The 57,671-nt window shown below is 56.9% G+C and carries 49 protein-coding genes, 1 tRNA gene and 3 pseudogenes (2 of these 53 only partly in view); 22 read left to right on the top strand and 31 right to left on the bottom strand.

Annotation, left to right across the window (positions count from 1 at the left end; translation table 11 throughout):
- The 9 genes from RYB66_RS23570 to RYB66_RS23530 form a co-directional block, all read right to left on the bottom strand.
- On the bottom strand, nt 1–144 hold the start of the coding sequence (locus RYB66_RS23570) for a M10 family metallopeptidase C-terminal domain-containing protein (protein ID WP_316895618.1). It extends 1,404 nt beyond the left edge of the window; the window shows 144 of its 1,548 coding nt (coding positions 1–144); the start codon lies at nt 142–144; its stop codon lies beyond the left edge, outside the window.
- A 317-nt stretch (nt 145–461) separates the two neighbouring features.
- Nucleotides 462–932 carry a hypothetical protein gene (locus RYB66_RS23565; RefSeq protein ID WP_316895616.1) on the bottom strand — a complete coding sequence of 157 codons (471 nt, stop codon included), beginning with the start codon at nt 930–932 and terminating at the stop codon, nt 462–464.
- 138 nt (nt 933–1,070) lie between these two features.
- A complete protein-coding gene (locus RYB66_RS23560) occupies nt 1,071–1,790 on the bottom strand; it encodes a hypothetical protein (RefSeq protein WP_004663124.1) in 720 nt (239 codons plus the stop codon).
- Complete coding sequence (locus RYB66_RS23555) at nt 1,787–2,251, bottom strand: GNAT family N-acetyltransferase (protein ID WP_316895614.1); 465 nt, start codon at nt 2,249–2,251, stop codon at nt 1,787–1,789. Before RYB66_RS23555 ends, RYB66_RS23560 begins: the two co-directional genes overlap by 4 nt.
- 31 nt (nt 2,252–2,282) lie before the next feature.
- Complete coding sequence (locus RYB66_RS23550) at nt 2,283–3,053, bottom strand: SDR family NAD(P)-dependent oxidoreductase (RefSeq protein ID WP_057403963.1); 771 nt, start codon at nt 3,051–3,053, stop codon at nt 2,283–2,285.
- A 60-nt stretch (nt 3,054–3,113) separates the two neighbouring features.
- Nucleotides 3,114–3,878, bottom strand: a complete 765-nt coding sequence (locus tag RYB66_RS23545) for a hypothetical protein (protein WP_316895611.1) — start codon at nt 3,876–3,878, stop codon at nt 3,114–3,116.
- 157 nt (nt 3,879–4,035) lie between these two features.
- Entirely contained in the window at nt 4,036–4,371 is a 336-nt protein-coding gene (locus tag RYB66_RS23540) for a hypothetical protein (RefSeq protein ID WP_005745763.1), read from the bottom strand.
- Nucleotides 4,372–4,567: 196 nt separating this feature from the next.
- On the bottom strand, nt 4,568–5,722 hold the full coding sequence (locus RYB66_RS23535) for an epoxide hydrolase family protein (protein ID WP_316895609.1): 1,155 nt from the start codon (nt 5,720–5,722) through the stop codon (nt 4,568–4,570).
- A complete protein-coding gene (locus tag RYB66_RS23530) occupies nt 5,719–6,639 on the bottom strand; it encodes an NmrA family NAD(P)-binding protein (protein ID WP_316895607.1) in 921 nt (306 codons plus the stop codon). The genes RYB66_RS23535 and RYB66_RS23530 overlap by 4 nt, the downstream gene beginning before the upstream one ends.
- A 112-nt stretch (nt 6,640–6,751) precedes the next feature.
- On the opposite strand from RYB66_RS23530, the gene RYB66_RS23525 reads away from it, so the two are divergent.
- Nucleotides 6,752–7,378, top strand: a complete 627-nt coding sequence (locus tag RYB66_RS23525) for a TetR/AcrR family transcriptional regulator (protein ID WP_316895605.1) — start codon at nt 6,752–6,754, stop codon at nt 7,376–7,378.
- Between the two features lie 301 nt (nt 7,379–7,679).
- Here RYB66_RS23525 and RYB66_RS23520 read toward each other — a convergent pair whose 3' ends face one another.
- From RYB66_RS23520 to RYB66_RS23515, 3 genes are read right to left on the bottom strand one after another with little or no spacing between them, the layout of a single operon-like run.
- On the bottom strand, nt 7,680–8,105 hold the full coding sequence (locus RYB66_RS23520; RefSeq protein ID WP_316895603.1) for a DUF1493 family protein: 426 nt from the start codon (nt 8,103–8,105) through the stop codon (nt 7,680–7,682).
- Complete coding sequence (locus RYB66_RS26750) at nt 8,106–8,537, bottom strand: STM2901 family protein (RefSeq protein ID WP_057403409.1); 432 nt, start codon at nt 8,535–8,537, stop codon at nt 8,106–8,108.
- Nucleotides 8,538–8,547: 10 nt separating this feature from the next.
- Nucleotides 8,548–9,051 carry an Hcp family type VI secretion system effector gene (locus tag RYB66_RS23515; RefSeq protein ID WP_003318711.1) on the bottom strand — a complete coding sequence of 168 codons (504 nt, stop codon included), beginning with the start codon at nt 9,049–9,051 and terminating at the stop codon, nt 8,548–8,550.
- A 758-nt stretch (nt 9,052–9,809) separates the two neighbouring features.
- On the opposite strand from RYB66_RS23515, the gene RYB66_RS23510 reads away from it, so the two are divergent.
- From RYB66_RS23510 to RYB66_RS23495, 4 genes and pseudogenes are all read left to right on the top strand, one after another.
- The gene (locus RYB66_RS23510) at nt 9,810–10,358 is read left to right on the top strand and encodes a hypothetical protein (protein ID WP_054992720.1); all 549 of its coding nucleotides are present in this window, start codon (nt 9,810–9,812) and stop codon (nt 10,356–10,358) included.
- A gap of 567 nt (nt 10,359–10,925) precedes the next feature.
- Nucleotides 10,926–11,589, top strand: a pseudogene (locus RYB66_RS23505) (transposase); the annotation flags it as partial.
- A 400-nt stretch (nt 11,590–11,989) separates the two neighbouring features.
- The gene (locus RYB66_RS23500; RefSeq protein ID WP_316895599.1) at nt 11,990–14,107 is read left to right on the top strand and encodes an NACHT domain-containing protein; all 2,118 of its coding nucleotides are present in this window, start codon (nt 11,990–11,992) and stop codon (nt 14,105–14,107) included.
- Nucleotides 14,108–14,109: 2 nt separating this feature from the next.
- A complete protein-coding gene (locus RYB66_RS23495; RefSeq protein ID WP_316895598.1) occupies nt 14,110–14,973 on the top strand; it encodes a hypothetical protein in 864 nt (287 codons plus the stop codon).
- 190 nt (nt 14,974–15,163) lie between these two features.
- On the opposite strand, the gene RYB66_RS23490 is transcribed toward RYB66_RS23495, so the two are convergent.
- From RYB66_RS23490 to RYB66_RS23440, 11 genes are all read right to left on the bottom strand, one after another.
- Complete coding sequence (locus tag RYB66_RS23490) at nt 15,164–16,282, bottom strand: hypothetical protein (protein WP_316895596.1); 1,119 nt, start codon at nt 16,280–16,282, stop codon at nt 15,164–15,166.
- 1,000 nt (nt 16,283–17,282) lie between these two features.
- Nucleotides 17,283–18,230, bottom strand: a complete 948-nt coding sequence (locus RYB66_RS23485) for a chromosome segregation protein SMC (protein ID WP_316895594.1) — start codon at nt 18,228–18,230, stop codon at nt 17,283–17,285.
- Nucleotides 18,231–18,323: 93 nt separating this feature from the next.
- Nucleotides 18,324–21,224, bottom strand: a complete 2,901-nt coding sequence (locus tag RYB66_RS23480; RefSeq protein ID WP_316895592.1) for a DUF927 domain-containing protein — start codon at nt 21,222–21,224, stop codon at nt 18,324–18,326.
- Nucleotides 21,221–21,502: a DUF3077 domain-containing protein gene (locus tag RYB66_RS23475; protein WP_065088521.1), complete on the bottom strand. Its 282-nt coding sequence runs from the start codon at nt 21,500–21,502 to the stop codon at nt 21,221–21,223. Before RYB66_RS23475 ends, RYB66_RS23480 begins: the two co-directional genes overlap by 4 nt.
- Complete coding sequence (locus tag RYB66_RS23470; protein WP_316895589.1) at nt 21,499–21,780, bottom strand: hypothetical protein; 282 nt, start codon at nt 21,778–21,780, stop codon at nt 21,499–21,501. Before RYB66_RS23470 ends, RYB66_RS23475 begins: the two co-directional genes overlap by 4 nt.
- Nucleotides 21,777–21,935 (bottom strand): hypothetical protein, encoded by a 159-nt coding sequence (locus RYB66_RS23465; RefSeq protein ID WP_005747070.1) that lies wholly within the window; start codon nt 21,933–21,935, stop codon nt 21,777–21,779. The genes RYB66_RS23470 and RYB66_RS23465 overlap by 4 nt, the downstream gene beginning before the upstream one ends.
- A 455-nt stretch (nt 21,936–22,390) precedes the next feature.
- On the bottom strand, nt 22,391–22,999 hold the full coding sequence (locus tag RYB66_RS23460) for a hypothetical protein (protein WP_316895587.1): 609 nt from the start codon (nt 22,997–22,999) through the stop codon (nt 22,391–22,393).
- Nucleotides 22,996–23,277: a helix-turn-helix transcriptional regulator gene (locus tag RYB66_RS23455; protein WP_316895585.1), complete on the bottom strand. Its 282-nt coding sequence runs from the start codon at nt 23,275–23,277 to the stop codon at nt 22,996–22,998. Before RYB66_RS23455 ends, RYB66_RS23460 begins: the two co-directional genes overlap by 4 nt.
- A gap of 90 nt (nt 23,278–23,367) precedes the next feature.
- Nucleotides 23,368–24,213, bottom strand: coding sequence for a hypothetical protein (locus RYB66_RS23450; RefSeq protein WP_316895879.1), 846 nt, complete (start codon nt 24,211–24,213; stop codon nt 23,368–23,370).
- A 271-nt stretch (nt 24,214–24,484) separates the two neighbouring features.
- A complete protein-coding gene (locus tag RYB66_RS23445) occupies nt 24,485–25,720 on the bottom strand; it encodes a tyrosine-type recombinase/integrase (protein ID WP_017698698.1) in 1,236 nt (411 codons plus the stop codon).
- 167 nt (nt 25,721–25,887) lie between these two features.
- Nucleotides 25,888–25,964, bottom strand: a tRNA-Arg gene (locus RYB66_RS23440).
- A gap of 156 nt (nt 25,965–26,120) precedes the next feature.
- On the opposite strand from RYB66_RS23440, the gene RYB66_RS23435 reads away from it, so the two are divergent.
- From RYB66_RS23435 to RYB66_RS23415, 5 genes and pseudogenes are all read left to right on the top strand, one after another.
- A complete protein-coding gene (locus RYB66_RS23435) occupies nt 26,121–27,389 on the top strand; it encodes an FAD-dependent monooxygenase (protein WP_316895877.1) in 1,269 nt (422 codons plus the stop codon).
- A 45-nt stretch (nt 27,390–27,434) separates the two neighbouring features.
- A pseudogene (locus RYB66_RS26745) lies at nt 27,435–27,515 on the top strand (LysE family translocator); the annotation flags it as partial.
- Nucleotides 27,516–27,846: 331 nt separating this feature from the next.
- Entirely contained in the window at nt 27,847–29,289 is a 1,443-nt protein-coding gene (gene gabD, locus RYB66_RS23425) for an NADP-dependent succinate-semialdehyde dehydrogenase (RefSeq protein ID WP_004662926.1), read from the top strand.
- A gap of 193 nt (nt 29,290–29,482) precedes the next feature.
- Nucleotides 29,483–30,763 carry a 4-aminobutyrate--2-oxoglutarate transaminase gene (gene gabT, locus RYB66_RS23420; protein ID WP_005732800.1) on the top strand — a complete coding sequence of 427 codons (1,281 nt, stop codon included), beginning with the start codon at nt 29,483–29,485 and terminating at the stop codon, nt 30,761–30,763.
- Nucleotides 30,764–30,919: 156 nt separating this feature from the next.
- Nucleotides 30,920–32,314: a response regulator gene (locus RYB66_RS23415; RefSeq protein WP_316895580.1), complete on the top strand. Its 1,395-nt coding sequence runs from the start codon at nt 30,920–30,922 to the stop codon at nt 32,312–32,314.
- A 270-nt stretch (nt 32,315–32,584) separates the two neighbouring features.
- Here the strand turns inward: RYB66_RS23415 and RYB66_RS23410 are convergent, their stop codons facing one another.
- Nucleotides 32,585–33,583, bottom strand: coding sequence for a sensor domain-containing diguanylate cyclase (locus RYB66_RS23410; RefSeq protein ID WP_316895578.1), 999 nt, complete (start codon nt 33,581–33,583; stop codon nt 32,585–32,587).
- A gap of 129 nt (nt 33,584–33,712) precedes the next feature.
- The gene (gene desA / locus RYB66_RS23405) at nt 33,713–34,897 is read right to left on the bottom strand and encodes a delta-9 fatty acid desaturase DesA (RefSeq protein WP_004660010.1); all 1,185 of its coding nucleotides are present in this window, start codon (nt 34,895–34,897) and stop codon (nt 33,713–33,715) included.
- 155 nt (nt 34,898–35,052) lie between these two features.
- Between desA and dibA the strand changes: the two genes are divergently transcribed.
- From dibA to RYB66_RS23375, 6 genes are all read left to right on the top strand, one after another.
- Complete coding sequence (gene dibA, locus RYB66_RS23400; RefSeq protein ID WP_005745796.1) at nt 35,053–36,969, top strand: phosphodiesterase DibA; 1,917 nt, start codon at nt 35,053–35,055, stop codon at nt 36,967–36,969.
- 208 nt (nt 36,970–37,177) lie between these two features.
- The gene (oscA, locus tag RYB66_RS23395; protein ID WP_002551397.1) at nt 37,178–37,360 is read left to right on the top strand and encodes a sulfur starvation response protein OscA; all 183 of its coding nucleotides are present in this window, start codon (nt 37,178–37,180) and stop codon (nt 37,358–37,360) included.
- Nucleotides 37,361–37,510: 150 nt separating this feature from the next.
- Nucleotides 37,511–38,521: a sulfate ABC transporter substrate-binding protein gene (locus tag RYB66_RS23390; protein ID WP_002551396.1), complete on the top strand. Its 1,011-nt coding sequence runs from the start codon at nt 37,511–37,513 to the stop codon at nt 38,519–38,521.
- 95 nt (nt 38,522–38,616) lie between these two features.
- Nucleotides 38,617–39,438 (top strand): sulfate ABC transporter permease subunit CysT, encoded by an 822-nt coding sequence (gene cysT / locus RYB66_RS23385; RefSeq protein WP_002551395.1) that lies wholly within the window; start codon nt 38,617–38,619, stop codon nt 39,436–39,438.
- 13 nt (nt 39,439–39,451) lie between these two features.
- Nucleotides 39,452–40,324 (top strand): sulfate ABC transporter permease subunit CysW, encoded by an 873-nt coding sequence (gene cysW / locus RYB66_RS23380; protein ID WP_004662918.1) that lies wholly within the window; start codon nt 39,452–39,454, stop codon nt 40,322–40,324.
- A gap of 2 nt (nt 40,325–40,326) precedes the next feature.
- Entirely contained in the window at nt 40,327–41,307 is a 981-nt protein-coding gene (locus RYB66_RS23375; protein ID WP_005745797.1) for a sulfate/molybdate ABC transporter ATP-binding protein, read from the top strand.
- A gap of 120 nt (nt 41,308–41,427) precedes the next feature.
- Here the strand turns inward: RYB66_RS23375 and RYB66_RS23370 are convergent, their stop codons facing one another.
- The 3 genes from RYB66_RS23370 to RYB66_RS23360 are packed head-to-tail and all read right to left on the bottom strand — an operon-like array spanning nt 41,428 to nt 44,398.
- Nucleotides 41,428–42,240, bottom strand: coding sequence for a sulfite exporter TauE/SafE family protein (locus RYB66_RS23370; RefSeq protein WP_005745798.1), 813 nt, complete (start codon nt 42,238–42,240; stop codon nt 41,428–41,430).
- Nucleotides 42,233–43,486, bottom strand: coding sequence for an FAD/NAD(P)-binding oxidoreductase (locus RYB66_RS23365; RefSeq protein ID WP_016982712.1), 1,254 nt, complete (start codon nt 43,484–43,486; stop codon nt 42,233–42,235). Before RYB66_RS23365 ends, RYB66_RS23370 begins: the two co-directional genes overlap by 8 nt.
- Nucleotides 43,487–43,513: 27 nt before the next feature.
- On the bottom strand, nt 43,514–44,398 hold the full coding sequence (locus RYB66_RS23360) for an MBL fold metallo-hydrolase (protein WP_316895575.1): 885 nt from the start codon (nt 44,396–44,398) through the stop codon (nt 43,514–43,516).
- 266 nt (nt 44,399–44,664) lie between these two features.
- Here RYB66_RS23360 and RYB66_RS23355 point away from each other — a divergent pair, with 266 nt between their 5' ends.
- Nucleotides 44,665–45,984: a sigma-54 interaction domain-containing protein gene (locus RYB66_RS23355; protein ID WP_316895573.1), complete on the top strand. Its 1,320-nt coding sequence runs from the start codon at nt 44,665–44,667 to the stop codon at nt 45,982–45,984.
- A 372-nt stretch (nt 45,985–46,356) separates the two neighbouring features.
- Here the strand turns inward: RYB66_RS23355 and RYB66_RS23350 are convergent, their stop codons facing one another.
- Both RYB66_RS23350 and rep read right to left on the bottom strand, forming a co-directional pair.
- On the bottom strand, nt 46,357–46,926 hold the full coding sequence (locus RYB66_RS23350) for a xanthine phosphoribosyltransferase (RefSeq protein ID WP_002551388.1): 570 nt from the start codon (nt 46,924–46,926) through the stop codon (nt 46,357–46,359).
- A 53-nt stretch (nt 46,927–46,979) separates the two neighbouring features.
- Nucleotides 46,980–48,989, bottom strand: coding sequence for a DNA helicase Rep (gene rep, locus RYB66_RS23345; protein WP_004660029.1), 2,010 nt, complete (start codon nt 48,987–48,989; stop codon nt 46,980–46,982).
- A 205-nt stretch (nt 48,990–49,194) separates the two neighbouring features.
- Here rep and RYB66_RS23340 point away from each other — a divergent pair, with 205 nt between their 5' ends.
- Nucleotides 49,195–50,859 (top strand): putative bifunctional diguanylate cyclase/phosphodiesterase, encoded by a 1,665-nt coding sequence (locus RYB66_RS23340; protein ID WP_054078990.1) that lies wholly within the window; start codon nt 49,195–49,197, stop codon nt 50,857–50,859.
- Between the two features lie 12 nt (nt 50,860–50,871).
- Here RYB66_RS23340 and RYB66_RS23335 read toward each other — a convergent pair whose 3' ends face one another.
- Entirely contained in the window at nt 50,872–52,251 is a 1,380-nt protein-coding gene (locus RYB66_RS23335; RefSeq protein WP_005743900.1) for a NorM family multidrug efflux MATE transporter, read from the bottom strand.
- A 155-nt stretch (nt 52,252–52,406) separates the two neighbouring features.
- Between RYB66_RS23335 and RYB66_RS23330 the strand changes: the two genes are divergently transcribed.
- The 4 genes and pseudogenes from RYB66_RS23330 to RYB66_RS23320 all read left to right on the top strand — a co-directional run.
- Nucleotides 52,407–53,327: a LysR substrate-binding domain-containing protein gene (locus RYB66_RS23330; protein ID WP_002551384.1), complete on the top strand. Its 921-nt coding sequence runs from the start codon at nt 52,407–52,409 to the stop codon at nt 53,325–53,327.
- Between the two features lie 184 nt (nt 53,328–53,511).
- Nucleotides 53,512–54,633: pseudogene (locus RYB66_RS26740) on the top strand (Cache 3/Cache 2 fusion domain-containing protein); the annotation flags it as partial.
- A complete protein-coding gene (locus tag RYB66_RS26735) occupies nt 54,628–55,488 on the top strand; it encodes a methyl-accepting chemotaxis protein (protein WP_371321925.1) in 861 nt (286 codons plus the stop codon). The pseudogene RYB66_RS26740 and the gene RYB66_RS26735, both read left to right, overlap by 6 nt.
- Before the next feature lie 789 nt (nt 55,489–56,277).
- Nucleotides 56,278–57,671: the 5' portion of a Na/Pi cotransporter family protein gene (locus tag RYB66_RS23320; protein ID WP_005732788.1), read on the top strand. Its footprint extends 259 nt past the window's final position; 1,394 of the gene's 1,653 nt are visible here — the first part of the coding sequence; the start codon lies at nt 56,278–56,280; the stop codon falls past the right edge of the window.

Below are 57,671 nucleotides of genomic sequence, written 5' to 3'. Positions count from 1 at the left end.
ACCACGTATGTAGTCGTTGCCAGGAGTACCCTGCACGATGAGTTCGACCGGGTTATTGCTGGCTTGGCTAATGCCGCTTTTGACCTGCAAATTCCCAAGCGCCGTAGGGTTGGTGGCGTCCTTGATGTTGAATACCTGGGTCATGCCGTGCTCCTTACTTGCAGTTGGTCCACTGGGAATGGGGTATGACGCCAGTAATGCCGTCTCGTTGATAGCAATGGGCCTTATCCGACGAAGGGGTTATAAGCGGCGGGGTTGATGTACGTCGTTGCGCGGCAGCCGTTAGTTTTAGTTTGGGTGAGGGGCTGAGCAAGGATGGATTGTTGCTGACTGAGCCAAGTGTCAGGGCTTATCGCTGAAGTGCAGGCAATAACCGCTGAAAGCCCTTCAGGGCGCCGTGATTGAGAAAATGCATCTGTCGAAACCTACCGTTTGCTGCAGCTGCTTTCGACACATTCGGTTCATGCGTCCAGCTCATTTATTAATTCGCGCCAGCCATCCTTTGCCTCCTGCTCCGAGGTAAAGACGTGTACTTTTGGATGCCAGAACGGCCCCTCAATGACGATGCATTCCAAGGTAGAGTTCTGAAACGTGAAGACATAATGGACAGCATCTTTTATGAACAGCCGTTTATCGTGTCGTGGATGGATGGCGTTTCTCTGCTCAAGCTCTGCTAGCCAAGGCGAATTATCTATCCGATGAATTTGGTAATGCTTGAGGCCAAGCCCAATAAGCGGATGGCCGCCCAACACTTCATCGTTTGGTGAGCCAAACTGAAATTTTTTTACCAGAGGAAAATGGATTACAGCTATCTCTTCCCCATCGGTGCAATACCGTAAACATAGCTGAGTGTCCGTGGCGAACACGACGGGGTCGGGCGACGTGCTTGGCTGTGGCCAAGCGTCGATCAGTACTACGGTCGCGGATGACATACAGAAGCCTAGTAAATAAATAGGGGAAAAACAGCGTGCGCGAGTGACGCGTTGTCGTCAAAGGCTTCTGTTCGCGGAGGGTTGCTTCTGGTCGATAACGATCTGCCACGAATGACAGGCCGGGTATGCGCCCAGCTGTCAATTGGGCCGAAATTCGACTGTTGCACCTAACTCCTTCAATTGGTCGCACAATTGGCGCAGTTGACGTTTTGAGCCGCTTCCGGCCTTGAATTCAGACGCGTCGGCAAGTGCCAGAGCTTCCTTCAGTGACAATTCGCGCTCTTTGCTGACTAACTGAACGACCTTGAGCTTATGAAGACCCAAGGCAATAACAATCAAGTCGCCACTTTCAAAATCAGCCGGATCACAGGCACTGATTTCGGGTGTCGATTGCTCCAGGAGCTCTGCTTCCTGACGCGCCTCGATTACTTCACGCCAGTACTGATTCGCAGAGCCGATCTCGGCCATGATCAAGCGATTGAATTCGACGACGTCATCATTCACTTCTACCAATGCTTCCAGCAAACGGCGAAAAACCATAAGGCTCGGCGCTATCTGTATTGCGTCCCATCGACCTGCTCCGTGGGCGGCTATGTAGACGGGATAGCCGCTTGGAGCTTCGGTCGCTGCAATAAAAACCGGGTCATCCAGCCCGGTCATTGCAAGGACATGCCAATCGGGATTCCATTCGCCTTCAGTATCGGATACCAGGCTTTCGCCGGTATTCCCGTGGGTCCGGAAGCCCGCCTGAAAATCATCAAGACGATCCAGTTTGGCATAGTGCGTGGGTAAAAGAAGATCGCCCACAACGACGCCATTGATAAGAAAATCTCGAATTTCTTCGCGGGCCAAATTCATACTTCGGTAGGTCTCTCTATGGAGCTCAAGCACATGGAGTGAGTGGCATCGTCATGATCTATTCGCATAAAGCCACACTTCAGATAAAACGCTTCGCCTGCGGAAGTATCGGTGGCGAGGCGCACGCTTTGAAAGCGCAGAGCTGCATGCGCAACAAGCGCCTTTACCAGTGTCCGCCCTACGTGGCGCCCTCTTGACGAAGCGCTGACGTAAACGCGTCGTAGCCTTGCCGTGTTCGTTTTGACGTATGGATCAACTGAAAGGCCTCCGATGCCTATTAGTTGCTGGTTCAAATACGCTGCCATAAAACATTCGCCGGGGGCATCGAAGCGATTTGCCCCGGAGTGCCACTCGGCAATCAGGCGGGTGATAAACCTGAAACCCTCTCCAATCGCCTCTTTCTCTAACGCGAGAATTTGCGCGGGGAGATGGGTGATGTGTCGAATTTCCACTTGGCTCATGCATTGCCCTGGATCTGGTGAGTGAGATAAGTCACCAAACAATAGGCTTATCATCCCAAGCCCAGAAGGTCCCGCTGTCGGCCGGTCCATGTGCGCCTACCACCTCAATAATGCGATCCGCCGAGAACGCTGGTTCGAACAGCTGGCCTTCAGGTACGTTCGCCTGGAATGGCTGAGACAGCTCCGTGTCAGTCGTGCCTGGGTGTATTGCCAGGACAGTAGAGGCCGGGTTGAGGCGTTTCAATTCGATACTGGCCGTGTGCAGCAACTGGTTGAGCGCCGCTTTGCTGGCTCTGTAGCTGTACCAGCCACCCAATCGGTTATCGCCAATAGAACCAACCCTCGCGGAGAGCGCCACGAAGGTTGAAGGTTGTTTGCGCAATAACGGGAGCAGGTGTTTGAGCAGCAGGATCGGTGCAAAGGTGTTGGTCGTGAAACTCGCCTCCAGGCTCGCAAGTGTCAGTTGTGCCAGGCCCTTTTCTGCTTTTGCGCCGTCCTGATGAAGAATGCCTAGCGTACTGATGACGAGGTGCAGATGCTCACATCCATCAAGCGCCTCGCTCACGAGTGCTTCAAGGGATTGTTCATTGCGCGCGTCGCAGTCGACGCGTTTGATGCGTTGGCCATATTGCTCTGCAAGCGTTGCAAGCTCTGTGGAAGTGCTGGCTTGTCGCGCGACCGCCCATACCTGAGCCACATCATCGCGAGCAAGCAACGCTGCGCACAGTGCCAAGCCGATACCTCGGCTGGCTCCGCATATCAGCACGTTCGCCTCGCTGTTCAGTTCGGGTAGCAAATTCATAGGGCACCTTGAGGAGCATGGCTGAAGTGTTTTTTAACGTCTGTGAGAGAACTATAAGCCCTACCGCTTCGCCAACAACCGCTCCAACCCAGCCGTCACCACGACAGCCAGCAAAACGGCAGCCGCGATAGACACAAGCGCGCCCCATTGCACTATGGAGTACCTGAGGGTCAGGTAGAAACTCACCACCCCAACGGCGCCAATAGCATTGCCGCGGATTATCGCCGCCAGTTCATAACGCCCGCCTTGCACGTGGACGAACACTGCAAGCGGCCAGGCGATCACCGGGATCGGCGCCAGCAGCCCACTGACCACCGGCCCGAGCCAGGTAGCGCTTGCGGTGATCGCCAGCAGCAGAAGGGTGGCCGTCAGCATTCGCATTGGAATGACCCAGCGCGGCATTGCAACGTATGACGCTACATCCGGTGGTGCCTGTTTCGAGGTGGCAACAACGATCAACGCAACCATCAGCAGCGTGAAGATGATCGACAGCGCCAGTGAGCCCGACAGGTTCATCGCAAAGGCCGTTGCGCCATACACAGCCAAGGCCAAGGTGCATCCAGCCACCGCTGAAACGCGTCGAGTGACCAGGAAATAAAACAGATAAGTCGCCTGAATCGCCGCCAGCCCGGCCAATGCGCCGGGCACCGCCATCGAGGCGAATGCAGTGCCTTGCTCAAGACTGAGAAACAGCATGACCAGCGCCGAGGTCATCGGCAGACCAGAAAGAAGCCCCGCCACACCAGTGCCCCAGCGCCTCGCGGCCAATGAAATGGCCAGCATGAGCGCGGGGGTGATGAGCAACTTGAGGTAGAAGGCCGTCATGCAGAAAAACTTCACATCCGAAGGAGGGCTGAATGCTAAACCTTTTGGCGGTTGGTAACGATGCGTGTCTGCTCTTACTGCTCGCTCAACAGCGCATCCGCCAATAGCCAGAAACAGAAAAGCCCGGCGAACCGGGCTTTCTGAAACCGAGCGGTGCTTATTTAGCCGTTTTCAGCTTGATCACGTCACCAGAAACGGTGGTGGTGTAGCCGTTCAGAACCCAGGCCCAGAACCACTTCTCCTGCACTTGGGTATTGATCAGCGCATCGCCACCCTTGGCCTGAATGGCGCTGTTCTGCGCACGAACAAAACGGTCGTTCTGACGAATCGGGATCAGACCGAACAGCATCAGGCCGGTGGCGCTTGCTTCACTGTGACCTACGACGGTGTATTGGCTGCTGTCGTATTGCGGGGTTTTCATAGGGGTGCCGGTGCACCCCGCCAGAACCAGACCACATACTGCTGCGGCGACGACTTTGCTAAATGACTTCAAGGTGAAACTCCATGGGAAAACCCGGATCCACGTCTCGGGCGGCGGTACTTTACTCGCAGGGTTCGTGCTTGAGGTAATTTTTTGAAATTGCCTCACAGCGCGCTCACGACCGAGCATCCGCCAACTCCGAGAGTGGCTGTTTCCGGTTGTAGCGGGGCGCTCCACCTCCAAGATATTCAGCACGCCTGCAAAAGTATTAACGTAGCAAGCGGAAGGTTTCACGCACATGCTCGGTGAGCGTTTTCGGGTTTTCCATGGCCGCGAAGTGGCCGCCGTGCTCGGCTTCCGCGAAGAACCGCAGGTCGTCGAAACGCGCCTGCGCCCAGCGCCGTGACAGGCGCAGCAGCTCGCCCGGGAACATGCTTACGCCGGCAGGGATCGGCATCGCGGGGGCAGGGTCTTGCTGTTGCATTTCGCGCATACCTTCCCAATAGAAACGCACCGAGCTGGGGCCGGCATTGGGCAGCCAGTACAGCATGATGTCGTCGATCAGCGCATCGAGCTCGATTATCCGCTCAGGCTCGCCGCCACTGTCGGAGGCATCCTGAAACAGTGCATACACCCACGCCGCCAGGCCAACGGGCGAATCCGCCAGGGCGAAGCCTACTGACTGCGGTCGGGTGCTGTGCACTTTCATGTAACCGGAAAGCTCTCGGTCGTAGCGCTGCGCGTCGGCCAGCATGCGCTGTTCTTCAGGCGTGGCTTGGGCGATTTCCGCCTCGGTGGGTTGGTACATGACCATGTTCAGGTGAATGCCGATCAGGCCAGGCGGGCGCATGTGCCCAAGGGCGGTGGTCACGGCCGCCCCCCAATCCCCACCCTGAGCGGCCCAGCGCTGGCCATAGCCCAAACGGTCCATCAACTGTGCCCAAGCCGCCGCCGTTTTGCCCACGCCCCAGCCTGTAGAGCGCGGCTTATCACTGAAACCAAAGCCCGGTAGCGCCGGGATCACCAAATGGAACGCATCGCTGGCCTGCCCACCGTGTGCAACAGGGTCGGTGAGTGGCCCGATCATCTTCCTGAACTCAAGAATCGAGCCCGGCCAACCGTGGGTCATCAGCAAGGGCAAGGCGTCAGGATGAGGCGAGCGGATGTGCAGAAAGTGAATACCAAGGCCGTCGATCTCGACTCGGCTGCTGTTCCACTGATTGAGTTGGGCTTCGGTGGACCGCCAGTCATAGCCATTACGCCAGCGCTCGACCAACGCACGCAGACGCTCGAGCCGTGGTCCCTGACTGTTGTCGGACACGGTTTCGGGGTCAGGCCAGCGGGTTTGCGCCAAGCGCTGAGCCAGATCGTCGAGTTGCGACTGGGGGACTTGAAGAGGAAAAGGCTCGATAAGGTAGGTCATTGGTTGCTCCCTTGCACATGCGTACGGGCCAGCGTGTCACGCACGGATGCCCATTCACGTTGGCCATAGCGGTCGTTATCCAGATTGAGCAGCTTGCCGCGCCCGCTCATCATGTCGCGCAGGTATTGCATGCCCTGCCAGGCCGGGAACGGCTTGTCACTGGCAGGCGTGAGCGCACGCACCACGCCGATGAGGGTGGACAGCGTGCCAATATTGCCGGGGCACAGGGTGCGGTAACGCTGCCCGGTCAGCTCGGTGAGAAGGCTGGCGATCTGCGCAGGCGACAGACTGTTACCGGCAATGCGCAGAAAGCGCGGCATGTGAGAATCCAGCGCGGCATCGGCGGTGAAGGCGGCTACGTCGTCCTTGGCCGTGAAATCCAGCGACTGTTGTGCATCACCGAAATGCAGCACCCGCCGTCCGGGCAGCACGATAGGTGCGTCGCCTTCGAGCAGTTCTAGAAAGCCACCGTTGAGGATCGAGGTCACGTTAATGTCGGCCGCATCGAGCTGGGTGACGAAGCTTCGGCGAAGATCGAGGTTACGATTATCGCCAGGCCGGGTACTGGTGTAGTCGAGCGAATAATCCGAGGGAATGAACCTGGGTACGCCAGCCGCCACCGCAGCCTCCAACAGCCTGCCTTGCTGCCCGATGATCACCTCTTCCAGGCCGTTGAGCGTAGACACCACACAATCCGAACCGGCAATGGCACGGCGCAGGCCCTGAGCGTCATCCAGTGAAACAGGCGTGATCGTCGTGGTGCTGTTGCGCAGGCCGTTCAGCCTGGCCGGTTCAGTGCCCGGTCTAACCAGCGCTATCACATGGGCACTGCGCTCTGCCAAGGCCCGCACGACGCGGTGGCCCAGATCTCCCGTAGCGCCAGCAACCACAATGGGTAAAGCAGTCACGTCATTCACAAGCGCTTCCTTGGTCGTTATGAATAGGTAGAAAAGGCGTTCACCTGCTTCCATTTAACTGAACGTTACCGTTTAGTTGACGAACAAACAAGCGGGCTGTAAGTTGCCGGCCATGACAGCGATCAAGACCAAATCCAAAGGCGGCAGGCCCAGGCAAGACCAAGCGGGCGAGGCCGAGCGTCGATTGCTGGATGCCGCCCTGCAGCGCTTTCTGGCCTGCGGTTTCGAAGGCACCTCATGCGAAGACATCGCCCGCGCCGCAGGTGCAAGCAAAGCCACCCTCTATGCCCGTTACGCCAACAAGGAAGCGCTGTTCGAAGCCGTGGTGCGACGCCACGTAGCCACCTTGCTGGTGCCCGCCGAAACAACTCCCGCGCTCCCACTCGAAGGCCGCCTGCGGCACGTGGGCCAAGGCATCCTCGAACATGCATTGCAAGCCGATACCCTGGCCATGATGCGCCTGGTGATCGCCACCTCTAACCGCACCCCGCTGCTGGCGGCTGAAGTGAATCGAATCGGGTGGGAAGGCGGTTTCATCAGAGTACGTTCGGCGATTTTGGCAGGCCCGGACCAGCCCAAGGATCCTGATGCACTGGCTCGCCAATTCATCGATCTGGTGTTTGCTCCCCATCAGCTTAGAGCGCTGTTGGGGGAGGATCGGGGGGTGTTGATTCACGGTATTCCGGAGCGGGTGGAGTGGGGGTTGAGGATGGTTGGGGCTGCTGGGTTGTTGGAGTGAGGGGGTTGGGTTTTAACTGCTTGTGAGGCAATGGGCCTGGGCTGTGAAACCTTGGTGGGGGCATACAAGTCCCAGGCCCAAGCTGTCATCGCGGGCTACCTTTTGAATTCATCAGATGGCTTCGTGACACTCGGCTCTGTTTCCCTGATCACCCTGGGGGCCCGTTTAATCACACAAAATGGTCTGGTTAGACTGCATTCACTTCATACCATTGCGCGAATCTTATTGAGCAGCCGAAGATCGCACCCATTACATTGATTTTTGCAACTCAAAATGCTCGAGATTTAGCGGGTAAGAAGCTCTATTTTTTTCTGATCCTATAACCTTCCAAAGGAATCTCAGACGTGCAATTATAAAGCGGAGCAGGACTAAACTCTAAGCGTTCTAATTCTTGTGTGTTCCAGACTTTTTCTCTAGCCGCCAAATAAAGCATGCCCAACGTTATAGGAATCTTGCCGCGCCGGTCCTTGCTTCGCCTGAAGGAGAAAAAATCATATCCCTCAGGTACGAAATATCTGTAGGGATCATAGTTATCTATGTTTATAGAAAAACGCTCAAAGAACTCGGGCATCAGCTCATTGGCATCATCCCCTTCGATGCCCAGCTCACGGTTAATATCAGTGGCCAGGCTGAGAGTTTCAAATGCATCCTTGCTGAATTCAAACACTTCTTGAATACACCTGACTATGTCGTTCAGCAGCTCATAGTCCACGCTATCTTTATTCATTCAGAACACCTGATCTTCAGCGCTTACAATGGCATTGTATGCGACGACGGTTTTATAGCCGATGAGTCCTAGCTCTGCCGCTGTGTACGCCCAGCCGACCACTGGAATGGCTCGACCTACAAATGCGCCAATGTACGGTGTCACCCGCACAGTCGGAGGTCTCCAGCCGACGACAGTCGGAGCTCTGTAACCCCCGGGAAATTTACGCTTTCTAAATATCCGCCTTGAAACGATAGAGGCTACGGAAGTATTTTTTATAGTTCCACCGGGCTTACGGCGCGTTGGAATTACATTTGCCCCCGAAACGATGGACAAGGCCGCAGCGATGTCGTCAATTCCAAACTCTTCCATTGTGGTTTCGATTGCAATTGTCCACAGCAGTTGATCTGCTGTAAGCCCACAGTCACCGTCGTAGCAGTAAATTCTTGGCACTTAAATATCCTTATGCATAAGTGGTGTTTCGTTCCTGGTCCCATCCGGCAACGACTTGACCTATCATTTGCCCATTGGCTCTACTCTGCTGTGAATATGTCATCTTGATTTTTGAGTAACTAAACCAAACAACGTCTTCTGGAAAAGCGCTGGGCAATGCGTCAAATATATTCCCGCTATAAAACCCGCTTACAATAAAGTTTTCAAAAGTCACTTCCATGTACTTTTGCTTGTCGCCTCCTGCACGATAAACGCTCAACGTTGCTTTCTTGAAGTGTTGCCCCGAACAGCATGCGGCCAATAGTTTCGGGGTTGCAGCGTCTACGAGTTTTGTAATGCTAAAATCGCTTAAGTAAATACGGCCGGCGGTTGCGCCGCCAGCTGAGCTAGCCGTACGGGAGATTGACTGAGTAGCTGCTAAATTATATCCAGTTATCTCAATTGAGTGCTTATGATTAGCATCAGTGGAATCCCCTTGGAGACCCTCGATCTGTAAAAAAGCGTCGAATGCCATTCCCCCTCCTTGGAGCTTGATTAAATTTTAGCTGGCGTACAGGCACGCCCGCTTTAGCACTTGCTGTTTTGCTTAACCAGATCAGGCCAGCGCCCCACGCACTGATTGAGCAAAGATCGTTTACTTCCGGGTTTGGGACTATCTATTCACAAAAAAATTCCCGAAGCACAGCAGAGCTGATCTCGACACCAAGGCGTTCAGGTAGCAGCGCCTGGAGTAGCTCGACGAGAAGTTTTCAAGCTGAGGACATTCTGCGGAGCTGGGGCGGTATTTCCCTTGCAAATCGGTGCGCGTGTCACTGAAATAGAGCGCGTCCGCTACATGTTCAGACCCGTTTTGCCAAGGCACCAAAAACAAAAAAGCCCGCACAAGGCGGGCTTCGGGCATTTCATAGACTGTCCACAACTCAAGACACATCCAGACTGCAAAAGATGGCGCCAGGCGTCGTTTGAACCGGTTAGTAAGAGCCCCGTATTTAAAGGGTTTGTTTGGTGGTGACTCGCTTAGGCATACACGTGGGCATACACGGCGCTACCTTCTGCCGCCAGTGAGGCGAGAGCAAGGGTGATGAATCTGCATCCATCCAGGGTATCCAGTGCTACTCAAATGTTCTGTGCCACTTCTGTAGACCCTCTGTGTTCAACCCAGATTGACAGCTCCTCGATAGCTGCCCCACCTTTGGAAGGTCACGCCTCTGTAACGGAGGGGCAGGTAGTGTCATGATTCGACTGAAATAAACTCCGCAGCCGGGCAAATTTATGACCGATACGCCGCATCATCAGCTTCTTCCTGGGCTGCCAGGTGATGGCCCTCTTCCTCTCCAGTTCAGTGCAACCGGCCAAGGGCAGCATAGTGAGGGGATCGTTATCAGGTTCTTGCCTGAAGGGATGCCTTCTTGGGTGGGAAACTTCCAACCCGGGTTTTGCCGCTTCAACTGCGTGTTGGAAGTGGAATCAACTTTTCATGTGATCGTAGTTGCCGGTGGTCAGGGTTACATCGTGGACGTTCGTAACGGACTGCTCGTAAAGCACTTCGGTGGCGATATTGAGAATTTGATCAGCATCCCAGAGCTGGGTAGCACCCTCGTTTCAAATGGGTTGTGGCTTAGGCTTTTCAAAGGAGAGGCTGAGGTCTGGTGCACTGAGCGTTTGTCTTTAGATGGAATTAGGGATATCCAAGTTTCCCTCGCGGATGGATTCATCACGGGGGAGGGATGGTACTTGGAGGACTCTTGGTACCCGTTCAAAGTTTGTATTTCCTCCGGAGAGGCTACAGGAGGAGCTTTCGAGTCACTTGACGTCAGCTAGTCAGCCTCGCCATTCCCAGAGGATTAACGCCGGGGACCCTGGCGGCATTCGAGGAACACGGGGCATGAAACCCGCGTGGATTTGGTAGCTGCTGATCGGTTGACGTTGGTTGACAGTTGACAGGTTGACGGCAGCAGATCAGTAGCTGAAGGAATGAACATCCGGGTTCACCACCTGATTGGGTGAGTTCACCGGGTTCACCAGTTCACTAAGCTGTGAAAACGTCGGCTACTCAAGATGCGCGGGTTCCCTGCCCCGTAGTCAGCAGAGATCCTCAGGGTCCCCGGCTTAGACCAGATGCTGGTCGCTGATGGCGCCTGTTCGTAGGGGAGCGGGGGGGCATTGGCCTGTCAATGTGGTGTAACTGGTGTCACGGGTGTAACATATTTTTTAAGTAATTGAAATATAAGGACAAATCAACCGTAACACCAAGGTTCGAGCCTCGTTGTATGAGATGTAACGCTAAGGATCAGTGTAACAATTCACCCTCTGCTAATGTCTCTTACAGGCCCGGAGTGTGTAAATACTTAGCAGGAACGTGCGGCACTGAGGTAAAGCCAGTCTGCCCAGCACCATTTGATCGTTGCACATGAGTTCACTAACGTCGGCTCGACCGCGATCAACTCAGCTCGGTGGCCCTACAGCCCCGCGAGACTGTCGCGTCAGGAACGTTGTCGGTAGTGGCTGATCGAGGTTGATTCAAAAGCGAAGAGATCCTGGCTTGTCACGATGCAGGCATCACTGCGTATGTGCCCAAGCCGATGACCTCTGGGGCCAGAGCGGAGTGGCGATTCAATAACTATGCCTTCATCCATGACGCGGCAAAAAACGAATATGTTTGTCCAGCCGGAGAAGCACTGATCTGGCGCTATACCAACGTCGAAAAAGGCCTGACGCCTCACCTTTGCTGGAGTTCGAAATGCAGGCGGGCGCAAGGAAACCGCACTGCACACCGAACGCGGAACTGCGGGTTCGACGCTGGGACATGAAGCTGTACTGGAGGGAGTGCAAGCCCGGCTGAACAAATCACCGGAGATGATGCGAGTCCGAAAACGGACTGTTGAGCATCCTTTCGGGACGCTCAAACAATGGATGGGGTGTCACACATTTCCTGACACGAAAGCTGAACGGAGTAAGTGCCGAGATGAGCTTGAACGTCCTCGCCTACAACCTGACGCAAGTCATGAAATGTCTCGGTATCAGCGGATTAATGAAGGCGCTGTCGGCCTGAAGAGGTCTTTATTTCGGCTCCCCTGCACGGTAGCAACAACTCTGGGGCTCCCGGGTCCTAGTGATGATCCGCAAGACTTGTTGCGAGCAATTACTCAGCTAACAGCCATCGGCGCTACGCGCCGGCAGTGTACCAGCGCGTTTTTACACAGTCGGGATCGGGATCGGTCGCCAGAAAGCCCTCAACGCCGTCAATCATCGAGAAAATAGCTCGGGCTCAATGCGGTGCGAGCTTTATGTTTTCTCTGGAAAAATATTGCTAGGCGAACGGATAAAAGAAATGCCCTCTATCAACTGTTTTGCACGAAGGAGATGACTTTTTCAGTAGAGGTTGTAATACTGGATATCTGGTCAAAAAAATTCAAAATGGGAATAAGCTCTCTCACGGAAGGAGATTCAATATGACGCCTACTGAAGCGAACGACGTAATCAGTGTCTTTTCGGGGTATGGTTTTGAGTACAGAGCGGATTTCTCTTCAAACTCCTCAATGGTATTCACTATCAAGCAAGGGATTTTTGATAATGCTGCAGTATTAAAGATTCCTGGCGCTGTAGATGATCAACAAACTCACGTTAAGCTCGAAGAGTTAGGTTTTCAAGTAAAAGATTATGTGCACACTACAATTGTAGATCTGGAAAACAAGCTTTTTGGCGGCTTCTTCTCTATCGCCAAGACCAAGCAAAACTTTATAAGGGATTATGAGGAGCATATAGAAAAAATCAGGGTCTCCTTTCCTGAGACAGAGAGCGTCTACCGCTACATATCTACACCTTATACAAAAAATTTTAGTGAAAATACTTCTGAGGATAATGTCTTAGAAGATATTAAGTCTGAGCTACTCGTTTCTGGGCCGCGCCTAGTTTTAATCGAAGCCGCTGCTGGCTTCGGTAAGACATGTACTGCTTATGAAATTGCAAAAATGATTTCTGGCGAGAACGAACATCACATTGTTCTCTTTGCTGAACTTTCTAGGGATCGCCAAGCCAAGATTTTTAGCCATGTTTTGCATAAAGAACTAGCGAGGTCTTTTCCCGCAGTATCTATAGACTTAGTGCTTCGTGAAATAAAGAATGGCCGAGTAATCGTTGTTTTGGATGGTTTTGATGAACTTCTTAAGGAGAGAGAGGAAGAAGATCTGCTTTTTGAAAAGTCTCAGGCTATGCTTGAGACAATAGCGGAGATTTTAAATGGTGAGGCCAAAGTAGTTCTAACCACCCGTAAGACTGCCATTCTACAAGGTGACGACTTCGATGAATGGATTGGCACTCACACGAACGACTTCGATTTCGTAAGATATAGCCTAAAAGAGCCTTCCATACGTTATTGGCTGCCAGTCGAACGTATAACTCAGCTACAGAACTCTCGGATAAATATAAAAAATATCGCCAATCCGGTTCTGCTGACTTTTCTGAAGTTTGTAAACGATGAACAATTTTCTGAAATACTGGATGATCCTGACTCGATAGTAGATAAATACTTCTCGTCTATGTTCACGCGCGAAATCAAACGGCAAGACTTGAAGCTTACAACATCGGAACAGTCAAATTTCCTCATGCGCCTTGCGCAGAACATGATGGAGTATGATTATACAAGGGACACTAAAGAAAATATTATTGGTTATTTCTCTCATACTGAAATAAATCTTATTGAAGAGTCCCGCGCTCGCTACGAAGTAGAAGGACGTCCTACTTACGAAGAAATGGTTGATCGGTTCTCAAATCATGCTCTTCTAGACCGGTCAAAGATTGATAATAAAATCGGTTTCATCAATGACTTTGTGCTTGGTCACTTCGTTGCGCGCGACCTTATTGAGTCGAAATCTAAAGGCTGGGTAGCGGAAAGCATTTTTGTTGAGGCAGCGATTAATTCTTTTTCATCACGTTCGTTAAGTTCACGCGAAGACATTTGGAGTAGGCTTTCAGAAACTTTAGAATTCATCCCTGTCGAGGATAGAATACAGCTAGAACTTAGGTTATTGGATCGAGCAACAGGTGATGTATCTCAAGTTCAGTTCAATAATATTGTGTTTAATACTACCGAATTTTTCGTGAATGATTCAATCAAAGATTGTTATTTTCACGAATGTAGATTTCAGAATTGCACTTTAAATTGGGACAGAATCAGTAACTGTGTGTTTCACTCGTGCACCTTTTACGACTGCATGAGTAATGGTACTAATAATAGTAGTGAGATGGTCTCTTGTGAGCAGTTTGGCAGCCACATTTGGGATGCAGAAGCGAAATCGCAAATTTTAGCTAACCCGATCGCAGAAAATCATGAGATAAAAAGTTTTATCCTGGAAAAATTCTGGCCCATCGGAAAAGAAACTATTGCATTTGCCCATCGTCCTATTTTTATATTCTATCGAGGCAACCCTCATCCTTCACATCTTATCTCTGAAGCGCTTGAGGAAATGCGGAAAGAAGGGATTATTACTTCTGCAAAGAAAAAGAATTGGATAGGCTTGGATCTTAGTGCAGCCAATTTTTCGATAGTTAAAGATATACTTGGACGTTAATCATGCAATCAAGTCAAACTGCTTTATTAGTTAGGGAAATTGAGTCCTCTATTGCCAAGCATGGCATAATGTTCAGAGTATTTTTTAGAGAGAAAACACAGGCTTCTATTCAGGCCAAGGTATCTAAGAATCCCAATAAGTACGATGATTCTAAAAAGATACAAGATATTATTGGTGTTCGGATAGCACTTTATTTTCTTGATGATGTAAAAGTGGCGCAAGAGATTCTGGAGAATAAATTCAATTTTATTCCCGAGGATTCTCAAATCGATATGCTTGAGCACGAAAGCTTCAAAGCTAATAGGTGCAATTTAATGTTTCGCTTGCCGTCAAACTTTGACGTTACTTCAATAGTTGGAAGTGATCATATCGGCTTGGTAGATAATACGTTTGAAGTGCAGCTTCGTACAATACTATCTGAAGGGTGGCACGAGATTGATCATGATCTTCGCTATAAATGCAAAGATGACTGGGCCGAGCTTAACACAGAAAACAGAGCACTTAACGGCGTTTATGCAACTCTAGAAACCAGCGAATGGACATTGCTTAAGCTTTTTGAGGATATATCCCATACTCATTATAAGAATAAAAATTGGCGTGCCATGTTGCAGAATAAGTTTCGACTCCGCATGAAGGAATCCATTAAAGATAGCGAGGCTTTGAGCCTGTTAAGCAAAGTGCCTGATCTTGCAAAAAGTATTTATAGATATGATAGAAGTAAGCTGTTCGCTTGCATTTCGTCGCGACTACCTTTGCCTATTACTCTTTCAAATATTATTTATATAATTAATTTGGATGAAGTGAAGAATGCCGAAGTGATAAAAAATACACCTGAGGCAATTGTCCGGTGGTGGAATCTAAAATAAAAGATGATAAGGAGGGCTGAGATTTTTCAGTCGTCTGTATCAACCATTAGTGTGAGTTTGTATACGCTATAGTAGCTATGAATTATAGTATGACGCGAGTTTGAAGTTACAGCCGCAGTCGCGGCTGTTTAACGGCGGGATATCTAAATATGGCTGGAACTTGTTTTATAAGCTGGGGGTGAGCGCTGTATCAGGTGTCTCGTGTAGATGGTGATTTAGCTTCTAGGTTTTGAGTTTCAATCGCATCGTCTAACATGCTTATAATCTTTTTTTCTAGGCGACACAAAGGCGATTTTGCATGATTAAGCATCCAGTCCATGGGAGACGCGCCTAAGTCGTAGAGGTCATCCTCTATCATAATCTCATTTTGTCGGTTATTTGCAAGAAAGGGAATTTCTAAATATTGGGGTTCGCAGTTTTTATCGTTTACCTTCATGGACGTTTTGTATAACAATGTGTCTGATCGAGAAATCTCTATACATCCTGTGTGTGCTTGAACTCTGTATGCATCGATAGGGTTGAGCCTTGTCAGGCTTTCGAATTTCAAACCGCGGCGTGCATACGATCTACTAAAGTGTTTGAAGCACGCAGATACATAATCAACTATCGCATTATCTTTATATATGTCCTCCTCAAAAGGTGGGCAAGTGTGAAACTCATAAACAGTACTTCGCAGTTTCTCCATCAGGTTTTCGACAGTTCTGAACCGTGCTTTAGCATAAAAATCATTGCCGTTAGACTTGTCCGAATCATAAAAGGTGACTTCGACTTGGTCTCTGATATCACGCTCATTCACTAGGGATAGAGGTATCCTAAGCTTGAAGTTATGATGGCTTACAGCGTTACGCAACCGTTTGAGAACTCTCCTGATTGTGGGCTTCTCATGCAATTCATCTTTGATAATGTCAAACTTATCAAGGAACCATTCTGATTTAAGCTTCTCGGTGGACTTGTTGGGGATTTTATCTCCCGCAATTTCCCTGGCGATACCTAGATTCATGCTCATGTAGGCAAACAATGAACCTAGTCCCATAGGGAATTTCAAATTTCTTATGGCTTGAATTTCATTTGGATTATCCAGATGCCCGCTGATTACGCTTGGATAATCATCTGGTGTATTTATCAGTCCTTGAGAGTGTAGGAATTCAGCGTAAACGCTTAATACTGACCGAGACTGATGTTCTTTAGAGAAAATTGCAGCTTGAAATAACTCAAGAAATCTCATGGTTGAATGATAGCTAGTCATGAGGTCCAAAGATTCAAGCTGTGGGTCGAGTTCATCTTGTTCGAATAGCTTTTTGAGCGACATTTTAACCTCGTTTCAAATTTGGTAATTTAAGGTCGTATGAAACATGCTTGTATTTTTATTAGTGTTGAGTGGTGTAGTCTTTGGGATGACGTTGCTCGGTATTGAATCCTGCTTCTAAATGAGCTTGTTGGTAAATCCTTAAGTTTAGGTTAAAGCCCGCTACAGTTTTACAATAGACCTTATCGCAGCTCTACCGATCAAGCCTGTATATTATGTCCAAAGGCTGGAGGTGTTAATTATAACTAAAAATATTTATCGGGCGGCAGGTTCTCACATTCTATGTGCAACCTGCCGTCGTTGGCAACCTCTTACACGTATTCGACATCCATATGTGCTGGAATCACCTCAACAATATATAAATTGATGGTCTATGCAAGACCTCGAAAGCACAATGTGCATTCGGCAATTTGCAGCGTTAACATGCCTCCACCCACTATTTGGAATGCAGAATAGAGAGAGCCTGCTAGGCTAACTGAAAGCAACTCTCTCCACTAATAGGGCTAATCCTCATTGGAAATTTTATTTAGTGGATGCAGTAATCACAACAGAGTGATGGTTGATGTTGGAATTGTGGAAACATTTATGTGCGCTTAGGTTTTAAAGGCAGGATTTGGAACGCTTTTATAGCCTCTAGATTGAATAGTTTTTATCGTTCCTTACCCATGAGCTCTGAAAGAGTTTTATTGTTTTATCTCAAAACCAACTTTCGTAGACGAACTTAGCACATGCCGACTGTATCTTAAGATAAAAATACTATGCATGTTCTGTAGGTATTTAGCAGTAGCCCTATTAATAAAATTTGCAGAAGGACTGCTATACTTAAAAAATTCTGATAAAAAAAGGCCCGCTTGGGCCCTTTCTTGTCAAGCATATTTTATTTTTCGGGTCATCCCTCGATAACTTCCCCGTTAACCTCTTTGATCTTCAACACCTGCATTTGGCGGAGATTGCGTCGGTAGTTTTCAATAGTATATTCAGATGTGTTTTGCGACATCTTCGCCTATCGGACCAACTCATGATGTTCTGAACTGGCTTGTTCACCTTCTTCATTCTTCCGTTGCTCCTGATGGCCCACAAGTGCCGCCTGTTGAGACGTCGGAAAGTCGTTGAGCTGTAGCAAATCCTGCGCGCTGTGGCTGCGCGCCCGGTCGGATAGTTCATGCCACGTCCAGTTCCCGACCCTTTCGCCTGCTTGTGGAACGGCTAGTTTCAACAGGCTCACTTGATCAATGCCGAGCAGGTTGTAATTCGCCCAGAGCCTTCCGCCCACATCGAAAAGTGTTTTAGCGGCCTCGTTCCATCTCTCTTCCAGCACTGTCTGTGACAGCCACAGGGCGTTGCGTTCTATGCCCTTGTGCTTTTCCTGTGCCTCGGCGATGTACCGATCTACGGTGAGCAGCTCCTGCTCCAGCGCGGACATGATCAGGCCTTGTCGACGATTATGTTCGGCGGCGGTTACCAGGTTTTTTGCGGCTTTTTGCGCATTGGCGTTGGCGGTCTTTTCGCCTTCGGTGTCGCCCCATGCGACTGCCTGTGCATACGCAGTCGCAGCGTCTGTTTCGGCCTGGCGCGCTTTGGCCATATCCTCTGCTGCCTGTTGTTTGATCTGTTCCAGACGGATGCTGAGGCTCTGACGTTTTGCGTTCAGCTCCTGCTCATCGGCTTTCCAGCTGTTCATGGCCTTGGCGTAACCGGCCATCAGGGAATGGCTGTTGACGAGAGTCTCGCGGCGATTGATCTTCTGATCCAACAGGTCAGCATCGTGCTTGCGCGCATCGAAACGCGTTTTCAGCTCGTTGTATTTGTCGCGTAACTCACGCTCTTGGGCGGGCTCAATGGACTGCTCATTCTCCAGCGCGGCTTCAAAAGGCAGCATCTGGTTATGCAACTGGTCAGCCTCTTTCAGCAATTGATCGCGGCGATCTTTCAGTGCTTGGATCTCATTCATGTGTCTGGTCTCTGTTCAATTCGATTGGGAGTTGTATAAGTGGCTGGCGAGGCCGGGAATCAGCCGACGCTACCTCGATCAGCGGGGATGCACTCAGGCAGCCCGAGCCTCGCTTTCAGCCAATCCCGGAATCGTCTTCACGATGTAGCAGCGTTGCGTGCCCAGGCCGGGCAGGCGGACCAGGCTCGATGCTTTTCCGTCGTTCCCCGGCTCAATGACCCCGCGCTGAAGCAGCTCCTTGTTCACCGCATTGATGTTCATGCCCCGGAAGATCTCCGAGCGCCAGGACTCGGGCAGCACGTAATATGTGTTGGTGGTGTGCAGGGAGTCGCCCAAGCCGTGCTCCATCGTCTTGCGAAAGCCCAGCCGGTCGATAGTGCGCGGACCGTGTTCGTCGATCTTTGCCGCTGCCGATTCCCAGCGTGTAAATCGGCTCTCGCCGAAGCGCTCGATGACTTGGCGCAGTCGCGATACGATTGCGTCACCTTCGAAGTTACCGACGCCGCCACGCTCGTTCATCCATGCGTTGAGGCACACCCGAGCAGCGGTGGTGGCTGTGCCATCGGGCCAGCCAGTTATCCCCATCGCGGTGGCCAGCTCACCCGCTGCGGCGGCGAGGCCAAAGCGAGCGGCGGCACGGTGAGCTTGCCCGCTGGCCGACGCGGGTAACGATTGGGCGATAAAGCCTTCCAGCGTGCGGCGCAGGATGGCGGACCAAGCGTGGCGTTTGTCGGGCTCACACAGCGCTGTGAGAAAGGCGGTGAGCGGTGTGCCGTAGTATTTCGCGACTCGCGCCTTGAGCGCGTCGGACAGCGCCGCTGCATCATCGAAACCGTTGAGGGTGTCGAACATGCCCAAGCCTTTGCTGGCATCGGCTGGAACGGCGAGCATACGTACTTCCATGCCCGCTTTCAGCTCCTTGTTCGCTTCGGCCATGTGCTGGGCCAGCGTCTTCTCGCCCGTGGAAAGGAACAGCAAACGCCACTCCTGTACCTGCCGACCTGCCTGGCCTCGATCATTAGCCCGTGCCTTGCCGGTGCCGTTGCCGAGCATGTACACCGTCTCGCCGATGATGCGCGGATCGCACATGCCGATCTCATCCAGCACCAGAAGCCCGTCTGAGTGCGCAGCGGCGATGGATTCGAGTGCGTTGTCCGTGGAGCGCCACGAACGTACCAGGCGAGGTCCGCCGTAGATCGATGCAGCGACCTGCAGGTGCGTGGTCTTGCCGCCCGAGCTGTCACCGTACAAATGAAAGCCGCCCGACTCATGACCCAGCATGTGCAGCAGCGGGCCAGCCAAAGCCACGCCAACCACAAACGCCAGACGATGGTTGCCCACGCACAACGCGCCGATCTGCTCTTGCCATTGCTCAAGCGTGCCCGCTTCGCTGATCGGCGGTAGCTGAGAACCGGCCTCGTAGAAGTGCAGGTGTTCGCTGTGCACGCCTACTTGTTGTTCCGGTAGGAGAAAGGCGCTGTCGTGCCAGCCCAAGCGAGTGACCAGTCGAGCCCGTTGCGCGCTGTCGAAACCGCCGAGGTAACTCTGCAGGTCGTTACGTGCATTCCGGCCTGATCGACTGCCAGCCAGGCGCAGGCCCATGTCCACCAATGGGCCGAGTACGTCCTTGCCGAAATCACCGGTCATGGTGCGTGCCGGAATGTTCCAGCGTTTCTTGGCACCGTCCGGGTCGTCGAACTCCACGAGCAGGCCCCAGTTGTGACCTTTGTCATCGCGGGTCCGGGCGAGGATCTCCAGAGGCGAACACACCGGGCGCGCCTCGCCGTCGTCGCCTGCATAAAACACCCCCTCGGGAGTGAGGCGAAAGCCGCCGGGCATCAGGTCGTTTTTCGGTTTCGCAGGGCGCTTGGCCGCTGGTTTCGTCTTCGCTTTCGGTTTGGGTTCTGGCTGCTCTGTTGCCGGTGTTTCCTCTACCAGGCCAAACAGCTCGCCACTGCGCTCTAGCTCGACGAAATGGTCGACCGTCCAGCCTTTGGCAACGGCATCGGCGGCATCATCGCCGTCGTCCCATTGGCCATCTGGGGCGAACCCAGCGCCTTCGTTTTCCATCGTAGGTTTGCGCTTGAGCACCTCCAGCGCCAAAACCCGGACCGAGCCTGCGCCGACTTCCCGCAGTCTGTTCGCGACGGCTTCCATGCAGGTTTTGCCGCTGGCGTCGTTGTCCGGCCACAACAGCACTTCGCGGCCTTTGAGGGGCGTCAGGTCTGCTTTGTGCCAAGAGTTGGAGCCGTTCGGCCAGCAGGTGGCCACGTGGTTCGGCATCAAATCCGCCGCTGCGTCTGCGGCCTTTTCGCCCTCGCACAAGACCACCGCCGCATCGGCACGTAGCGCCAGCTCATCCAGGCGCAAAAGCGGTCGGGGCTCGGGCAGTCCTTGCCAGCGCCATTGAGTCGTTTCGCCGTCGCTGCGTTTGCACCAGGTCAGCGGCGCAAAGACTTTTTTCGGTTTGTCGTCCTCATCGGGGCCGAGGTCGAAACGGTACAACGCCATGAGCGGTTGACCCTGATCATCGCGATAAATCCAAACCTTGGACGGTGTGCCGTGCTGCCGGTGTTTAACCGGGCATTTGTTCATCGCCTCGGCCGGGATCGGCTGAATGGCGGTCCACTCAGGGGCTTTGCTTTTGGCCGGTGCGGGTTTTGCAGGCGCGGAGTCAGCAGTTACGCCAAGCAGCTCCGCCAGTTTGTTACAGGCCTCGACGTCAGTGCCGCCGTCGATGTAACGCACCAGGTCGATGAGGTCGCCGCCCTTGTCGCCGGTCGCGAAGTCAGACCAGGTGCCTTTGCTAATGCTGATTTTCAGAGAGCCTGCACGCTTGTCCGTTCGGGTGGGGTTGGGTGCGGTGTACTCCTTGCCGCCGTCCACTCGCTTCCCGTTCGGAAGCCAGTGAGCAAGGACCTTGTCGATGTTGCGTAGCGCAGCAGATTTCACCTGTGCGAACGAAGGGCGCTTTTTCGTGCCGGAGGCGCTCATGGGCGATCCTCCGTTGGAAGCTGCAGGCTGGTGGTAACGTCATCAATGATGGCCTTGACCATATCGCCCAGGTAATGGGCGGCCCACGCCGCGCTGCTGTCATCGTTCATGCCCGCTTGAAGCGTCAGTTTGTTGATGCAGTCTGTCAGCACGGAGGCGTGCTCTAACGCCTCTTCGCAGGAAACGCCCGCATTGACGCTAAACAGAGGTTGGTTTCGGGCGTTGTATTTGGCAAACGCGGTGTGCCCGGTGGTGTTGCCTTGAAAGGATGCACTCACAGGCTACCTCCTTGCGCAGGACCGCGGCCCAAATCGTCCGCATGAAGCGCCAGAGTGCGTATCAAACCCAGCGTGCCGCGCACGTCCCAAAGGGCGGCGGCGATGACATGGTTGGCCAGGCTCGGCCCGTCGTTTTCAAACTGGTCTTCAAGCAGCAACAGCACCGAGCTGGCGCGGTCGACGGCGCAGGTGATGGCGTCGATGTGAATACCGGCATCGGCTGTTGGATTAACACAGAGCAGGTCTTCGGGCAGGCAAAAACTCAGGGCGTTGTTCATTGGGCACCCCCTGCGGTTTCGAGGGCGCGTGCTTTGGTCATGTGGGCGTTGTAGCGGGCAAGGCGTGTGGCGAGGCTGGAATTGGCGTGTAAAGCGGCGAGAGCCATTGCACGTTGGGCAGCGGCGCGATTTTTGAACGGATTGAGACTGGGCATCTGGCAAAACTCCTATTGTTGAGGAGCTGCCACACTTCGTCGCCAAACGAATTAGGGTGGCAGCTGTGCGCAGGTTGGCGAACCGGGACAATAGGAACCCGGCAGACCCGAAGGTCTCCCACGCACAGCCGCCATAAAACGGGGATGCGGGCACAAAAAAAGCGCCTGCAATCGTAATGGGGGCGCCTGTGCGCCTACTGTAGATCGGGTCGCCAAACCCGGTCGCTGATTTTGCAGCGACGGCCAGAGAATAACGTCCGGTTTTGGTATGTGCAACTGTTTGAGCGACTTGCACTCGCGCTCGATGCGAAATACATTTGACGTGCATGTAGATTTACCTCAACGCCTCCGGTTGCCCCCGGAGGCGTTTTCGTTTGTGCGTGCGCCGAACCTGTGACGTGATAGCCCGGCGTTCTGGTGCCAGATCAGGGCCAGTAGATTGGGGCGGGGAGGGCTCAAGCCGCCTTCGCTTCGGTATCAAAAAGCGGGGCCGGGACTTCGCCTTTCAGCCAGGCGAGAATTTTTCGATCTTCGTTACATCGACGGCGATGCATGACCGTCAGGTAGTCCCTACGCTCGCTAATGCTCTGCTCGATGTAAGTCGCCCGGTCTTCTTGCAGGCGCATTTCGCTGTGTAGCTTTTCGCTGTTGGCCTGCTCGGTGGCGAGATCGGTGGCCACGTAGTCCTGCCAAAACTTCGACTCATTGGCGAAGCCGCCAGACTGGTCGACCAGCCAGTAAGTCACCCAGCCATTGAGGCCGACCGTTCGCAATGCCTTACGGCGACCTTCCTTCATCGCAAAATGGCCAGTCCCATGCACGCTGGCGAACTCGCGGCGGATCGCATGCTTGCGAATCCACTCGGGCACATTCCAAGGGTTGGGTCTGAGAGGAAGAGCCAGGCCGTCTGCATTGAAAAAGATCGCTTCTTGCTCCAGGCCATTCCAACTGATGCCCGCAATGGTGCGGCTCTTCCAGTTGAGCTCGTCCTGTCTGTAGAGCTGGAACCCGATGCTGTAGGAGTCGATGAAAGGTCCGTCACCTTTTGGGATGCGATTGTTCATGCGGCCACCTGGTCGCGAGCAGCGATGCGGCTGCGCGCCCATGCCTGGACTTCGGAAAGCACCCAGGCGACAGGCGCGCCCCTTGATGTGCTGTCGCTGAGCTTGACGGGCTGTGGAAAGCAGGAGCTGGGCTGCTGCATGAGCTTGTAAATGGTTGAGCGCTTCATGCCCACGATTCCCTCAACCTCGCGCATGCGAATCAAGGTTGAGGCAGCGTCGAACAGCAGCGGAGCGTTGGCAGGTGTTTCGCGAGAGAACTCGGTTACAGAGGTACTCATAGGGACAGCTCTCGATAGGTTTGGACTGACGAGAGCAATGATCTAGGCGAGGGATTTTAGCGGGCAGTTCACTTCCATTTGAAATTCTGGCTACAGCAGGTTGTGTTGCTTGAGAATCGCTTCAACCCTTTTACGTGTCAGCGGTTTCGACATTTCGAGAGTGGCCCAATCAGGACGCTCGCTTTCCGGCTTGGTAACTTCTCTCTCAAACCAACGGTGCACGGTTGTCGTGACATAGCGACGCGACATGCCATTTTCCAGCAACCCAAGCGCGTAGTTCACGATAGCTCTGTCACGCTGACTTATTTCGATTTTCCGATCTTTACCGCTGAGTACTCCCCCTTTTCGCCGAGTCGCCGCCTTGATGGCCTCAGCTACTGCGGGAGCTAGCTCGTCGTTGCGTAAGCTCGCCAGGTTCGTGATCGGCTCAAGGAATAGCGCATACAGATCAAGGGCGTTGATCCGGTCGTCTGGGCTCGCATGCGATGACACGTACTCGCAGTAGAAATCCCAAGGCCAGTCCGGCACCTTGCATGCCGGAGGGAAGGCATCTTGCTCGGCTGAGCGCATCCATTCACTTAGAGCCTCAAGTGCCTTTGCAGCGCAGGCCATTACATAGGCTGCGTGAGCTTGGTTATCTGTGGCGGAATCGCACCCAGTGAAATGACGAACCCAGTGGGCTACACGGGAGGACGCATCAGTCGAAGCGTACTGGAAAATTTGTTCTTCATGCTTGGTTGTGCGGATACACAAGGTGTCCAGGTCGCTATCAAAATCATCTGTTTGGATTCTTAAGCAGCATTTATCAATCAAGTTGCAGGCGTCGATAATCTGCTCATCGCAGAGGCTGTAAAGTGGCTGAGCAGATAGATAACTGATCAGACTCGCCGTTGGTTTTGGCAGGGCATCTAGTTTTTGAACATGGTCTAACACCATGAGACCTGAACCTACGTCCATATCCCACGCCCTTCATTTGCGCAGTTAAGCCAGCGCGCAGCACGCTCTGTGCGACTCAGGAAGCGGCAGGCCACCAGCGGCAACGGGGTCTCGGTCGTGTTACACGATTCAGCTACGTTACACACCGGGCGTAACTCTGATGCGATACGTGTAACTCGAAATAAATTCAATAAATTCAGATGGTTATGGTCTTTTGTTACACCTGAAACACGAGTTACACCGGTTTTGAGAGGGGTACGGGTGTGGCCAATCATACTGCCTTCCCGAATTGTCCCTGAACAACATTACCCGCCATGAGCTCATCGAGATGATCGGCATACCACTGCATCATGACTTTGCGTTGAGGTAGATAAACTGCCTTGTTATATACCCCTGCAATTCCTTCCTTCACGTGGGAAAGTTGCGCCTCAATATGATTTTCATCGAAGCCTTGCTCATTAAGGATCGTGCTTGCGATATGACGAAAGCCATGGCCTGTTTGACGTCCGGCATAACCGAGTCTGCGTAACGCCATGAGAAAGACGGTGTTGCTGCGGGGGATGGTTCGATCTTTCCGGCCAGGAAACAGCAGCGGGTATGCTCCCGTAAGCGAGCGCAGTTCAGTGATTGCTTCGACGGCTTGACGGGATAGCGGGATCACGTGTTCACGCCGACGCTTCATGCGCTCGGCTGGGATCGTCCACAGCTTTTTATTGAGGTCAATCTCTGACCAGCGTGCTTCTCGAACTTCACTCGGACGTGCTGCCAACAGCGCAAGCAAGCGGAGCCCCAAACGAACGTCCTTCGCGTGAGGGTAAGAGTTGATCGCACGAAGTAGGGCAGGCAGCTCCTCTACTGATACGTGTGCATAATTTTCAGCGCTACGCGTTTGAAGGAATTTGTTGAGGCCTTCGAGAGGGTTATGGATGGCGCGTCCAGTGACGCGTGCCAGGTCATAGATTTCTTTGCACGTGGCGCGGACTCTGCCCATTTGGTCAATGATCCCTTTCTGCTCCATGCTGCGCAGGAACTCCATCCACTCAAGAGGCAGGATCTCGGTATAAACCCGCTTCCCAAATACTGGAAAAGCGTGCAGCTCCAAAGCGCCAATGATTCGCCGGGCGGTACCAGCTTCCCAGCCCGACCGTCTTGAATCAAACCACTCCCGTGCAAGCGCTTCGAACGTGTTATTGGCTGCCTCCAGGTCAGCAGCTCTCCTCGCCTGTTTGCTGACTAATGGATTTTTTCCGTTGGATGAGTCTTCACGCAGTTGTGCAGCCTTCTGCCTGGCTAGAGATCCGCTGACTTCGGGATAGCCGCCTAGCCCTAACCAAGACCATTTCCCGTCTGGCTTTTTGTAACGTAATTCCCAAGACTTCTGGCCATTTGCTTTGACCCGAAAATACAAGCCGTTGCCATCTTGCTCCCGATAGGTTGCATCCTCTGGTTCCAGGCCGGAGAGAGTGGTGTCGGCTAAAGGGCGGCGCTTGATGTCAGTGCGTTTCACGGCTTGTATGCCTCCTGTTCAAGGAATTGCAAAGCATACACGTGGGCATACACGGCGTGAAGGTATAGGGGTGGACTGCTATGAACAGCCAGAGACAACAAAGCCCGCACGGGGCGGGCTTCTTGGGGTATTTCGTAGACTGTCTGAGACAGGTCTAGATTGCTATATGGTGCACCAGGCGGGATTCGAACCCACGACCCCTGCCTTCGGAGGGCAGTACTCTATCCAGCTGAGCTACTGGTGCGACGCGGGCGCCATGATACTCACATGGGTACGGGGCGTCCAGTTGCGGGCGGTGTGCGATACAAATCACCCAGCGCGCCACGCGACAACCTTTCATCAGCCCACACCCATTACCGCCCCCAAAGGAAGAGACCTGCGCTTCCGGCACGGCTCTGTGGTGGTGCATGATGCTCCCCATACCACTCAGCCAGATCGTTCTCACCGAGGGCATCTTATCAATCAGTTCAAAAGCATCGAGCGCAGCCCGTGCCGCGTTCTTATTACCGGGGCCAGTATCGCGGGGTGTGCCACGGCCTGGTGGCTGGCGCAGCGTGACTGTGATGTCACGGTTGTCGAGCAGGCGTCTGCCTTTCGCGATGGAGGGCAGAATGTGGATGTGCGGGGCGCGGCCCGGCAGGTTCTGCGTTTGATGGGGCTTGAGCAGGCGGTAAAGGAGCTCAATACCGGCGAGACCGGGCTTGCGTGGGTCGATGAGGACAACCGCACGGCGGCGCAAATTGATCTGTCCGGTCTGGAGGTCGATGGTCCGACGGCTGAGCTTGAGGTGTTGCGCGGGGATCTTGCGCGCTTGCTTTATGAGGCGTCGTCTGCTGATGCGTTCTATCGCTTTGGTGATCGTATTGTGTCGGTCGAGCATGATGCTGAGGGCGTATCTGTCACGTTCGAGAGCGGTGGCGAGGAGCGTTTTGATCTGTTGATCATTGCTGAAGGTGTCGGTTCGCGCACGCGGGAGCTGGTGTTCCCCGGCGAGAATCAGCCGCGCCGTATGGATCTGGCCAGCGCGTTCTTCACTGTGCCCCGCGCGCCGACTGATAGCCAGACGGCGCGTTGGTATAACGCGGTGGGCGGGCGCAGTGCGGGCGTTCGTCCGGATAATCGAGGTACGACGCGTGCGTTCTTTAATGTGCATGGCCGAAGCCACCTTGCGGTAGGCAACAGTGTTGCCGAGCAGAAGGCGTTTCTCCGGGCGTCGTTTGCAGGCGCGGGATGGGAGGTGCCTCGCCTGCTGGAGGGGATGGAGGCGGCGGAGGATTTCTGGTTCGATGATTTGCGCCAGGTGAAGATGGATCGCTGGTCGAATGGCCCTGTGGTGTTGCTGGGCGATGCGGCCTGGTGTGTCACGCCACTGGGTGGGGTCGGTGCTTCGCTGGCGCTGATTGGTGCGTATGTGTTGGCGGGCGAACTCACCAGAACCGACACCATTGCAGGGGCCCTTGCTGCGTACGAATATGTGCTGCGGCCTGTGGTGAAAAAGTCGCAGAACGTGCCGAAGCTGGTGCCGCGTCTGGTTCATCCTCGCAGTCGCACGGGGGTGAAGGTCCTTCGCGCCGTGCAGCGTTTGGTGGCAACACCCTTCATCAGCAAGCGTGCTGCCAAGGCGCTGACCCCGGCGATTCAGTCCTTCACGCTTCCGGATTATCGATAGCGCTACAGGCGTGCGTTAAAAGCTGCGCCGGGCCCTGCGGTGGTCATGGCGCTGTCGAACTCGATCAGCCACGGCCCGGCCAGGACGATGATCGGGTCGTTCGGCAATGCCTTGAGGTTGATCGTGACCTTCGCCGGTTGCTCCGTGGTCGCTCACGGCTTTTATGCGCTGCCTGATCACACTGCGGCTGCCTTGCGGTCAGGTTCGGCGCTGATCAGAAAACCACCACCCACCTCCGTACGCCCGTTCTTTTTTTCGAACGGGCTATTGTCCTTTCCCCCCGCAATGCCTAGGATTCGTTTGAGATTTCAAACGCTCTTGTTCGGTCTTCCTGCTTTCATGCGTTGCGCAGCGCTGGAACCCGATGGAATGTTTTCCTGGCGATGGCTTCCAAATAGGGTGCATCGATATCAATTGTTCGCATCGCCTCTCGGGCGGTGCTGTTTAGGAGGCCGACATGCAGCTCAAAGATTCCACACTGTTCCGCCAGCAAGCCTACATCAACGGCCAGTGGCTGGATGCGGACGGTGGTCAGTCGATCAAGGTCAACAACCCTGCCAACAACGAAATCCTCGGCACTGTGCCGAAAATGGGCGCAGCCGAGACGCGTCGGGCGATTGAGGCGGCTGACAAGGCGCTGCCGGCCTGGCGTGCGCTGACCGCCAAAGAGCGCGGCAACAAGCTGCGCCGCTGGTTCGAGCTGATGATCGAGAACCAGGACGACCTGGGCCTGTTGATGACCCTGGAGCAGGGCAAGCCGCTGGCCGAGGCCAAGGGCGAGATCACCTACGCCGCGTCGTTTATCGAGTGGTTCGCTGAAGAAGCCAAGCGCGTCTATGGCGATGTGATCCCTGGTCACCAGCCGGACAAGCGCCTGATCGTACTCAAGCAGCCGATTGGTGTGACGGCGGCGATCACCCCGTGGAACTTCCCGGCGGCAATGATCACCCGTAAGGCCGGTCCGGCACTGGCGGCGGGCTGCACCATGGTGCTCAAGCCTGCTTCGCAAACGCCTTTTTCTGCACTGGCCCTGGCTGAACTGGCCGAGCGTGCGGGTATCCCGGCTGGTGTGTTCAGCGTGGTGACCGGCAGCGCAGGCGATATCGGTGCCGAGCTGACCGGCAACCCGATCGTGCGCAAACTGTCCTTCACCGGCTCGACCGACATTGGTCGCCAGTTGATGGCCGAGTGCGCCAAGGACATCAAGAAGGTTTCCCTGGAGCTGGGCGGTAACGCGCCTTTCATCGTGTTCGACGATGCCGACCTCGACAAGGCGGTCGAAGGCGCGATGATTTCCAAGTACCGCAACAATGGTCAGACCTGCGTGTGCGCCAACCGTATCTATGTGCAGGACGCGGTGTATGACGCGTTCGCCGAGAAGCTCAAGGCGGCGGTCGGCAAGCTGAAGATCGGTAACGGTCTGGAAGACGGCGTCACCACCGGCCCGTTGATCGACGACAAGGCCGTGGCCAAGGTCAAGGAACACATCGCTGACGCGGTGAGCAAGGGCGCAACCGTGCTGACTGGCGGCAACAGCCTGGAAGGCTCGTTCTTCGAACCGACTATTCTGGTCAATGTGTCGAAAGATGCCGCCGTGGCCAGGGAAGAAACCTTTGGTCCGCTGGCCCCGCTGTTCCGCTTCAAGGATGAGGCTGAAGTGATTGCGATGGCCAACGACACTGAGTTCGGTCTGGCGTCGTACTTCTATGCGCAGAACATGAGCCGCGTGTTCCGTGTTGCCGAAGCGCTGGAATATGGCATGGTGGGTATCAACACCGGCCTGATCTCCAACGAACTGGCACCGTTTGGTGGCATCAAGTCGTCCGGCCTGGGCCGTGAAGGCTCCAAGTACGGCATCGAAGATTATCTGGAAATCAAATACCTCTGCCTGTCGGTCTGACTGACCCGGTCTGACTGACGTTGAGGTATTGCAGCCGATGATGCGCGAGAGCGACGTGTCATCGGCTTTTGTTGCACCGTAGTTTCCTGGTGGCCTGAAGGCTGCAGCAGTCGATCATCGTATGCTGCCGCAGTTGATCCGGTCCGCTTGATCCTTGACCCACGCCGACCGATGAGCGGCGAATGAGGAATACATGAGCAAGACTAACGAATCCCTGATGCAACGCCGCCATGCTGCCGTCCCGCGTGGCGTTGGTCAGATCCACCCGATCTTCGCAGCTTCGGCGAAGAACGCGACCGTTACCGACGTGGAAGGTCGTGAATTCATCGACTTCGCGGGCGGCATTGCCGTTCTGAACACCGGTCACCTGCACCCGAAGATCATCGCCGCCGTGCAAGAGCAGCTGACCAAGCTGAGCCATACCTGCTTCCAGGTGCTGGCCTACGAGCCTTACGTCGAGCTGTGCGAGAAGATCAACGCCAAAGTGCCGGGTGATTTCGACAAGAAAACCCTGCTGGTGACCACCGGTTCGGAAGCGGTTGAAAACGCCGTGAAGATCGCGCGTGCTGCCACTGGCCGTGCGGGCGTGATTGCCTTCACCGGCGCTTACCACGGGCGCACCATGATGACCCTGGGCCTGACCGGCAAGGTTGTACCTTACTCGGCGGGCATGGGCCTGATGCCGGGCGGTATCTTCCGCGCGCTGTACCCTTGCGAGCTGCATGGCGTGAGCGTTGACGATTCCATCGCCAGCATCGAGCGCATCTTCAAGAACGACGCCGAACCCAAGGACATCGCTGCGATCATCATCGAACCCGTACAGGGCGAAGGTGGTTTCTACGTGGCACCGAAGGCGTTCATGTTGCGTCTGCGCGAGCTGTGCGACAAGCACGGCATTCTGCTGATCGCAGACGAAGTGCAGACTGGCGCTGGCCGTACCGGCACGTTCTTCGCGATGGAACAGATGGGCGTTGCGGCCGACCTGACCACCTTCGCCAAGTCCATCGCCGGTGGCTTCCCGCTGGCGGGCGTGTGCGGCAAGGCTGAATACATGGATGCCATCGCACCTGGCGGTCTGGGCGGCACTTATGCTGGTAGCCCGGTTGCTTGCGCTGCGGCGCTGGCGGTGCTGGATATCTTCGAAGAAGAGCACCTGCTGGACCGTTGCAAGGCGGTGGGCGAGCGTCTGGTGACTGCGCTCAAGGGCATTCAGGCCAAGTACCCGGTCATTGGCGAAGTGCGTGCGCTGGGCGCGATGATTGCCGTCGAGCTGTTCGAAGATGGCGATTCGCACAAGCCTAACGCCGCAGCAGTGGCGCAGGTAGTTGCCAAGGCGCGTGACAAGGGTCTGATCCTGCTGTCCTGCGGTACTTACGGCAACGTTTTGCGCGTACTGGTACCGTTGACCGCTGAAGACGAGTTGCTGACCCGTGGGCTGGCCATTCTGGAAGAATGCTTCGCTGAAATCGCGTAAAAAGTGTGAAGTCGTAAATTGATTAATTTATGACCAAACAGACAAAAAAAGCCCGTTTCGACGGGTTTTTTTTGGTCTGGAGCAGGGTATTTCGCTCTTTTTGCTATATCCGGACGAAGGCTTTGGCTAAGGTGAACGCATCGATGTCGGAGAGTCATGATGACTGCTGTAGATTTGCCCGCGGTACCTCGCGTATTGATTGCTGAGTCTGATCCGTGGGTTCGCGAAACACTCAGCGATCTGGTACTGGGTGTGCGAGCGGACGTCGACCTGGAAATGTGTACCGATGGCAAGCAGGCCGTCGAATGGATGAAGAAACAACTGCCTGACCTGATCATCGCCGCACGCGAGCTGCCGGGGATCGACGGGTTGAGCCTGTTGCGTGGCGTACGCAACCTGCGTCGTCAGCCCGCCATCCCTTTCATTCTGATCAGCAATCGCAACGACAGCGCCAGCGTGCGTGAGGTCTTGCCACTGGCACCGACTGCCTATCTGACCAAACCCCTGAATACCGAAGGGCTGCGCCAGCGCCTGGAAAGCCTGCTGCTGGAACGTCAGGCCCCGGTTGCAGGCGCAGTGCCCGCGTTGACGCCGGGTTTGACGCTGACCAAGTTTCTCGACAAGCGCCGTGACGTGGCTGACGGCGCGCCGCTATTCGTTGATGTCGCGACGGCGATAAAACTCAGCCAGACCGCCAGTGGCATCGACGCTGCCTTGCTGGAGCAGGAACTGCGCAACGATCCGCACATCACTGCCGTGTTGATCGCGGCCGCCAACAGTGCCGCGCAACATTTGGGCAAGCCGGTGCAGACCATGGGCGGGGCGCTGGCCATTCTCGGGCCGGTGCAGGGCGCAAATATCGCATCAGGCCTGGCCAAGAAACGTATGGCCGTGCTGACCAGCGACGCGTTGCTGGCCCAGGCCAGTGAGCTTTGGACCATGTCGCAGCGCACGGCTGATTACGCGCGCATTCTGGGCGGCATGCTGGAGCTGGATGTAGAGCGTTGCTTCTGTGCCGGTCTGCTGCAGTCGCTGGGCGATCTTGCTGTGCTGGGTTGTTTGCAGGAGTGGCTGCTGGCCGGTGGCGAGCTGAATGAAGACGTGATCAAGCAATCGCTGGAGCAATATTCCGCTGCTTTCGGTTCCGCTCTGCGCACCCGCTGGCGTTTGCCGCTGGAACTGCGTGAGCTGATCGCTGCGGTGTATCAGTACAACACCGGCATCTTTACTCGCGAAGTGTTGGCAATGAACCTGGCGGGGCAGATGGCACGTCTGGGCGAGGAAGAGAGTGTCAACACGCTGATCAAGACCAAGTCGGCCAAACTGTTGAAGCTGAGCGTCGGTGACTTGCAGCGTTTGCGCAAGAAACTGACCGGCGTGACTGACCCTAGCCTGTTGAAACCCTTGCCAACCGAACCTGAGGTGGCTGCCGAGACGGTGGAGGGGGAGGACGAGCCTGATTTGCTGGACCTGACACCTGAACCACCTGCCGAAGAGTCTGCTGTAATCGAGGAACCGGCCAGCGCCGTTCAGGGCCCGCTCGAGAAGTAGAACCTGACTGAGGCCTTCGCGAGCAAGACGGATCGCCGCCCCGGTCGCGCCCACAGGGTGTGATGCCGTGTGCGCACTTGCTCGCGAAGGCTATATTCCAAACACAGCCAATGCATTGACTGTACCGCCCTCTTCGCGGACAAGTCCGCTCCTACAGGGCACCGCAGACTCCCACAGGACTTGATGCCGTGAGTTTGTGGGAGCGACCGGGCGGCGATCCGCCTTGCTCGCGAAGGGGCCAGTCGTGCTTTCTACCGTCGAGAAGGCATGTCAGACCAGCACGATCTGATTCTTGCCCTGGCGCTTGGCCTGATACATGGCGGCGTCGGCGCGGCCGTAGAGGGTTTCCAGGCTTGAGTCTTCCGGGCCCAGATTAGTCAGGCCCTGGCTGGCGGTGATGCTGAAGGTGGTGCCGCCTGACTGGAAGTTCTGGCGCTGGATCTCGCGTTGCAGGCGCTCGGCGATCTGCATGGCCATATCCGGCGCGCAGCCTGGGAATACCGCGGCGAACTCTTCGCCACCGATGCGCCCGAACAAATCACCACGTCTCAGTGCCGAGCGGCCACTTTCAGCGATGCGTTGCAGCACGGTATCGCCTTCCTGATGGCCGTAGGTGTCGTTGACCAGCTTGAAGTCATCGATATCCAGCAGCAGAAAGGCCAGCGGCGTGCCGTTGAGGCGAGCCAGTTCGAACTCGCGCTGGGCGCATTCGAAAAAGTGCCGACGGTTGCTGCTCTGGGTCAGTACGTCGGTGGTTGCCAGGCGCTGCAGCTCATCCTCGAGGTGTTTCTTGTCGGTGATGTCTTCGGCGATGCCGACCACGATCAGACGCTGGCTGGCGTCGGCGCGATGGCTGACGAAGCATTTGTCGCTGAGCCAGCGTACTTCGCCGTCCGAACGGATGATTCGGTACTCGCGATCCTCGATCGAGCCTTTCTCGATCACCTCGTTGAGGCTGCGCTCGGCGTAGTTCAGGTCATCCGGGTAGATACTGTCGCGCCACTCGCTGTAATCGGCCAGCAGCAAGCCCGCCGAGCGGCCGAAGATACGCTCGTACGCCGGGCTGACGTAAATCATGTGCTGGGTTTCCCAGTCAAACGCCCACAGAACAGCATTCACGCTCACCAACAATGAGCTGAACAGTTGTTCGCGCTCGCTCAAGCGGGCAACTTCTGCCTGGGCGTGCATCAGGGCTAACAGGGTTTCTGCGGCTGCGGGCATATCAGTGATCGGCGTGCCGGGTAGGGAGGTAGGAGGCTGCTTTTCCATAAGATCCATCTCAAGCGTTACGGCCAGTGCCGTGCCCTATCCCGTTTGGCGGGAAAGTTGATGAGATAGATTGGCAGGGGATAAGTTCCGGGACCGGCGCACCTGTGGGAGGCGCGCCGATCAACGGTATCAGGCGTGGGCGGGGCGTAGCGAGTAGGTTTTCAGCTGGTCGGCGAACTCACGCAGCGAGTGAATACCACTGGCTTCGGCCTCGTGAATCCACTCTTTGATGGCTGAAAGCATGTCATGGCCATTGCTGCTGGTCTTGACCCAGATCTGCTGCAACGCCAGACGCTTTTCGTAGATCACTTTCAGCGCATGACTGTGTTCCAGCATGGTCTGGATGCGCAAGTGGTGCTTGTCATCGAGCAGACTGGTCTCACGTGACAGCAGCCGTTTGGCACGACTGAACTGATGACGCACCGATTCGTCGGCCTTGGCCAGTTCTTGGGCAACCAGCGGCGCAATTACCAGCTTGCGATACTGCGCCATGATCTGGAAACGGTTGTTGAGGATCGCCATGGCGGTGTCCATGTCCATGTGGCCCTTGCCTTCGACCCGATGGGCGATGGGCGCGACCCGCTGGACTTTGGCCAGCCCCAGGAAACTGAACAGTTTGATCCACGCCCAGCCCATGTCGAATTCCCAGGGCTTGACCGACAGCTTGGCCGAGTTGGGATAGGTGTGGTGGTTGTTGTGCAGCTCTTCACCACCGATCACGATGCCCCACGGCACCAGATTGGTGGCCGCGTCACGGCATTCGAAGTTGCGATAGCCGACGGCATGGCCCAGACCGTTGACCACGCCAGCAGCCCAGAAGGGAATCCACATCATCTGGACGGCCCACACGGTGATACCGAGGGCACCGAACAGTGCCACGTCGATGACTGCCATCAGGGCGATACCCAGCAGCTTGTAGCGCGAATACAGGTTGCGCTCGATCCAGTCTTCCGGGCAGTTCTTGCCGTAGATACGCAGGGTGTCCTGGTTCTGAGCTTCTTCGCGGTACAGCTCGGCGCCTTTGCGCAGCACGGTGGACAGGCCTTTGACGACCGGGCTGTGCGGGTCGTCGACGGTTTCGCATTTTGCGTGGTGTTTGCGGTGGATGGCTGTCCACTCGCGGGTGTTCTGGGCAGTGGTCAGCCACAGCCAGAAACGGAAGAAGTGTTTCAGCCCCGCATTGAGCTCAAGCGAGCGGTGGGCTGAGTAGCGGTGCAGATAGACCGTGACGCCGACAATAGTCACATGGGTCATCGCCAGCGTGACTGCTATTACCTGCCAGACGGAAAGGTCGAGCAAACCGTTGTACCACATAGGCTGTTTGGCCCTCGTAAAGATACTCATGAAGAAAAAAGTTACGCGTGCATTATCACTGACATCCCACAGAAAACCAGTCACCCTTTCAGATAAGAGTCGCAGGATGTTTCTTGCTTTATAATTCCGGCTTTATCTGAGGTTCTTCGTTTCCGATGTCAGATTACTCCCTTGGCGCGCTGCGAACGGCCGTCCTGTATGGGCTGCTGTCCATTTTGTGGTTTGTGACGTGCGACCTGTTGCTGCCCTTTTTCATAAAAGAACCTGCTCGATTGGCGTTCTGGCAACTGATGGCCGGTTACAGCTGGGTGTTGCTCAGCGCGGTCATGATCTTCATCGCACGTGACAGATTGAGAAGCCTGATCGGCGGCGATGCGCTTTTTCAGCGCCAGCAAGCCGATTACGACCGGCTGCGGCTGGCGGAAGCGGTGTTCGACAGCACTCGCGAAGGGGTGCTGGTCAGCGATGCGCAGGGCCACATCGTTCACGTCAACCGCGCTTTCGTCGATATCACTGGTTATCAGGCCGAAGAAGTACTGGGCCTCAACCCCAGCAAGTTCAAGTCCGGCCGACACGGCCCGGAGTTCTACAAACAGATGTATCACTCGATCATCAGCGAGGGCCAGTGGAGCGGCGAGATCTGGAATCGGCGTAAAAGCGGCGAGATCTATCCGCAATGGCAGACCATTCGCAGCGTTATGGGCGATGACGGCCAACCCAGGCACTTTGTAGCGGTGTTTTCCGACATTACAGCTATCAAACGCTCCGAACAGGAGCTGGCCCAGTTGATCCACTTCGATGGGCTGACCGATTTGCCCAATCGCCTGCTGCTGACTGATCGCATCAGCCAGGCGCTGACTTCGGCGCGCGCCAGCAAACGCGGCTGCGCACTGTTGCTGATCGACCTGGACCACTTCAAGAACATCAATGACAGCCTTGGCCACAACGTGGGCGACGATGTGCTCAGGGCCGTCGCCGAGCGGCTCAAAAGCGTGTCCGGCAATGAAATGACTCTGGCGCGTCCGGGCGGCGACGAGTTCGCCCTGTTGATCAAGAATTGCTCGCAGCTGGTTCAGGCTGCCGCGCTGGCACAGCAGGTGATCGATGCGCTCAAGGCACCGTTCGCGATTGCCGCGCATCAGCTGTTTGTCACTGCCAGCATTGGCATCAGCCTGTTCCCCGGCGATGCGCTGACCGCCGAGCAACTGTTGCGCAATGCAGACTCGGCGCTGTTCAAGGCCAAGGGCGACGGTCGTGAGTGTTATGCGCTGTACACCGAGGAACTGACCGCCCACGCCCAGCAGCGCGTGCAACTGGCCTACGAGCTGCGTCAGGCCGTCGAACTGGAACAACTGCGGGTCTTCTATCAGCCGGTTCATGACCTTGTCACCCGCCGTATTCGCGGTGTCGAGGCGCTGGTGCGCTGGCAGCACCCCGAGCGCGGGATGGTTTCGCCGGGAGAATTCATTCCGATTGCCGAGCAAAGCGGGCTGATCGCCGATATCGATGCCTGGGTCTTGAAAACCGCCTGTCTGCAGATGAAGGCCTGGCTGGCGGAAGGCGTGCCGGTCGAGTTCGTCGCGGTAAACGTCTCCAGCCGCCTGTTCAATCATGGCGACCTCGACCGTCGGGTAGCACAGGCACTGCATGAGACAGGGCTTGAGCCTGCCTTTCTGGAGCTGGAAGTGACTGAAAGCGCAGTCATGGAAGACCCCGAACAGGCCATCGAACAATTGCATCGCCTGCGCGAACTGGGCCTGAGCCTGGCCATCGATGACTTCGGTACGGGTTATTCTTCGCTGCTGCGGCTCAAGCGCATGCCGGTTCAGAAGCTGAAGATCGACCAGGGTTTTGTGGCCGGACTGCCGGGCGACGATGACGACATCGCGATTGTCAGAGCGGTCATCGCGCTGGCGGGCAGCCTGGGCATGCGGGTGCTGGCTGAAGGCATCGAGCATGCGAATCAGGCTGCGTTCCTGCTGGGCAACGGTTGCCAGTTGGGCCAGGGCTACTGGTTTGCCCGGCCAATGGTCGCGCAGGCTATCGACTGGACGCATGCACCGGTCTTCTAGCAGCCCGGCTGAAGCCGCTAGAGCTAGGCTTGCCAGGGTGTGCAACGCATCTTGGCAAAATCTCTAACCGCTAAATTTCTTTTGGTTATATCTGCATTCTTAAATAGTCTTTTTAAGAATATCCGCACCTCACTATTATTGCCTCACCGCCATACGCCATCGCCCCCAGTCGCGACGGCCGGCTTCTCATCTTTCAAGGAATAAGACAATGAGCGCATCTCTACGTAGTGTTGACGGTCAGGACGAAGCAGCAATTCTGCGTGAGATTCAGAGTGCGTTGCGTGACCTGCGTTTTGGCGCCGTCGAAATCACTGTGCATAACGCGCAAGTGGTGCAGATCGAGCGCAAGGAAAAGTTTCGTTTGCAGAACCCCGCCGCCAAGCAGAGCTGAAGCGGCATTACCCGACTGGTCAACCGGAGGGCTTCATCCTGACTCCTGATACCTCCCCTGAAAAAAGCAGCGCGCCCGTGCGAATGCCGTTCTGACGCGCCAAGAAGAAATTAAAAAAGCCAACACACCGCATTTCCAGGAGCTTCATCTATGTCCATTCGCCGTTTTGCTCTGGCCGCTCTCGCCAGTGCTGTTTTCGCAGGTTCGGCTGTTGCCAAGGATTACGAACTGCTCAACGTGTCTTACGATCCGACCCGCGAGCTGTATCAGGATTACAACGCAGAATTCGTCAACTTCTGGAAAAAATCCCATCCGGACGACAAGGTCGAGATCAAGCAGTCTCACGGTGGCTCGGGCAAGCAGGCCCGTGGCGTGATCGACGGTCTGCGTGCTGACGTGGTGACCCTGGCACTGGCCGGTGACATCGACGAAATCGCCAAGCTGGGCAAGACCCTGCCTGAAAACTGGCAGACCCGACTGCCGGATGCGAGCACGCCTTACACCTCGACCATCGTGTTTCTGGTGCGCAAGGGCAACCCCAAAGGCATCAAGGACTGGGGCGACCTGATCAAGAAAGACGTCTCGGTGATCACGCCGAACCCGAAAACCTCAGGTGGTGCACGCTGGAACTTCCTGGCGGCCTGGGCCTACGGCCTGAAGGCGGGCGGCGGCGACGAAGCCAAAGCCAAGGAATATGTGCAGACGCTGTTCAAGCACGTGCCGATTCTGGACACCGGTGCGCGTGGTTCGACCATCACCTTCGTCAACAACGGTCAGGGTGACGTGCTGCTGGCGTGGGAAAACGAAGCATTCCTGGCGCTGAAAGAAGACGGTGGCAAAGACAAGTTCGACATCGTCGTGCCGTCGCTGTCGATTCTCGCCGAACCTCCGGTAGCCGTAGTCGACAAGAACGCCGAGAAGAAAGGCAACACTGAAATCGCGACTGAATACCTGAAGCACCTGTACAGCAAGGAAGGTCAGGAAATTGCTGCGAAAAACTTCTATCGTCCACGTGATGCCGAAGTAGCCGCCAAGTACGAGAAGCAATTCCCGAAACTTGATCTGGTGACTATCGACAAAGACTTTGGCGGCTGGAAAACTGCGCAGCCGAAGTTTTTCAATGACGGCGGCGTTTTCGACCAGATTTATCAGGCGCAATAAGCCGAAATGAGGATGCCGCCCGAGCGGCATCGCAGGCTTGGCCAAACAGCCCGGATTAACCTCCGGGCTTCGTGCAAGTGAAACCAGGGACTTTTATGTCGCGTCGTATCTCCCCCGTCATACCCGGCTTCGGGCTGACGCTGGGCTACACCTTGGTGTACCTCAGTCTGATTGTGCTAATACCGCTGGCCGCCATGTTCGTGCATGCCGCGCAGCTGACCTGGGATCAGTTCTGGACCATCATCACGGCACCACGCGTGATCGCGGCACTCAAGCTGAGTTTCGGCACCGCGTTCTACGCGGCCCTCATCAATGGCGTGATCGGCACGCTGCTGGCCTGGGTGCTGGTGCGTTACACCTTCCCCGGTCGCAAGATCATCGATGCAATGATCGATCTGCCGTTCGCCCTGCCGACTGCTGTGGCCGGTATCGCCCTGACGGCGCTGTACGCGCCCAATGGCTGGGTCGGGCAGTTCGCCGCCGACCTGGGCTTCAAGATCGCCTACACGCCGTTGGGTATTACCCTGGCGCTGACGTTCGTCACCCTGCCATTCGTGGTGCGCACCGTGCAGCCTGTGCTGGCCGACATCCCCAAGGAAGTCGAAGAAGCCGCTGCCTGCCTGGGCGCGCGTCCTCTGCAGGTGTTTCGCCACATCCTCGTTCCGGCCTTGTTGCCTGCCTGGCTGACCGGCTTCGCTCTGGCGTTTGCCAGAGGCGTGGGCGAGTACGGTTCGGTGATTTTCATTGCCGGCAACATGCCGATGAAAACCGAGATCCTGCCGCTGCTGATCATGGTCAAGCTCGACCAGTACGACTACACCGGCGCGACCGCTATCGGCGTGATGATGCTGGTGGTTTCCTTCATTCTGCTGCTGCTGATCAACCTGCTGCAGCGGCGCATTGAAACCCCATCCTGAGGAGGCGCAGAACATGTCTTATTCATCTGTTTCAGCCGCCGCCTCTGCCAACGCCGCCCGTCGTGGCAGCGCGGTGTCGCGACGTATTCTGATCGGCCTGTGCTGGCTGGTGTTCTTTCTGTTTCTGGGCCTGCCGCTGTTCATCGTGGTGTCTCAGGGGCTGAAAAACGGTCTGGGCGCGTTCTTTACCGCAATCCTTGAACCGGATGCCTTGTCAGCGCTGAAGCTGACGGTCATTGCGGTCCTGATCTCGGTGCCGCTCAATCTGGTATTCGGCGTCAGCGCCGCATGGTGCGTGAGTAAATACTCGTTCCGCGGCAAGAGCATTCTGGTCACGCTGATCGACCTGCCGTTCTCGGTATCGCCAGTCATTGCCGGTCTGGTCTACGTCCTGATGTTCGGTGCGCAGGGCCTGTTCGGGCCGTGGTTACAGGACCACGATATCCAGATCGTCTTTGCCCTGCCGGGCATCGTGCTGGCGACCATTTTCGTCACTGTGCCGTTCGTTGCGCGCGAACTGATCCCGCTGATGCAGGAGCAGGGTACTCAGGAAGAAGAGGCGGCGCGGCTGCTGGGTGCCAACGGCTGGCAGATGTTCTGGCACGTCACGGTGCCGAACATCAAATGGGGCCTGATCTACGGCGTGGTGCTGTGTACTGCGCGGGCAATGGGTGAGTTTGGCGCGGTGTCGGTGGTTTCCGGCCACATTCGCGGCGTCACCAACACCCTGCCGCTGCACGTCGAAATTCTCTACAACGAGTACAACCACGTTGCAGCCTTTGCCGTGGCGAGCCTGTTGCTGATCCTGGCGCTGTTCATCCTGCTGCTCAAGCAGTGGAGCGAATCCCGCATTAACCGTCTGCGCCATAACGCGGCGGAGGAATAATCATGTCGATCGAAGTCCGTAACGTCAGCAAGAATTTCAACGCCTTCAAGGCCCTGAACAACATCAGTCTGGACATCCAGAGTGGCGAGCTGGTGGCTTTGCTCGGGCCGTCAGGCTGCGGCAAGACCACCCTGTTGCGCATTATTGCCGGCCTGGAAACCCCGGATGACGGCAGTATCGTGTTCCATGGCGAAGATGTTTCCGGCCATGACGTGCGTGATCGCAACGTCGGGTTCGTGTTTCAGCATTACGCGCTGTTCCGCCACATGACGGTGTTCGACAACGTCGCGTTCGGCCTGCGCATGAAGCCCAAGCGTGAGCGTCCGAACGAAACGCGCATCGCGGAAAAGGTCCACGAACTGCTGAACATGGTGCAACTGGACTGGCTGGCCGATCGTTATCCGGAGCAGTTGTCCGGTGGTCAGCGTCAGCGTATCGCCTTGGCCCGAGCCTTGGCGGTCGAGCCCAAAGTGTTGCTGCTGGACGAGCCATTCGGCGCACTGGACGCCAAGGTGCGCAAGGAACTGCGTCGCTGGCTGGCGCGCCTGCACGAAGACATCAACCTGACCTCGGTGTTCGTGACCCACGATCAGGAAGAGGCCATGGAAGTGGCTGATCGCATCGTGGTGATGAACAAGGGCGTGATCGAACAGATCGGCTCGCCGGGCGAGGTCTACGAGAACCCGTCCAACGACTTCGTCTACCACTTCCTAGGTGACTCCAACCGCCTGAGCCTGGGCGAGGACGGGCACCTGTTGTTCCGTCCGCATGAAGTGTCGCTGTCCCGCCAGGAAATCGAAGACCACCACGCAGCTGAAGTCCGCGACATCCGCCCGCTGGGCGCGACAACACGGGTCACGCTGAAAGTGGAAGGGCAGAGCGAACTGATCGAGGCCGAAGTGGTGAAAGACCACGACAGCCTGGTAGGCCTGGCCAAGGGCGAGACACTGTTCTTCAAACCGAAGGTCTGGCAAAAGCTTTAAGCCCACTCCCCCGACTATCGTTCCCATGCTCCGCATGGGGACGATAGTGATCTTGAGACTTTCATCGTTCCCATGCTCCGCGTGGGAATGCCTTTCTGGACGCTCTGCGTCCTCGGGCGGTTAGTGCACTGACAACGCGAGCATGAACGCGGCAACAATGCCGCACAGCGCGAACAGCTGTTGCAGGCGCGGGCCGGCGAGGTAGCGGGCGACTTGTCTGCCAGCTATCAAGCCGATGACTGCACCCAGTGCAAAAGGCGCACCCACCGTCCAGTGCATCACCCCGCTCAAGGAGGCGGTGATAACGCTGCCCGTCGAGACCAGGGCGATCACCGCCAGTGACGTCGCCACGACACTCTTCATGTCCAGGTCGCTGTAGCGGGTCAACGCCGGAATGATCACGAAACCGCCGCCCACACCCAATAGCCCGGACAATAACCCTGAACCCACGCCCGTCAGCGTCAAAGCGCGCAGGCACGGCATGGTCCAGCGCAAACGGCCTTGCAGCGGGTTGAGCACGCAGGGCAGCATTTCTGCGCGCGGCGGCGGTTGGCCGTGGCGCAATTCGCGGCTGGCCCTGATGAACATGCGCGTGCAGGCGTACAGCAGCACGACCGAAAAGACCAATGCCAGCGGTGTATTGGGCAGCCGATGGGCGAGCCACAGGCCAAGAGGTGCCATCAGCACACCAATGGATGCGATATACCCGGCAGCGCGATAGCGGACGATACCCTGACGCAGTCCCAGTACCGCACCGATTCCCGCCGCCAGCCCGACGGCCAGCAGGCCGACAGGTGCCGCTTCGACAATCGACAGGCCAAGACCAAAAACCAGCAGCGGGACCGCGAGAATGCCACCGCCCGCGCCTGTCAGCGCCAGTACCACGCCAATGATCGCCCCCAGGCCAACGCCCAGCAGTTGATGCTCATCCATGCCTGGCGTCAGCCTTTTCCGGTTTGGCCAACCATTCACGTCCCTTGAGCATGCCATGCCAGTAAAGTACGGGCAGCACGCGCTCTTTCAGCCACCAGGCCAGCCGGGTCGGTTGACGGCCATCCAGCAACCAGCGCGGGAAGCTTGGCGCAACCTTGCCGCCATAGGTGAATTCAGCCAGTACGATCCGGCCTTTCTCGACGGTCAGCGGGCATGAGCCATAACCGTCGTAGACGGCAGACTCACTCAGACGACCCAGCGCGACCAGCACATTATTGGCCACCACCGGTGCCTGCTTGCGGGCGGCTGCGGCGGTTTTGGCGTTGCTGGTATTGGTGGCATCGCCCAGAGCATGAACATTGGCGAACTGTCGGTGCCGGAGCGTGGCAGGGTCCACGTCCACCCAGCCTGCGGCATCGGCCAGCGGGCTGCTGCGAATGAAGTCGGGGGCAATCTGCGGTGGCACCACGTGCAGCATTTCAAAGCTGTGCTCGACGGTTTCGCTGCTGCCATCGGCCTGCGTGCAAACAAACGTAGCACGCTTGCCCGGCCCGTCGACGGCCACCAGCCGATGGCTGAACTTGAGGTCGATGGCGTACCGCTCGATGTACTTCATCAGCGCCGGTACATAGTCCGCCACACCAAACAGCACGCCACCGGCGTTGAAGAACTGCGTATTGATCTGCGCCAGACGGCCGGTTTTCAGCCAGTGGTCACAAGACAGGTACATGGCCTTCTGTGGCGCACCGGCGCATTTAATCGGCATGGGCGGCTGAGTAAACAGCGCGCGCCCTTGCTTCAAGCCCTGCACCAGCTTCCAGGTATAGGGTGCCAGGTCATAGCGATAGTTGGAGGTCACGCCGTTGGCACCCAGCGTCTCGACCAACCCATCGATGGCCGCCCAGTCCAGCTTCAGGCCGGGGCAGACCACCAGTTGCTGATAGCCAAGCGTGCGCCCGTCGGCGAGCGTCAGGGTATTGTGCTGCGGCTCGAAGGTCGCCACCGCAGCCTTGATCCACTGCACACCTTTGGGAATCAGCGACGCCATGCTGCGTGCCGTCGACTGCGGCGTGAAGATACCCGCGCCGACCATGGTCCAGCCCGGCTGGTAATAGTGGGTATCGGCAGGGTCGACCAGGGTGATCTGCAGGGCAGCATCACGGGCGAGCAGGCTTGCAGCAGTGGCGATACCGGCAGCACCGCCACCGACGATCAGGATCTGACAGCTAGTTGTCGAAGCATTCATCACAGGGTTTCCCAAGGCGGGCAGCAGTCAAAAAGCATTGAGCGGGATCTTCAGGTAGACGACGCCGTTGTCTTCCGGCTCGGGAAAGTGCCCGCAGCGCATGTTGACCTGCACCGAAGGCAGCATCAGCACAGGCATATCCAGCGTCACGTCACGGGCTTCACGCATGCTGACGAACGCATCTTCGTCTACGCCGTCATGAACATGGATGTTGCTGGCGCGCTGTTCGGCAACGGTGGTCATGTATTTCAGCTCACGACCGTTGGGCAGGTAGTCGTGGCACATGAACAGCAGGGTGTCAGGCGGCAACGCCAGCAGTTTGTGAATGGAGCGGTACAGCGTGCGCGCATCAGCTCCGGGAAAGTCGCAACGCGCGGTGCCGTAATCGGGCATGAACAACGTGTCGCCCACAAACGCGATGGTGTTGTCGTCGACCTGCACCAGGTAACTCATGCACGCCGGTGTATGCCCGGGCGTATGCATGGCCTTGACCTGAAGTGTTCCGAGGGCAAACGAGGCGTTGTCTTCCAGCAGCACATCGAACTGGCTGCCATTGCGGGCAAAGTCAGACGGCGCGTTGAACAGCGTGCCAAAGGTTTCCTGCACGGCGGTGATATGGCTGCCGATGACGATTTGTCCGCCAAGCTGCTGTTTCAGATACGGCGCAGCCGTGAGGTGATCCGCGTGCACATGGGTTTCGAAAATCCACTGCACCGAAGCCCCCAGCGCCTGTACCCGGCCGATCATCCGGTCGGCAGACTCGGTCCGGGTGCGGCCCGACTTGGGGTCGTAATCGAGCACGCTGTCGATCAGCGCGCACTGCTTGCTGTCCAGGTCCATCACCAGGTAGCTGATGGTCCAGGTATGACTGTCGAAGAGTGCTTCGACATAAAGTTTTTCACCGATGATCATGTGCAATTCCCATGGCTGTAAATCGCCTCGAGGCCCGTTTGGTCAGGCCGGACGGTTGGCAGTCGTTGCTATGACATCTCAATAACCATGCCAAAGGCCGGAAAACCCATTGAGCATAGTAAATACAAGGCGTTGAGGGATTCTGCGGAAAACCCGCGTGATGCTTGCCAAGGCGCTGACTGCCACATTTTGGCAGTCGCTTGGCAGACGGTGGCATAAGCTGGCAGCGAGATGGGTTAAGCTGAGACCAATCCACAGGAGCAAGCATGACCCTCATCGCCACCGATTTTCCCGGCAGTCGCATGCAGTCGCTGGTGTCATACCTCGAACATGACCTGCGACCGACCATCGTTCTGGACACCGACTACAACATCATCGCGGCCAATACCGCCTATCAGCGTCAGTTCGGCGTTGAAGGCACGCCACATGTGGGCGAGAAGTGTTATCGGGTGTCGCATCAGTTCGCGGTGCCGTGCGATCAGGCCGGTGAACATTGCCCGATGCGCAAGGCCCACGACACGAGGCTTCCGGAGCGTTTGCTGCATATTCACCATACGCCTCGCGGCCCTGAGCATGTGGATGTGGAGCTGCGGCCGATTCTCGATGACGGGGGTGAAGTCATCGCCTACGTCGAGCGACTGAGTTCGGTGGCCGTGGCGTCGGTTCAGCCGCAGCAGCATGGGCTGGTCGGTCGTTCAGCGGCGTTCAAGGAAGTTCTGGGTGCCTTGCAACGCGCTGCACCCGCGCAGATTCCGGTGCTGCTGCAGGGCGAGTCGGGTACTGGCAAGGAATTGTTCGCTCGAGCACTGCACGCCAGCAGCGCCAGGTCCGCCGGACCGTTGGTGGTGGTCGATTGCACCGGGCTTACCGAAACCCTGCTGGAGAGCGAGCTGTTCGGCTATGAAAAGGGCGCGTTCACCGGCGCGTTGCAGCGCAAGACCGGTCTGGCCGAAGCCGCTCATGGCGGCACGTTGTTCCTTGATGAAATCGGCGAGGTGCCGCTGGCCATGCAGGTCAAGCTGTTGCGGCTGATCGAATCAGGCAGCTTCCGCCCGGTGGGCAGCCTGCGAACGGTGCATTCGGATTTTCGGCTGGTGGTGGCCACACACAAACCGCTCAGGGAGATGGTCGCCGATGGCAGTTTTCGCCAGGATTTGTTTTACCGCATCAGCGCTTTCCCGATCCGTCTGCCCGCCCTGCGCGAACGCAGTGAAGACCTGCCGCTGCTGATCGACAGCCTGCTGCAACGCATCGCGCCGGGCGCTGCGCCGCGTGTCGACCCCGCGGCCATGAACCTGCTGAGTGTGTACAGCTACCCCGGCAACATCCGCGAACTGCGCAACATACTCGAGCGCGCCCGTTTATTTACCGACGACGGCATCATTCGCGCGCAGGACCTGCCCGCCGAGGTGCGCGGCCAGGGCGAAGCGGGTGGCGTGACTTACCGCCAGCAGGACGACGGCCTGGAGAAACTCGCCCATGCACTGCGAGTGTTCAACGGCTCGCGCAGTGAGCTGGCCAGAGAGCTGGGGCTGAGCGAACGCACCCTGTATCGACGTTTGCGTGCACTCGGCATTCCGCGCTGAAGCACGCACACGGCGACGCAGAGCGTCGAGAACTGCATTCCCACGCTGGAGCGTGCGGAACGATAACCGTAACTATCGTACGGCGCTCCCCCACTGGAGCGTGCGGAACGATCATCGCAACTATCGTACGGCGCTCCCCCACTGGAGCGTGCGGAACGATAATCGCAACTATCGTGCGGCGCTCCCCACTGGAGCGTACGGAACGATAATCGCAACTATCGTGCGGCGCTCCCCCACTGGAGCGTGCGGAACGATAATCGCAACTATCGTGCGGCGCTCCCCACTGGAGCGTACGGAACGATAATCGCAACTATCGTGCGGCGCTCCGCGTCGCATGCCTTTCCGGACGCTCTGCGTCCTCCCTTGAACACGTTACTTGAACGTCACAACCCCACCGGCCAGGGATTCAACCCGCGCCAGCGATTCCACTCTATAGCCCTGTGCATCCAGTTCGGCACGGCCGCCCTGGAAGGACTTCTCGATCACGATCCCCAGCCCGGCCACGGTCGCACCGGCCTGCTTGATGATCGAGATCAGCGCCTGCGAGGCTTTGCCGTTGGCGAGGAAGTCATCGATGATCAGCACGTGATCGTCGCTGCTCAGATGACGCGGCGAGATCGCCACGGTGCTCTCCACCTGCTTGGTGAATGAGTACACGGTCGCCGACAGCAGGTTTTCGGTCAGGGTCAGGGACTGGTGCTTGCGGGCGAAAATCACCGGCACGCCCATGTTCAGACCCGCCATGACGGCCGGCGCAATGCCGGAAGCTTCGATGGTCACGATTTTGGTCACGCCAGCGTCGGCGAACAGACGGGCGAATTCGTCACCAATTTCCTTCATCAAGGCCGGATCGATCTGATGGTTGAGAAACGCATCGACTTTCAGCACCTGATCGGACAATACGATGCCTTCTTCGCGAATCTTCTTGTGCAGTGCTTCCACTTCAATTCCTAGACTGCGCCATTGCGCAATAAATGATCAATTTCGTTTGTCGACTAGCGTTTCAGCATGGCGCGAATATCGGCAAGCGCGGTATTGCCGCGAACGGCTTTGACTTCCGTCGGAGTGTCGTCATTGCCTTCCCAGGCCAGATCATCCGGGGGCAGCTCATCCAGAAAGCGGCTTGGCGCGCAGTCGATGATTTCACCGTACTGCTTGCGCTTGGCGGCGAACGTGAAGGCCAGAGTCTGCCGCGCGCGTGTAATGCCGACATAGGCAAGACGGCGTTCTTCTTCGATGGTGTCGGCTTCGATGCTGGAGCGGTGCGGCAGGATCTCTTCTTCCATGCCCATGATGAACACGTAAGGAAACTCCAGCCCCTTGGAGGCGTGCAAGGTCATCATCTGCACGCCTTCGGCACCATCTTCCTCTTCCTGCTGACGTTCAAGCATGTCGCGCAGGACCAGCTTGCCGATGGCTTCCTCGATGGTCATACCGCCTTCTTCGTCCTTTTCCAGCGTGTTTTTCAACGCCTCGATCAGGAACCACACGTTACTCATCCGGTAATCAGCGGCCTTTTCGCTGGAGCTGTTCTGCCGCAGCCAGTTCTCGTAGTCGATGTCCATGACCATGCTGCGTAGCGCGGCAATGGGGTCGTTCTGCGCGCATTGCTGGCGCACGCCGTCCATCCAGCGCTTGAAGCGCTGCAAACGGTCGGTGTAACGGCTGTCCAGGTGCTCGCCCAGGCCGATTTCTTCGGTGGCGGCGTACATCGAGACCTTGCGTTCGGTGGCGTAATTACCGAGTTTTTCCAGCGTGGTCGAGCCGATTTCACGACGCGGCACGTTGATGACCCGCAGGAAGGCGTTGTCGTCGTCCGGGTTCACCAGCAAACGAAAATACGCCATCAGGTCTTTCACTTCCTGGCGACCGAAGAAGCTGTTGCCGCCGGAGAGTCGATACGGCACCTGGTGGTGCTGCAATTTGAGTTCGATCAGCTTGGCCTGGTAGTTGCCGCGATACAGGATGGCGAAGTCGCTGTAGGGCCGGTCGGTGCGCAGGTGCAGGGTAAGGATTTCCATCGCCACGCGCTCGGCTTCGGCATCTTCGTTACGGCAACGGATGACACGGATTTCGTCGCCGTGGCCCATCTCGGACCACAGCTGCTTTTCGAAGGCGTGCGGGTTGTTGGAGATGAGCACGTTGGCGCAGCGCAGGATGCGGCTGGTGGAACGGTAATTCTGCTCCAGCATGACGACTTTCAACGACGGGTAGTCGTCCTTGAGCAGCATCAGGTTTTCCGGTCGCGCACCACGCCAGGCATAGATCGACTGGTCGTCGTCGCCCACCACGGTGAACTGATGGCGCGAACCGATCAGCAGTTTAACCAGCAGGTACTGGCTGGCGTTGGTGTCCTGATATTCGTCCACCAGCAGGTAGCGCACCTTGTTCTGCCATTTCTCCAGAATGTCAGCGTGTTCCTGGAACAGCTTGACCGGCAGCAGAATGAGGTCGTCGAAGTCCACCGCGTTATACGCCTTGAGCGTGCGCTGGTAGTGGGTGTAGACGATGGCGGCGGTCTGTTCCTTGGGGTTGCGGGCGTTTTCCAGCGCGTCGGCAGGCAGAATGAGGTCGTTTTTCCACGAACCGATCATGTTCTTGATTTCGTCGACACCGTCGTCGCCCGAATACTCTTTCTGCATGATGTCGGTCATCAGGGCCTTGACGTCGGTCTCGTCGAAGATCGAGAAGCCCGGTTTGTAGCCCAGCCGCGTGTGTTCCTTGCGGATGATGTTCAGACCCAGGTTGTGGAAGGTCGAGACCGTCAGGCCGCGTCCTTCGCCGCCTCGGAGCAGCGTACCGACGCGCTCCTTCATCTCGCGCGCGGCCTTGTTGGTAAAGGTCATGGCGACAATGTACTGGGCGCGGATGCCGCAGTTCTGGATCAGGTGCGCAATCTTGCGGGTGATCACACTGGTCTTGCCGGAACCGGCACCGGCGAGCACCAAAAGAGGGCCGCCGACGTAGTTCACGGCTTCCTGCTGCCGGGGATTGAGTCGGGACATGGCGGTATGAAGAGTCGTCTGTAAAAAAGGTCGGGCATTTTAACAGGCCCGCGGGTTTGTGCAGCGGTCATCGTAGCCAGACAGTGATCGCTATCTAATTCTTCTGTTTTTGTTACATTTGCGCCGCGACGCAACGATACGTGTATTTGTCACGCTCCAGCGGGAGTGCGGCCACCGGTTTTTCCTTTGCACTTAGGAAGTTAGATTGCCTACACCTGTCGAACCCTTGCGATTGCTGTTATTGGCGCACGAGCCTTTCTGGTACGCGCTGCTGCGCGATTGCCTCACTGCGCCGGGCAGCAACGTAATACTTCTGCATGGCGAGAACTGGGACGCTTTCAGCGCCGGGTACGCTAACGAGCGCAGCACCGTGCTGCTGACAACGCCCGACCTGCAGCCCAGAACCGGAACCTGCCTGCTGCCCACCGTGGTGCTGCTCGAAAAGGAACCGCTGGTCGGACCGAGTGGCGTCAGTGACTGGCTGGTGCGCGATGCATTGACCGGCGATGCGCTGCGCCGCTGCCTGCGCTATGTCCACGAGCGCAGTCGCCTGGAAGACAGCCTGCGGCGTCTGGTCGGTCAGGACCCATTGACCGGCATCGCCAATCGTCAGGGTTTTCAGGCGCTGTTGACGGCGCGTCTGGCCGAGGGTGGCAGCCTGGCGCTGGGGCATCTGGACCTGGACAACTTCCGCCGCGCCAACGATTCGCTGGGGCATCAGGCCGGTGACCGACTGATTCTGCAAGTCGTGGCACGTCTGAAAAACCAGCTCGCTGCGGGCGATCAGCTTGCACGCCTGGGCGGCGACGAATTCGCCCTGTTGATTGACACCCGCACAACACCTGCACGCGCCATGCAACTGGCCGAGCGAATTACTGACGTGCTGTCCGAACCCTACTGGGTCGATGGCGAAAGCCTGCTGCTGGGTTGCAGCCTGGGCATTGCCCATTCACAAACCCGGCCCGAAGCAGACCCGCTGATGTGGCACGCCCACATCGCCATGCGCCAGGCCAAGAGCATGCAGGGCTGCACCTTTCATCTGTTCGACGAGCGCATCAACCGCAACGCCCGCAGCCTGGCCGATCTGGAAGGCGAGCTGCGACGAGCCCTGCGCCGCGATGAACTGGAGCTGCATTATCAGCCACGGCTGTGCCTGGAGACCGGGCGCGTTGTCGGCCTGGAAGCGCTGGTACGCTGGCGCCACCAGGCGCGCGGGCTGCTGCCGCCCAGTGAATTCGTGCCATTGGCCGAGCAAAGCGGCCTGATCGTGCCGCTCGGCTACTGGGTCATCTTCCGCGCCCTGCGTGACATGCAGGCCCTGCGCGAGCAAGGATTTGCGCCGTTGCATATGGCGATCAACCTGTCGTTCCGGCAATTTCAGGACAGCCAGTTGTTGCCGACACTGAGTCGCCTGATTGAGGAGCTCAGCGTCGACGCGCACTGGCTGGAGTTCGAACTGACCGAAACTGCCGTCATGCGCCGCAGCGATCAGGTCCTGCAGACCATGGACGCAATGCGGCGGCTGGGTGTGCGCTTCTCGCTGGATGATTTCGGTACGGGCTATTCATCGTTCATGCACCTCAACAGCCTGCCCATCGCGCTGCTCAAGATCGACATGGGCTTTGTCGGGCAGATGGAGCTACGCGAAGAGAACCGCAAGCTGGTCAACGCCATGATCAAGCTGGCCCACAACCTGAACCTGGAAGTGGTCGCCGAGGGCGTCGAAACCGCCGGGCAACTGGAGTTGCTGCGCGATTTTGGCTGCGACCAGGTGCAGGGTTATCTGATCAGCAGGCCGCTGCCGATAGCGGATCTGATGGCTTACCTGCGCTCGGAAGCCGCCAATGCGGGTGCATCAAACTCCGGATGACGGCGCGCCGGATCAGGCCGGCACCGCCAACCCGGCTGCCTCCCGACGCAACAGGCGAGCCGTCTTCCACTCAAACGCATAGGTCAGCGCCACAGCCGAGCAGAACAGACCCAGCGCCAGCCCCCACCAGACGCCTGAAGCACCGGCATCGGTAGAAAAGCCGAGCAACCAGGCGGCAGGCGCGGCAATCAGCCAGTAGCAGCCCAGACCGATCAGGAACGTGGTGCGCGCATCCTTGAGCCCGCGAATCGCCCCCATCGCAATCGTCTGAGTACCGTCGAAGAACTCGAACAGGGCCGCAATGGCCAGCAGTTTTGCGGCCAGCACGACAATCTCGGCAAAGGCCGGGTCATTGATATCCAGAAACAGACCGATGACCACATTAGGCGCCAGCCAGAACAGCAACCCGAACATCAGCATCACGCAGCCGCCAAAACCGATGCCCAGACGGCCCGCCATGCGCACCATCAACAGGTTGCCCGCGCCATAATGCTGGCCGATACGCATGGTCACCGCATAGGACATTCCCACCGGAACCATGAACGCCATGGACACTGTCTGCAGGGCGATCTGGTGCGCGGCCATTTGCGTACTGCCCATTGCCCCCATGCAGAACGCTGCGAAGGTGAACAGGCCGACTTCCACCGCATAGGTCCCGCCAATCGGCAGGCCGAGACGCCAGAGTTCTTTCAGATGGCTGCGCGACAACTTCGAAAGCCCCTTGCTGATCGGGTACGCCGCGTAGGCCGGATGGCGCTTGATGTGCAGTGCCAGCGCCAGGGCCATGCAGTTGGTCACGATCGCGGTCACCAGCCCGATGCCCATCAGCCCCAGATTCGGCAGCCCGAGCCATTGATGAATCATCGCGTAATTGAGCACGAAGTTTGCGGCCGCACCGGCCAGACTGATGGTCATCACCGGCCCCGCACGCCCGAGTGCACTGGTGAAGCCGCGCAGTGCCATGAAGCTGAGCAAGCCCGGCAGGGCAAAGGGCAGGGTGATCAGAAATTGAGCAGCCATATGCACGTTGGCTTCGGCCTGACCGAACTGCAACAGGATGGGCTCGAGGTTCCACAGCAGCAGCGCGGCAACCAGCGCCATGCCCCACGCCAGCCACAGACCGGCCTGGGTCAGGCGCGTCGCACCTTCGGTATCACCTGCACCATGGCGAATCGCAACCAGCGTGCCGACCGCAGCCATCACGCCCACGCAAAAGAACGAAACAAAGCTGTACGTGGCCGCACCCAGGCCACCGCCTGCCAGCGCCTCCGGGCCGATCTTGCCCATCATCACCGTGTCGGTGAACACCATCAGCATGTGCGCCATCTGCGATGCAATCAGCGGCCCGGCAAGGCGCAGGATGATCCAGAGTTCTTTGAGTGCGGGCTGCATGTGGGCGGTGCTCTACGGCGGAGTTCGGATGAGCGCCTATTGTGGGCGGTTGGACGCGCAAGCACAAAACGATAAACCTGATGCGCCGCATGAGTAAAACTCATCTGAAGCGATTTGCAGTAAAGTAGCCACTCATCGCCAGCAGGAAGCGCCATATGCCTCGCAGTCTCCCCCCTCTTTATGCACTAAGGGCATTTGAAGCTGCGGCGCGGCATACTTCGTTCACGCGGGCGGCCGAGGAGCTTTCGATCACTCAAAGTGCAGTAAGCCGTCACATCCGCACGCTGGAAGAGCACTTTGCCTGTCGTTTGTTTCAGCGCAACGGGCGCAACTTGCAACTGACTGAATCAGCGCGTGCGCTGTTGCCCGGCGTGCGTGATGGGTTTCTGGCGCTTGAGCGAGCCTGCAGCACCTTGCAGACCGACGAAGGCATTCTGCGCATGAAAGCGCCATCGACGCTGACCATGCGCTGGTTGCTGGCGCGGCTCAGTCGCTTCCGTCATCTGCAAGTAGGCAACGAGGTGCAGCTGACCAGCGCCTGGATGGATATCGATGCCGTGGACTTTACTCTGGAGCCTTTCGACTGCGCGATTTTACTCAGTCACGGGCATTTCCCCTCGGACTGGGAAGCCACCTTGCTGTTCCCGGAGCTGTTGATTCCGGTGGGGGCACCTACGTTGTTGAAGGACCCGCCATGGGACGTGAAGCGGCTGGCCAAGGCCGAGTTGCTGCATCCCACCCCTGACCGGCGTGACTGGCGCACCTGGCTGAACCGCATGGGGCTGGCCGATCAGGTGTCGCTCAAAGGCGGGCAGGTGTTCGATACGCTTGAGCTGGGAATGATTGCAGCGGCACGCGGTTACGGCGTATCGATGGGCGACTTACTTATGGTCGCCGAAGACGTGGCGCAGGCCCGTCTGAGCCTGCCGTGGCGCACCGCGGTATTCAGCGGAGAAAATTATTATCTGGTCTGGCCGCGCACAAGGCCCGGCGCAGAGCGGTTGCGTCGCCTCAGCGATTTTCTGCAGACGGAAGTCAACGCTATGGAGTTGCCGTTAGTTGAAGTACTGCATTAAAAATTAGTTTAGTATTGAACTGCCATCATTGGTTAATGTCGCGACCGTTACTCAAGTAACGACTCTGGTGGCCGAAGCACTGCTTAACGACTGCATGTTCAGGCAGCTTAAAACACTCATTAATTTGTTCGCTGAATGGTAAGCCACGGATCAGGCAACTCCAATCATTCGGCATGGAGTCTCTATGTCCAAGCCCCGTACCCGAATTGCCTCGCAACTCGGTATTGCTCTGGCCGTGATCCTGGCTGTGGTTATCAGCGGCAGCACCCTGTTCGCGTTAAGGTCTCTGGACGCGTCCAACCTGGTCATTCGCGAAGAGCACATGTCGAGCGAAGCCAGATTGCTCGCCGACCAGTTGAGCACGTTCCACAGCACACTGCGTGATAGCACTCAGCGCCTCAGTGGTCTGTTCGAAAAGCGCTTTGCCGGTGGCCTGAACCTGCAACCCGACAAACCGGTCACGGTAGCGGGCACTTCCACGCCAGGCCTGTTTCTGCGTGATACCGCACTGAACAACGATTTTGCCGAGGTTGATGAATTCCGCTCGATGACCGCGGGCGTGGCGACGATTTTCGTGCGCAGCGGCGACGACTTCGTCCGTATCAGCACCTCTCTGAGCAAACAGGATGGCACGCGCGCCATCGGTACCGTGCTGGATCGCAAGGGCGCAGCCTACGAGCGTTTGATCGCCGGTCAGAGCTATGTGGGCAAAGCGGTGTTGTTTGATCGCTATTACATGACTCAGTACAGCCCGGTTCGCGACAGCAGCGGCAAGATCATTGCGGCGCTGTTTGTGGGCTTCGATTACACCGACGCACAGAAAACCCAGTTCGATAACCTCAAGAGCTTTCGCATTGGCTCTACCGGCTCGCTGGCACTGCTGGACGAGAAAGGCACTTGGCTGGTTCCGCCGGCGGGCGTCAAATCTCTGGACGGTGCAGCGAAGTCCGTTGCCGACCTGGCCAGCAAACCCGGCAAGGCGCAGTTCTGGAACGACGGTGATGACGACTACTACAGCGTTGGCCAGCCGTTTGCCGGTGGCCCCTGGACCGTCATCGCCAGCATGCCGCGTGACGAAATCAGTGAAGTGACCTGGAACGTCGGCACCCAGCTGGCCATCGGCAGTGTGCTGGCCATGCTGATCGCAGTGATCAGCGCGATCTGGCTGCTGCGCAGCAAGCTGCGTCCACTGTCCGAACTGGTACGCCAGGCCGATGCATTGGGTGCGGGCGACCTGAGCGTACGCCTCAATGTGACCAGCAACGACGAGATCGGGCAACTGTCGGGCAGCTTCAACAAGATGAGCGAAGCGCTGTCATCAATGGTGTCGCATATCCGCACCGCGGCGCAGGAAGTCAGCACGCGCGCCCACGCGTTGTCCGGCCTGTCCGGCGGCGCGTTCGAGGGCATGGAGCAGCAATCCGGCGAGATCACCAGCATGGCCGGTGCCGTCGAGGAGTTCAGCGCCACGTCGATGAACATCGCTGACAACATGAGCAATACCGAGCGTCTGGCACAGGAAAATGCGCAGCAAACGCGCATTGGCCGTACCTCGATGGACGAGGCGTCTTCATCGCTGCAACAGATCGCAACTTCGCTGAACAGCACGGCAACGGTCATCGACACACTGGGCCAGCGCTCGCAGGAAATCGGCAGCATTGTCGGGGTAATTACCTCGATTGCCGACCAGACCAACCTGCTGGCGCTCAACGCCGCCATCGAGGCCGCACGTGCCGGTGAACAAGGCCGTGGCTTTGCCGTGGTGGCTGATGAAGTGCGCAGCCTGGCCTCGCGTACCCGTGAAGCGACGGACGAAATCTCCGGCATGATCGCCAGCATTCAGCAGGAAACCGGCAACGCCATCAGCACCATGCAACAGGGCAATACGCTGATGCAGGAAGGCCTGGCGCTTAACGCCAAAGTGGCCTCGGCACTGGCCCAGATCGACGAACAAAGCCGCTCGGCCGGTCACCAGTTCGCCGCCATCACCACCGCCACCCAGGAACAAAGCAGCACCGCCACCATGCTCAGCAGCAACCTGCAAAGCATCGCCATGGCCAACAGCGAACAGCGCCAGGTGATGTCCAACCTGGCGGTCACCGCTCAGGAGCTGAATGGGTTGGCGACAGAACTGCGTAACGAGGTTGACCGGTTCCGTTGATGGCTGCTGGAAGCCTCACGACTATCGTGCCGATGCTCCGCGTCGGAGAGCGATAAGTTCTCTCAAGAACACCATCGTACCCATGCTCCGCGTGGGTATGCCGTTCTGGACGCTCCGCGTCCGGTCTTGCGTTTGCGGTGCGGCGCAGACTTGTGACGCAGAGCGTCACGAACGGCATTCCCACGCTGGAGCGTGCGGAACGATAATCCCAACTGTCGTGCCGAAGTTCTTCAGCCATCGTGCGATGCTCCGCGTCGCATGCCGTTCTGGACGCTCCGCGTCCGGTCTTGCGTTTGTGGTGCGGCGCAGACTTGTGACGCAGAGCGTCACGAACGGCATTCCCACGCTGGAGCGTGCGGAACGATAATCCCAACTGTCGTGCCGAAGCTCTTCAGCCATCGTGCGACGCTCCGCGTCGCATGCCGTTCTGGACGCTCCGCGTCCGGTCTTGAGTTTGTGGTGCGGCGCAGACTTGTGACGCAGAGCGTCACCCAAGGCATTCCCACGCTGGAGCGTGCGGAACGATAATCTCAACTGTCGTGCCGAAGTTCTTCAGCCATCGTGCGACGCTCCGCGTCGCATGCCGTTCTGGACGCTCCGCGTCCGGTCTTGCGTTTGTGGTGCGGATTTATGACACTTTTATTTCAATGAATCCCACCCTGTGCGATGCTGGCGCCAAGGCTAATAGCCGACTAAAAGCTTAGTAGAGCGTTACACCCTTTCCCCGCTCGCTACATGCACATCTTTCAATTCATCGCCTGAACGGGCAAACCTCAGGGGGCTTTCAGCATGCTGACCCTGCTCGATTTGCTATCTGCCGTCGCCCTGCTGATCTGGGGCACGCATATCGTGCGCACTGGCATCCTTCGTGTTTACGGTGCACAACTTCGTCGTTTACTCAGCCAGAACATGTCCAAGCGACCCCTGGCGTTCATCGCCGGCATTCTGGTGACAGCCATGGTGCAGAGCAGCAATGCCACTGCCATGCTGGTGACCTCATTTGTCGGCCAGGGGCTGATGACGCTGACACCGGCGCTGGTGATCATGCTCGGCGCCGATGTCGGCACGGCATTGATGTCCCGCGTGCTGACGTTCGATCTGTCGTGGCTGTCGCCGTTGCTGATTTTCCTTGGCGTGGTGTTCTTTCTGTCGCGCAAGCAGACCCGTGCCGGTCAGTTGGGGCGGGTCGGTATCGGCCTGGGCCTGATCGTGCTGGCACTGCAATTGATCGTCGCAGCGGCTGCACCGATCACCCAGGCGGCCGGGGTCAAGGTGCTGTTTGCCTCGTTGACCGGCGACCTTCTGCTGGATGCGCTGGTGGGCGCCATGTTTGCGCTGATCTCCTATTCCAGCCTGGCGGCAGTTCTGCTGACGGCCACCTTGGCGGGCACGGAAGTCATTGGTCTGCCAGTGGCGATCGGCCTGGTGATCGGTGCCAATATCGGCAGCGGCCTGCTGGCCTTTCTCAGTACCAGCATGCAGAACGTCGCCGGTCGGCAGGTGGCGCTGGGCAGTCTGTTGTATAAGCTGTTCGGCCTGTTGCTGATCTTTCCGGTGCTCGACCCGCTGGTTGCCTGGATCGACACGCTGGGCTTTCGTCCGCAGGAGTTGGTGATTGGCTTTCACCTGATCTACAACACGTTGCGCTGCCTGATCATGCTGCCTACCGTTGGCCCGATGGCGCGGTTGTGCGCGGCCTTGCTGCCGCAGCAGAACGAGGTCGGTGGCCTGGCCAAACCTCGCCATCTGGACCTGACCGCACTGTCGACGCCCAGCCTGGCACTGGCCAACGCAGTGCGAGAAACCCTGCGCATGGGCGATTTGATCGAGAGCATGCTGGGCTCGATGCTGGCGGTGCTGCGCGGCACGCAGACGGCGGTCACTCAGGAAGTGCGCCGCCTCAACGATGACGTGGAAGCGCTCTACAGCGCGATCAAGCTATACCTGGCGCAGATGCCGCGTGAGGACCTCGGCGAGCACGATAACCGGCGCTGGGCCGAGATCATCGAGCTGACCATCAATCTGGAACTGGCCAGTGGCCTGATCGAACGCATGTTGCGCAAGATCCAGCAGCAGAAGACCTCGCACCGCCGCTCATTCTCGGAAGTCGGCCTGGAAGAACTCGCCGATCTGCAGATCCAGTTGCAGTCGAACCTGCGTCTGGGGCTCTCGGTGTTCCTCAG

It is taken from the genome of Pseudomonas syringae group sp. 243L2, from assembly GCF_032587875.1.
GTDB classification, from domain to species: Bacteria; Pseudomonadota; Gammaproteobacteria; order Pseudomonadales; family Pseudomonadaceae; genus Aquipseudomonas; species Aquipseudomonas amygdali.
This window is presented reverse-complemented; position numbering and strand designations above follow the sequence as displayed.

What these genes read in the sequence shown, in the direction of transcription:
- RYB66_RS23335 (WP_005743900.1), bottom strand. Translation starts at nt 52,251, where the DNA reads ATGCAGCCCGCACTCAAAGAACTCTGGATCATCCTGCGCCTTGCCGGG.
- RYB66_RS23535 (WP_316895609.1), bottom strand. Translation starts at nt 5,722, where the DNA reads ATGACCTACCTTATCGAGCCTTTTCCTCTTCAAGTCCCCCAGTCGCAA.
- RYB66_RS23525 (WP_316895605.1), top strand. Translation starts at nt 6,752, where the DNA reads ATGACAGCGATCAAGACCAAATCCAAAGGCGGCAGGCCCAGGCAAGAC.
- RYB66_RS23465 (WP_005747070.1), bottom strand. Translation starts at nt 21,935, where the DNA reads ATGCCCAGTCTCAATCCGTTCAAAAATCGCGCCGCTGCCCAACGTGCA.
- RYB66_RS23485 (WP_316895594.1), bottom strand. Translation starts at nt 18,230, where the DNA reads ATGAATGAGATCCAAGCACTGAAAGATCGCCGCGATCAATTGCTGAAA.
- RYB66_RS23460 (WP_316895587.1), bottom strand. Translation starts at nt 22,999, where the DNA reads ATGAACAATCGCATCCCAAAAGGTGACGGACCTTTCATCGACTCCTAC.
- dibA (WP_005745796.1), top strand. Translation starts at nt 35,053, where the DNA reads ATGTCAGATTACTCCCTTGGCGCGCTGCGAACGGCCGTCCTGTATGGG.
- RYB66_RS23490 (WP_316895596.1), bottom strand. Translation starts at nt 16,282, where the DNA reads ATGTCGCTCAAAAAGCTATTCGAACAAGATGAACTCGACCCACAGCTT.
- RYB66_RS23455 (WP_316895585.1), bottom strand. Translation starts at nt 23,277, where the DNA reads ATGAGTACCTCTGTAACCGAGTTCTCTCGCGAAACACCTGCCAACGCT.
- RYB66_RS23550 (WP_057403963.1), bottom strand. Translation starts at nt 3,053, where the DNA reads ATGAATTTGCTACCCGAACTGAACAGCGAGGCGAACGTGCTGATATGC.
- cysW (WP_004662918.1), top strand. Translation starts at nt 39,452, where the DNA reads ATGTCTTATTCATCTGTTTCAGCCGCCGCCTCTGCCAACGCCGCCCGT.
- RYB66_RS23370 (WP_005745798.1), bottom strand. Translation starts at nt 42,240, where the DNA reads ATGGATGAGCATCAACTGCTGGGCGTTGGCCTGGGGGCGATCATTGGC.
- RYB66_RS23470 (WP_316895589.1), bottom strand. Translation starts at nt 21,780, where the DNA reads ATGAACAACGCCCTGAGTTTTTGCCTGCCCGAAGACCTGCTCTGTGTT.
- desA (WP_004660010.1), bottom strand. Translation starts at nt 34,897, where the DNA reads ATGTGGTACAACGGTTTGCTCGACCTTTCCGTCTGGCAGGTAATAGCA.
- rep (WP_004660029.1), bottom strand. Translation starts at nt 48,989, where the DNA reads ATGTCCCGACTCAATCCCCGGCAGCAGGAAGCCGTGAACTACGTCGGC.
- RYB66_RS23555 (WP_316895614.1), bottom strand. Translation starts at nt 2,251, where the DNA reads ATGAGCCAAGTGGAAATTCGACACATCACCCATCTCCCCGCGCAAATT.
- RYB66_RS23515 (WP_003318711.1), bottom strand. Translation starts at nt 9,051, where the DNA reads ATGGCATTCGACGCTTTTTTACAGATCGAGGGTCTCCAAGGGGATTCC.
- gabT (WP_005732800.1), top strand. Translation starts at nt 29,483, where the DNA reads ATGAGCAAGACTAACGAATCCCTGATGCAACGCCGCCATGCTGCCGTC.
- RYB66_RS23360 (WP_316895575.1), bottom strand. Translation starts at nt 44,398, where the DNA reads ATGATCATCGGTGAAAAACTTTATGTCGAAGCACTCTTCGACAGTCAT.
- RYB66_RS23510 (WP_054992720.1), top strand. Translation starts at nt 9,810, where the DNA reads ATGACCGATACGCCGCATCATCAGCTTCTTCCTGGGCTGCCAGGTGAT.
- RYB66_RS26735 (WP_371321925.1), top strand. Translation starts at nt 54,628, where the DNA reads ATGAGCGAAGCGCTGTCATCAATGGTGTCGCATATCCGCACCGCGGCG.
- RYB66_RS23415 (WP_316895580.1), top strand. Translation starts at nt 30,920, where the DNA reads ATGATGACTGCTGTAGATTTGCCCGCGGTACCTCGCGTATTGATTGCT.
- RYB66_RS23355 (WP_316895573.1), top strand. Translation starts at nt 44,665, where the DNA reads ATGACCCTCATCGCCACCGATTTTCCCGGCAGTCGCATGCAGTCGCTG.
- RYB66_RS23495 (WP_316895598.1), top strand. Translation starts at nt 14,110, where the DNA reads ATGCAATCAAGTCAAACTGCTTTATTAGTTAGGGAAATTGAGTCCTCT.
- RYB66_RS23545 (WP_316895611.1), bottom strand. Translation starts at nt 3,878, where the DNA reads ATGACGGCCTTCTACCTCAAGTTGCTCATCACCCCCGCGCTCATGCTG.
- RYB66_RS23330 (WP_002551384.1), top strand. Translation starts at nt 52,407, where the DNA reads ATGCCTCGCAGTCTCCCCCCTCTTTATGCACTAAGGGCATTTGAAGCT.
- RYB66_RS23480 (WP_316895592.1), bottom strand. Translation starts at nt 21,224, where the DNA reads ATGAGCGCCTCCGGCACGAAAAAGCGCCCTTCGTTCGCACAGGTGAAA.
- RYB66_RS23390 (WP_002551396.1), top strand. Translation starts at nt 37,511, where the DNA reads ATGTCCATTCGCCGTTTTGCTCTGGCCGCTCTCGCCAGTGCTGTTTTC.
- RYB66_RS23365 (WP_016982712.1), bottom strand. Translation starts at nt 43,486, where the DNA reads ATGAATGCTTCGACAACTAGCTGTCAGATCCTGATCGTCGGTGGCGGT.
- RYB66_RS23520 (WP_316895603.1), bottom strand. Translation starts at nt 8,105, where the DNA reads ATGAATAAAGATAGCGTGGACTATGAGCTGCTGAACGACATAGTCAGG.
- RYB66_RS23450 (WP_316895879.1), bottom strand. Translation starts at nt 24,213, where the DNA reads ATGGTGTTAGACCATGTTCAAAAACTAGATGCCCTGCCAAAACCAACG.
- RYB66_RS23410 (WP_316895578.1), bottom strand. Translation starts at nt 33,583, where the DNA reads ATGGAAAAGCAGCCTCCTACCTCCCTACCCGGCACGCCGATCACTGAT.
- oscA (WP_002551397.1), top strand. Translation starts at nt 37,178, where the DNA reads ATGAGCGCATCTCTACGTAGTGTTGACGGTCAGGACGAAGCAGCAATT.
- gabD (WP_004662926.1), top strand. Translation starts at nt 27,847, where the DNA reads ATGCAGCTCAAAGATTCCACACTGTTCCGCCAGCAAGCCTACATCAAC.
- cysT (WP_002551395.1), top strand. Translation starts at nt 38,617, where the DNA reads ATGTCGCGTCGTATCTCCCCCGTCATACCCGGCTTCGGGCTGACGCTG.
- RYB66_RS23500 (WP_316895599.1), top strand. Translation starts at nt 11,990, where the DNA reads ATGACGCCTACTGAAGCGAACGACGTAATCAGTGTCTTTTCGGGGTAT.
- RYB66_RS23375 (WP_005745797.1), top strand. Translation starts at nt 40,327, where the DNA reads ATGTCGATCGAAGTCCGTAACGTCAGCAAGAATTTCAACGCCTTCAAG.
- RYB66_RS23560 (WP_004663124.1), bottom strand. Translation starts at nt 1,790, where the DNA reads ATGAATTTGGCCCGCGAAGAAATTCGAGATTTTCTTATCAATGGCGTC.
- RYB66_RS23565 (WP_316895616.1), bottom strand. Translation starts at nt 932, where the DNA reads ATGTCATCCGCGACCGTAGTACTGATCGACGCTTGGCCACAGCCAAGC.